This window comes from Sphingobacterium sp. G1-14, from assembly GCF_002196555.1.
In the GTDB taxonomy this organism is placed as follows: domain Bacteria; phylum Bacteroidota; class Bacteroidia; order Sphingobacteriales; family Sphingobacteriaceae; genus Sphingobacterium; species Sphingobacterium siyangense.
In genome coordinates this window covers 2,076,173-2,133,843 of sequence record NZ_CP021381.1, presented here as the reverse complement: position 1 = coordinate 2,133,843, position 57,671 = coordinate 2,076,173, and the positions used below count along the sequence as shown (strand labels likewise).

Below are 57,671 nucleotides of genomic sequence, written 5' to 3'. Positions count from 1 at the left end.
AAAATTGACCAACACCTAAAAGCAATGAGGCAATATACTGCTTAGCAAAAGGTTCCAGATTGCTAGCTAAGTAGTCCGGTAAAAGAAAAACCGGATTTACGCTCCCCATTTCGGCAAATACCGGAATAGGATCAGGTCTTGACTGGCCCAGATCAAATAAAGCTTTCCCGCCACGGAAAGAACCTGTAAATGCGACTGCTTTTACGAATCTGTGGCGGACCAATTGTTGTCCAGTAGCAAATGAATCCGACAGCACATGATTAAAAACGCCAGTTGGAGCTCCTTGTTTTGAAATCGCCCGATCAATAGCGTCAGCCATTAATTGCGAGGTTTTAAGATGAGCGGGATGCGCTTTTACGATAACTGAACAGCCCGCACCAATGGCACTGGCGGTATCCCCACCTGCTGTTGAGAAAGCGAAAGGGAAATTACTTGCGCCAAAAACCACAACAGGACCAAGCCCTTTATTATACTTCCGTAAATCAAATTGGCCATTTGGGTCTCGATCAATGCGTACTTCACTGTATAAACCAGTTCGCACAGCATCGGCATATCGACGCCACTGATTGACCGTTCTCGCTTTTTCACCTTGCAGTCTTCCCAAAGGAAGGGCCGTTTCCAGATGGGCCGTTTCAATCAGGACGTCTCCCAATGCCTCAATTTCTGCGGCAATGGCATACATCAATTCCGCCCGTTCAATGACATCAGTTTTTTGAAGAAACTGAAACCCAGCCTCCGCCTGTTTTACGACGTAATCAATCTCATTTTCGTTTCTATCCATTCCTTTTGTTTTTATTGTAAGTATCTATCTTCAAAAATCAATAAAAACCTTCCCGATATCTTCATTCCTTGCGGCATTAAATATAATAAGAAGGTCCTTTTCGCCTATTTTTATCCGGCCCTAAAAAAGGAAATTTTCTGAACCTTCGTCCAGAAAGTTCAGAAGCATTCCTATAATTGTGGTCTGGTTGCGATTGAATCTGCAATAATTTTTTTAACGCGTTGTTCTTCCTCGCCGATCAATGGCAATCTGGGAGCGCGTGTATAAGGTGTTGAAATTCCTTCGGCTGTCGCTGCCAATTTAATATATTGGACCAACTTAGGATGAATATCCAATTCCAATAAAGGCATAAACCAACGGTATATTTCTACAGCTTTGCTGTACTCGCCAGCCTTTACAAGATCGTACATGGCCACAGTTTCTCTTGGAAATGCATCGACCAGTCCAGCAACTAAACCATCAGCCCCTAACATCAAAGACTCGAGTCCTAAGGTATCTACACCAGCCATAATCTTTAATCGATCACCAAAACGATTTTTCAAACGCGTGATATTTGTTAAATCTCGTGTAGACTCTTTCACCGCCTGAATATTTGGTTCCAATAAGAGTTCCTCAAACATGTCCAGCGATACATAAGTACTATAGTCAACAGGGTTGTTATAGATTAAAATTGGCAATTTGGTACTTTGTGCAACAGCACGAAAATAAGCGACTGCTTCTCTATCATCAGCTCTATAGCGCATCGGTGGCAATAACATCAAACCGTCTGCGCCCAATTCTTCACTCGTTTGAGCCACTTTGATCGCTGCAGCAGTTGTATTTTCTGCAATATTCAACAACACCGGTACACGCCCAGCGACAACCTTCAACGCATATGTCAATAAATCATACTTTTCTTCCGTACTCAAAACACTTGCTTCACCCAATGATCCAGCGATAATCAAACCGTGAACACCTCCATCCAATTGTGCTTCAATGTTTTTACCAAACATATCAAAATCCAAATTTCCATTTTCATCAAATGGTGATAACATTGCAGGATAAATTCCTTCCCATTTAAATTGTGCCATAGCGTATTATTTTAATATTTCTTTATCACAAATCTATTTGGAATAGCGAGGTCAATCTTCTTATGAATTAATCAACACTGACCTAATATTGACCTTTTCTAGTAAATACAACTCATGAAGAAGCGGAAGAATGGCTTTCTAATTTTAAATACAGATTTATAACTTATTTCAGCAAAACTTCAGATTAGTGCCTTTAAAGTTGAAATTTGACTTCAGTAACTTAAATGTAAGTTCAACATTTATAACAAGATTTACAAAAAATAGCATGTAAAAGATATATATACATGTTTATCGGCGTAAAATTTCGACAGCTATTATGGAATGTATAGCTGCAGATTAGAAATAACAAAGGTTGCACTGTCTGACAGGCAACCTTTGTATCGTATATAATAATTAAAAATGGGTAACTAATCGCGGTTCTCCTTTTTATAAGAGAAGTAAAAAACGACTGGCAGTACAGAAAACGATAGAATCATACAAATAATCAATCCGCCGACAATCATAATAGCCAAGGGTTTTTGGATTTCAGATCCCATTCCGTTTGAAAGTGCGGCCGGTAATAACCCCATTGCCCCCATTAACGCAATCATTAGGATGGGTCTGATCCGGCTTTTTACAGCTTCATAAATAGCGGGTTTCAAGCTCATTTTATTCAACAGATTTTCTTTCATTATCCCTATTAAAACAATGCCGTCAATCGTGGCTACACCAAAGAGAATAATAAATCCGATACCCGCCGAAATTCCAAATGTCGTCCCAGTAACCCACAGCGATACAAAACCACCTATAAATGCAAATGCCAGTGTAAGCGAAGAGATCAACGTATCTTTGACGTTGCCAAAATTGGCATACAGCAAGAGTAAAATCAAAATAAGAGAAATTGGCACAACATTCATCAGCTGTTTTGTAGCCCGTTCCTTACTTTCGAATTCTCCGGCCCACACGACCTTATAAGATTTGGGCAGTTTAATATCTTTTTCTATCTGTTTTTTTGCATCGGCAATTGTACTTCCCAAATCCCGACCTTCAATGTTGAAGCCAACACCAATATAACGGGAATTGCCCTCTCTGTAAATAAATGCCGGACCGGTATGATAATCTATTGTTGCGATCTCCCGCAGTGGTACTTTTTGATCATTCATCGTGGGAATGATGATATTTCCGATCTTCTCAGGATTGTCACGATACGATTTTTGGAAGCGGAGACGTACATCAAAGATGCGCTCGTTTTCATAGAAATGTGTCACAGATTGCCCGCCAATAGTCATTTCGATCACAGATTGCACATCCTTGGTCGAAACACCATATTTGGCCATTTTCGAATCATGCAGCTGAATCCTTAGTTCAGGCAAACCGATATTTTTGAAAACATTGATGTCCGTAATACCGTTCACCTTTTTAAGTGATTCGGCAAACTTATTGGCTTTATTTTCTAAATCTTGTAAATTCTCACCAAAAATTTTGATTACCAGCGGACTTTTTACTCCGGCTACATACTCCTCTACATTATCCTGGATCGGCTGGCTAAAACCGAAATTTATTCCCGGAAAAGTCTGTAGACTATCCCGCATCTGACCAATCAATTTCTCTTTTGACAGTTTTCTTTTCCACTCGCCTTCGGGTTTCAATTCAATATTGAATTCAATATTGAAAAAACCGGTTGGATCTGTACCATCATTGGGGCGGCCTGTTTGCGTCATGATAAAATCAATCTCGTCAAACTGCTTCATCAATTTTGCTTTCATGGTTTTGGTCAGCTTCACAGATTCTTCTAGGTTGACACTATTGGGTAAGGTTGCGCGGACATAAATTGCACCTTCATTCAGTTTCGGAAGAAACTCTGAACCATAATGGCTAAACCGAAAAATACAGACGAGCAAAGCAGCAATAAAAATCGACAATGTCCATTTTGGATGGTCGAAAGCTTTCCTAAAACCTTTAAAAATGGCATTGCGGCTGACCTTAGTGATCTTATTCTCATCTTCTTTGATATTCTTTTTCAATAAGTATTTACACATCGCGGGCACATAGGTCAAACTCAGGATCAAGGACCCCAACAAGGCATAGCCGAGCGTAAAGGCCAATGGTGAGAACATCTTTCCTTCCACCTTTTGAAAAGAGAAAATCGGCGTCAATGCGACAATCAAGATCAATAGGGCAAAAAAGATATAGCCTGCTACAGAGCCGGCACCTTTCTTAATGATCCCTAGTTTGGAGATTTTATTAAAGCGTTCCGTCCCGAGCCGATGAGCCTCTTTTTCCAAAGAGACAAAAACAGTCTCCACGATGACCAGCGTTCCTTCGAGCAACAATCCAAAGTCCAATGCCCCCATGGAAATCAAATTTGCAGGGAGCCCCTGTATTTTCAAACAAATAATCGCAAATAGGAAGGCCAATGGGATCACCGATGCAACGATAAAGGTTGTCTTCCAGTTGTTCAAAAAGATAAAGACAATAATCGAAACCAGAAGAACCCCCTCTATCAGGTTTTTGGAAACCGTATGCACGGTATTATTCACCAGTTTTGTGCGATCAATAACGGGTTCAATCTTGACATTTGCAGGTAAAATACGTTGATTCAGCTCCACTATTTTTTCTTTTAACTTTGTCACAACTGCAGATGGATTTTCTCCCCTGAGCATAATGACGATTCCCTGGACAAGATCATCTTCCTGGTTGAGTCCCACCTGTCCGAGTCGCGGTTTTGCGCCTAATTCTATTTCTGCAACATGCTTGACTAAAATCGGTGTATTGCCGACCACCTTGATCAAAATATTACCGATATCATCGATCTTATCCAATAGGCCTACCCCACGCACAACATAAGCCTGATTTCCTTTCTGGATCACATCGCCGCCGACATTTATATTCGAACGTGATACGGCTTCATAAACATCCAGTGGCGACAGGTTATAATTGGCCAACTCTGTTGGATTGATCTTTATTTCATAGATCTTTTCCTCCCCCCCAAAGCTGACGACATCCGCCACGCCGGGCACACCGACAAGCTCCCGTTCAATCACCCAATCCTGAATGGCAGAGACTTCCTTGATCGGAAGATTACTTTTCACCACATAGCGAAAAATTTCTCCGGTAGCACCAGATGGTGGTTCGATTGAACTCTCAGCACCTTCCGGTAACTCAATGGAACGCATCTTATTACCCGCATACTGTTGGGCATAAAAATCCGCTACCCCATCCTCAAATTGAATCGTTACAACAGATAACCCAAACAAGGAGATGGAACGAACATCCGTTTTCTTTGGAATGGTATTCATTTCTTTGGTAACAGGCAGTGTAACGAACTTTTCTATTTCTTCAGCACTGCGCCCGGGCCACTGTGTGATAATCCTAACCCGTGTGTTGGTCACATCGGGGAAAGCCTCAATCGGTGTATGGAGGTAGGCATATATCCCGCCGAACAATAATGCCAGCGTAAAAAACAGGACGACCAAGGAATGTTTCAATGAGAATGAAACAATATTTTGTACAACTTTCTTCATCCTACCTATTTATCAGTTCATCAAATACGATCAGCTCATTCTCCGTCAGCACCTGATCTCCCTCGACTACACCAGATTTGACAAAAGCGTATGTTTCATTCTCAGCGACAATATCAACAGCTTTAACCGACAGGTCACAGTCATTTTTATAGCGTACAACGAAATTCTGATTGTTATGGAGGATAATGGCATCTTTCGGAATTGCCAGCATACGCTCTTCCTGTCCCGAAACGGCCTTTTCGACCAGCACATCCACGCTCATGCCTGGCTTCAATCTCAGGTCTTTATTCAACAACTTCACGCGCGCTTTGACCACACGTTCTTCCGGATCAAAGAAGTTGGCGACCTGATCAATATAACCGTCAAAAGTTTCACCTTTATAAGCCAGTGTAGTGATCTTGACAGGAGCCCCGTTTTTAACAAAAGGTAAATTATTTGCATAGATATTGACCGAAACCCATACCTCATTCAGCTTACTGACCGACAGCAAATCGGCGTCATCGCCAACAGTCATACCAGGACTCACCTTTTTATCTACGATATAGCCAGCTTTGGGCGCACGGATGTAAAACACACCATTTTCCGAGGAGCCATTCAGCAAACTCATGTTCGCTTTCACATGGCGGATTCCAATCTGCACGGCTTTCAATTCACTTTCCATCTCTTCCAGCTCCCGCTGGGAAGCCATACCATCTTTCAGCAGGCTACGCAGGTTAAACAATTTACTCTCCGTCAACCGCTTGCTATTTTCAAGTTCCCGCAGTTCCTTTCCTAAATCATTGACCGAGGTCCCTTTAAGCGATACCAGAATCTGTCCTTTTTCTACATAATCGCCCATCTTGACCGAAACAGACTGCACGATACCAGGTATAGGGCTCTTTAGCGCTGCAAGTTCATCCTGATCGTATTGGATAACCCCATTTAAAGCGATCTGTTCAAATACCGTTCGCTTCTGTATCGAATCAATTTTAATTTGGTTTTTAAAGTCGGCGCTAAGACAAAAGCCTTTAGCAGCTGGAATAGGCTGCTCTTCATTTTTCGCCGGCTGACAGCTCCACACTAAACAAATAGACAGCAGTGTCAATGGCGTTAAAAAATTACTTTTCATGAGAAAATATCCTTTCCGATCAAGTACATCAGTTCCTCCTTATACTGAAGATATTTCGCCCTGCGTTCCAATATTGATTCTTTGTTTTCCATATAATTATTGATAAAATCTATAAATTCAACGATGGTCAGTCTCCGTTGTTGGAAATTGCGCACATAGCGTTCTAGCGCTACGTCCAATTTACCATCAAAGCCGATATCCGTTGTCTTCAAACTCGTTTCAAGGTTGCTGAGCCGCTCCGAAAGGAAGTCGATCTCCCGTTCGATGTCGATACGAAATTGCTCGATTTCCACTTTATTTTTCTCAAGTTCCAGCTTAGCGATTTTGATATTCCCCTGGTTCCGGTTAAATAGAGGAAGATCCATAGCAACCCCCAGCCCTATAAAATCGCGCATGATATTTCCACCACGGTCGTAATTCATGGAGACCTGCAAATCTGGTATACGTTCGGCCTTTTCTATTTTCAGCTGAGCATCACTTTTCTTCAATTCGTTATGGATGATCTTATAGTCGCTGCGATTGTCGAGCGCCATCATTTTCCACTCCTGTTTTTTTCCCTGGAGAAAATGCGGAATGCCGATCGTATCTGATATAGTGAGTGCGGTCCCTTTGTCTCCGAGATAGCGCGCAACCTCATTCATTTTTGTAATTTTTTCCTGTTGGATTTCATTCAGTTTGTTACCAAATGCGATAGACTCGCTTTGAATCCTGAGGTAGTCCATCTCACTTACATTGCCTTCTTTCCACTGATTTTGGTATGATTTTGCCAACGTCTGAAAGATATCCACCTGACTATTGTATAACTTCTCCTTTTCCTGCAGAATCTGTAATTCGAGACATTGGCTCCGGAGATCATATTTTAGGTTCCGCAGCAATTCTTCAAATTGAAGCTGGGCATTTTCTTTTTCGAGAAGCTGCAATTGCACTCTCTTTTTTCGTTTGCCAGCCATTTCGATGGTCTGTTCCAGCTCGATCGCCACCTGCTGATACTTACCGTAATTTCCGATCAGCGCTGGAAAGGATTCGCTGGAAGGGTTTTTCCAAAGATTGACTTCGGAGATGGAAATCGTTGGATTGGGCCACAACTTTGCCTGAAGCACAGCAGCTTCGGCTTGCTGCATATGAAAACGCTGCGCCATTAAGGTCAGGTTATGGGTAAGGAATATCTGCTCGATCTCCTCCTTTCGCAAACGGTTTTCAACCGCCTCCTGCGAAAATAGCTTGCTATTCAGGCCAAGAAGTAAAAATAATGTAATACGTAGTTTTCTCACTTAATTTTGAATTTTCACAAAACTAAATGACAGGGATTACAGGCAACTTTAGGTTAAATTAAAGTTTGATTAGAAGGGATTAGAAAATGATTAGAACTGGGGGAATAATAGCGATACCGTTGTACCTAGATCATTTGAACGAATATCAAAGTCTACCCCTTGATCCTTAAATACAATCTGCGCAAAAGAGAGACCGATGCCGCTGCCCTTAACTTTACCAACATTTGATCCACGATAGAAAGTCTGTTTCACAGACTCCAGCTCGGCTTGTGGGATACCAATACCATGGTCTATGATTTGCAAAGACAGCCTGCCATTTACACCTGTCATTCGGACAAGAACTTCCTGCCCATTTGCATATTTAAGTGCATTTTCGATTAAATTGGAAATAGACAGACTAACGAGCATCTTATTGCCCCGAAAATTAAAGTATCGCGGTTCATCGACCTGTATATCGACTTTCAAGGGCACGGCAAATGATCTCGAAAACTTAGGTACAAGATCCCATACGATCTCGTCTATGCGAAAGGTTTCCAGTGAACGTTTCAGGGCCTGATCTTCGGTCAGCAATAGAAAATTACCAATAAGCTGATTCAGAAAATTCACATGCTCAGTAATGGTTTCGGCCAATTCATGATATTCTTCTTCACTTCTGACCTTTGTACCGAAGACCTCCATTGAGCCCAGGATTCCCGCCAAAGGTGTTCGAAACTCGTGTGAAACATAGCTGACAAAGTTCTTTCTAATAATCATATTTTCGCTGATCCGACGTAGGAGCGCATTATAACTTTCAATAAGATCTTGTAGTTCGTCCTTCGTTTTTATAGTCGTCAGGGGCTCCTGAATCGTGCTTAAATCCTTATGCCGAATTTCTTGGATCACTTTACGAATGGGGAGATAAGCATATTTACTCAGCCAAACCGACAACAAGGCAATACTGATCAATGCAACGAGAAAAACAAAGACAAGCGTAATGAGCAAACGATTCAACTGATGATCAAAATCTGCGCTCGACTCTTTGACAAACACAAAAAAATCGCCCTGATTGTCTGGATAATACAAACCAAAATAAAAGCTATCTTCTGTTTTAAAATAAATCGTTTTGTCTGATTTCAGCTGGCTCAGCAAATCCTTATTAATTTGACTATCAAAACGCATACCGCCATAACTTACTTTTCCTTCGGCGTTATAAACTGCTACCATGGCACGTTTAACCAGGCTTTCATATTGATTTTTAGATTCCAAATGCTTTAGTGGGCTCTGCTCATCTGCCTCGAGGTAATATATACCAGCTATTTTCGCATTTTTTTCGAGGGAACTGATCAGATGTCGTTCCGAGGAATTATAAAATATCCAGTAGATGACTAGCGTTGCAAGCCCAAAAATAATGGTGAATACCAGCGTAGAAAAGAGTGTAAGCCGAATTTTTAAATTCATTGTCAGTCCGTTGTAAGCATATAACCGACTCCTTTCACCGTTTTGATAATGGAGGTATCGCTCCCTTCATCAACCTTGCCTCTTAGATAAGAAACGTACACATCGACGACATTGGTGCTGTTATCAAAATCGATTCCCCAAACGGCCTGCAAGATTGCAGTCCGTGAAAGCGTTTTATTTCGATTTTCGATCAGATACTTAAATAGTTTAAATTCTTTGGGAGAGAGATCGACATTTTTACCATTCTTATGAACTTCATAACGTTCAAGATCCACTTTTAAATCACGAATTTCTACGCTACTGTCCTTTGGCACGTTTTTATAATTGTCCCGGCGTACCAGGGCTTTGATACGACTCACCAATTCCTTAAAGGAAAACGGCTTGACGAGATAGTCATCGGCACCACTTTCCAAGGCCTCGACCTTATCTTCAATCTCCCCTAAAGCACTCAAAATCAATATCGGAATATGATTTTTTCGATACCTGACCATCTTCGTAAACTGGATACCATCAATTCCGGGCAACATGATATCAAGTACAATAATATCCAAAGAATCTGCATTGATCCATTCACGTGCAGCTTCCGCAGATTCAACTAAAATGACCTGATGCCCCATTTCTTCCAGACCTTTCACCACAAAGCTGCTAATCCGGCGATCGTCCTCTACTAAAAGTATCTGCATATTATACGCTGTTTATTTTTATGCGGGATTATAAAAATTGCGAATTCCTCCCGGAATTCTACAAGTATACGAATTTACAATTTAATCGTCCGGTAATCCACAGCCCCCTTCTCCATAAATCCTCTAAGCTAATTTTTAGACATACATCCAATCAACACGAATCTATTTTGGATAAACTATTTCGTATAGTCCAAATTGGTTATATTTAACCTAACAACTCGAAAAAGATTAAGATGAATACAGTATTGCCTCCCAATAAGAAAAGACGTGAAGAAATTACGATAAAATATTTTGAGTTACTGGATCGTCATCTGGCGGAATTGATCAGCGGAGTCAGTATAGAAATGCTGGAGCTTCAGGACATCGCAAACATACTTTGTATCTCACAAAAGCATCTCATCAAGATAATACAGGAAACGTCAGGGAATCACCCTTGTCATTTTTATGTACAAAAAATATTGACCTGCACCAAGAGCCTACTCGCTAATAACGAGTTAACCATATCGGAGATCGCACAAAGGCTGACCTATGACCCTTCCAACTTCACCAAATTTTTCAAAAAATATGAGGGCATGTCCCCTTCACAATTTCGTCAATTGCAAAAAGCGAAAAGTTCACCATAACGGAGCCCTTAACATTTGTGAAATTTGCTATAATCAAAATTTAAATTATTATGGCAAGAAATGATGTAAAAGGAAAAGTTGTCCTCATTGCTGGAGGTGCAAAAAATCTTGGTGGATTATTAAGTCGGGATTTTGCAGCTAAAGGGGCAAAACTGGTAATCCATTACAACAGTGAGAACACCAAAGCAGACGCTGACCAAACACTGGAAGCGGTAAAATCCGCAGGTGCAGAAGCAATATTAGTCCAAGCTGACCTGACCAAAATTGAACATATCACGAAACTTTTTGATGTTGCTATTGAGCAGTTTGGTGGTGTAGATATTGCAATAAATACCGTTGGTAAAGTCTTGAAAAAGCCAATTGTGGATACCACAGTCGAAGAATATGACAGCATGAGCGATATCAATTCAAAAGTTGCCTATTTTTTTATTCGGGAAGCGGGTAAAAAACTGAATGCAAATGGCAAAATCTGTACTATTGTAACCTCATTATTGGCAGCCTATACAGGATTATACTCTACTTATGAAGGACTGAAGGCTCCAGTAGAGCATTTTACGAGAGCTGCATCTAAAGAATTTGGTGAACGAGGAATCTCGGTCACAGCTGTGGCCCCGGGGCCAATGGATACGCCTTTTTTCTACGGGCAGGAAAGCGAGGATGCTGTTGCCTACCATAAATCTGCATCAGCATTGGGCGGACTAACAGACATAAAAGACATTGCCCCCTTGGTGGAGTTTTTGGTCACCGATGGCTGGTGGATAACGGGGCAGACAATATTTGCCAATGGTGGTTATACAACACGCTAGAACAAAAAGAGAAAGCATCCTTTTCAGGATGCTTTCTAGGTAAACATCTTTTTGAAGGATTCGCCAATAACGATAATTTTGCCTTCATATTTATGGACTAAAACTGCTCCAAAAAACTGAGATACTGCGAAACACTTTGCGCTATCCATTCTTTGGATGACTCTTTTTCTATTCCGTAAAAGACGAAAGGCTTTTGATAATTCGCTTTAACATAGTCAAAAGTAATTTCAAAAGGACTTGTTAATTGCTCCATGCTATATTTATACTTACCCTTAACCCCATACTCCTGCTCGTCTATCCCAACCGAAATCGCCAATGCGATTTTCTTTCCTTCCAGTTTATACCCGCTTTTTTTACCGTAAGCCCACCCGTAGGTAAGCACCTCATCCAACCACTGCTTAAAAAAAGGCGGACAGTTAAACCAATAAAAGGGGAATTGAAATACAATTTTATCATATTTCTCCATCATCTGCTGTTCTGCCACGACATCAATTTTACCATCCACATAGACTTGGTGCAACTGATGGATATCATAACGATCGGATTGGTTTTCCAATGCCTCAACCCAACTTTTATTCACGAGGGAGGTGGCAAAATTAGGGTGAATAACGACTATTAATGTTTTCATATTTTTATTTATGTATATATGCACAAGTCACCAGGTCTAGCCAATTCATTGCGGCAATTTTAATAAACGACATGACTGTGATTTAAAAGTAGCGACATAATTCTTATTTTGCCCTATCAGTAACCCAATGTTAGGTACTATAAAAAATGTGCGTATGACTAAAATCAAGACGAGTTCCACTAACTTTTCAAATAAAAAGCAACTTGAGCGTAATTGCCCCGAAGTCTTTGCCGCTAATGTGATTGGCGGTCAATGGGCGCTAGCCATTTGTTGTTATCTCATCAATGGCGCGCTACGTTATTCTGAAATCAAAAAATGTTTACCTGGTATCACTGAACGTATGCTCACCCTACAATTGCGAAAGCTGGAAGAGGATAACATTATAAAACGTACTGTATATGCAGAGGTACCGGCACGTGTACTCTATGAGCTGACTGCGCTGGGTTATGAACTCAAACCAATTATTCAAGAACTTGGGAAATGGGGAGAAAAGTTACAACAAGTTCAAAAATCATAACGTCTAGCGGACAAAAATATAGTTTGTTTTTAATTGATACATCGTGCCGTTACCAGTAATTGGCCAACATGGCGCTGTGCATGCTCAGCAGCGTGGAACAACAAACCAATCAAGGTCGTAGGGATCCGTTTTCTACCCAAAAAACGCACTTCCGTCAAGGTTTCCGGATCAATTATCGCTAGTTTTTGCACGGATTGCTGAATCTGTCGATGTAAGTTTTCTACAAGCGCTGTTACGCTCACATCGCTATTTTCTATACCTTCCTTATGGAGGTCCTCAAATTGCTCATCCGACAAGGATTTATTTTCGGCATAAGTAAACATGCGATCGATCACCCCACAAATATGTTGCAGGTGAAAACCTATACTGGCATTGCCCCCCGGTTTTGTCCAGAGATGCGCTGAGGACAGCTGCTTAGTATACTTTAAAACATCCTCATCAACTTGCAAGAGTGCATGAGCAACAGGTTGGAGAAGAGCGGGAATCCCTTCAATAGGTCCACGCATCCATACTTCTAAATTTTCCATGCTTCTAAAATAGCGAACTTTCTACAACTGATGCTTTTTAAAGTCCACGAATTAAAATCCCCGAAGCCAAAGCGTGCAAAAAAAATGCAGAGAGCAGTCCGTTTTCGTAAAAAAAGACAGTTTACTCTTATAAAAATAGGTACTTCCTATAGCTTGTTTAAAGAATATTAAATTATTTTTTAAAATAAATTTGCATAGTGTAGGAAATACACTTACCTTTGTATCATCATAATTTAGGTTTATAATTGGTTATTTAAGGTTTTCATTCTCCCCGTTTGAAAACCTTTTTTTTAAATGACCAAAAAAATATAATCTTCCAGCACTATTTTTATCATCCTACCGAATTGACAAAAACAGTCTCTCCATTATTGCTATATCATAAAAGTGTTATTTAATCCATATACCGTCAAGGGTATAGAGGTCAGCAGATTCCAATACGGCTTCACCATTAAAAGCTACCAGCTGATAAGTTAAATTATTCCGATCAAAATTATAATTTATAGGCATATAAACTTCGCCATTTTGTGCGAAAAGCTCGAGTCCTGTCCGATCGACAAGCAACTTCAATGCGAGTTTTTTATTTCGCAGCGGTACCTGAGCCCTTACATTATCAACAAGGAGCTCTTCGGTCGAAACGTTATAATTAATTGCCAAGCCCCTCACATTGATCTGAATATTTTTGGCTTGTTGTGGATCGATGACCAAATCCAATTCAGCAATTTCAGCGTTGAACTGCTGAAACAAACTTGAATCGTTCGAACTAATTTTCTTTCGGCTGATGCTGAGTTTTTCTTTTCTTAATTTTTGCAATTCTGTCACCGGCTCCCGAAAAAGGCGAATACCCTTTTCCGTACTTTTCAATTTGAGTTCCATCGGCACACTCATGGATTGATTAAAAGCGGAGTTCCCTTGATTTGTATGTGTGCGCCACCAGCCGATTTCAATGCGTCGCTCCTTCGGTTCATTGCTAAAAGTTTGCGCGGCATAATAATCACGACCATATTGACTAAACAGGCGCTCGATCTCAGGATGAAAAGATTTTCCATCAAACTCTCCGATCGCATATTGGCTATTAGCCCCCGTCAAAACCCATTTTTTATTGTTCGGGTTACCGTCTACCGCTAATTCAAAGAATTCGGGACACTCAAATAAATAACGGTCATTACCCCGCCCGCCTTTTATTTTGCTCGCAAATGTCCACATTTTCAAATCCTTTGAGGTAAAAATCTGCATCGTGTGTTGTTCCTGGTCCTCTTCAACATAAAGTACAAGAACCCATTGCTTCGAGGGGCCATGCCAAATTACCTTCGGATCTCGGTTTCCTGCTGTTATTTTATCCAAAATATGGTTTGGCATTTTCTCAAATTTCTGACCGTCCAGACTATATGCCAAACCCTGCCCCCATGATTTTTCCGCAGCCGTATAAAACAGGATCATAGGGCTTGTTACTCCATTTTTTCCAAAACCAGCGGTATTGTTACTATCCACTACAGCTCCACCGCTAAACATCACGCCAGATTCGTCTGGATATAAAGCCTCTCCCAATTCCTTCCAATGTAACAGATCGGAGGACACGGCATGCCCCCAATGCATATTGCCCCAATTGGTTCCATAGGGATTATGTTGAAAAAATAAGTGATATTGTCCATTAAAAAAGACCAGACCATTCGGATCATTCAACCAACCTCTCTTGGCCGAAAAATGAAATTGTCCCCTCCGATCTTCAGCATAGACCTTATCGGTATCATCGGTATCACTCTGTGCAATAGGATTAAACAAAGGAATTTCTTTGTCTGATGTATTTGCCACCACCTTAAGCTGCTGTCCCTTCCACTTCCCTATATCAAGATAGGCTATCCAATCATAGGTACTATCAGCCAGTTCGGCATCAAACCACCTTACTTTATCATTTCCCAGCCATACCTCAACATGACGTTTGGGAGCACCATTTTTAATTGGAATTTTAAGATACCGATGGGTTGCCTGAAAAGATTGGGTTGATGAACTTTGACCATTGGCATTAAGGACCAATGCTACAATGCCTATAAAGAGCAGGGATACTTTATACATGACGTTAAGGTTTAAAAATTGAATTGCTGCATCACAAATATACCTAAGGGAGGAGAATTACGCTCTACTAGGACTGATCAAAATAGCGCTGATTTGTCTCAATTTGCTTGGGATTATCATGCTTTTTCCTCCTTTCCAGTTCTTTTATATAAAGAGCAAGCAAATCGTATATTTCAGGAAAGACTTTTCATTTCAAAAACAAAAAGGGCAATGTTCACATTGCCCTTTACTTTCTATGCCCAGTTACTGGTCCATTACATCTTATAATACTGCTCCCAGCCTCTCGCAGGTGGAGGTCCAGCTAAGAGTGCATTGGCAAACTTATCATTAGTCACTTCTTTTGTCTGTGTATTCAAGATCAACTTACTGTTTAAGCGTTGTGCAATTACACCCAAACAAAATACTTGGCTCAGAGGACCTGCAATTTCAAAAGCCGAGCGGGTCTTTTCTTCACCTTTACAACCTTTTAAGAAATTGGCAAAGTGATTTGACGGTGATTGTGGTACTTCCGGTAACCGAGACTCCATTTCCTTGGCTTTCGTTGCTGGAATAATCTGCAAGGTGCTAGCATGAGAGCCACCTTTAAATATCAAATCCTTGCTATAGATAATTTTCCCAGGATTTAGTTTGGCGGGTTCCAATTTCCCTGTACTTGGTGCAGGAATATTGGGATCCAGTCCGGATACACCGTAGCCTTCCGGTATAGGAGGCAAATTATCCAGTCCATCATACCAATTGATATCTACTGCTGGCATCTTTTTCCTTTTTGGGAAATGAAATTTCAAGGTCGAAGACATGGGGAAAAAATAGGAATTATACCCATCGAGCTTCACAGCGGACACTTCTGTAGGAAGCCCCAAATCTAAAAATTCATGCGCTGTATCCAATATATGTGCACCCCAATCACCCAATGCCCCCATTCCAAAATCATACCAACAGCGCCATTGACCATTCACAAAATCCTTATTATAATTATGGCCTATGGTCTGCATTTGCCAAAGATCCCAATCTAATGTTTCGGGCACCATTTCAGCGGCAGGAAAACCCTTCATATTCACATCCCAGCCATGCCATCTACGCGGCATATTCATGTGGGCATCGATGCGCGTCACATCCTTAATAATACCGGCATCTTTCCAGGCTTTAAACTGAAAGTAATTTGCTTCGGAGTGCCCTTGATTTCCCATTTGGGTAGCAAGTTTAGGGTTTTTCCGGGCTTTATTTGCCATCAGTTCAACTTCAAGGAATGTTCTCGCCATTGGTTTTTCCACGTAAACATGTTTACCCAAGTCCAGTGCAAGCATTGTTATGGCAAAGTGTGAGAAATCGGGAGTTCCGACACTTACAGCATCGATCTGATTTCCCATTTTGTCAAACATCACTCTAAAATCCTTAAACTTAGGTGCATCAGGAAACAAGCCCAAAATTTCCTGTGTATGTTTCGCGCCAAGATCTACATCACATAGCGCGACAATATTACAGAGTCCTGTTTTATACAGCTCTTTAATGATTTCTGCGGCCCTATTTCCTAAGCCTACACAAGCTAAGTTGACACGCTCATTTGGTTTGGCCAAACTGACATTTCCCAATACACTATTGGATAGCATAACCGCTCCTGCAGCGATAACAGACTGTTTAACAAAGCTTCTGCGCGATAAATAATGATTCATAAGAGATAAGCTTAATTGGGTGTATTGATTTTTATGCTACGAAATGAAACCCGATCGCCATGGTCTTGGAGAAGAATAAAACCTTCCTTCGCTTCACCAAAATTTTCCCAATCTTTATATTTGCTGATCTGAACCAAATCTTTAAACGCTTTGGAGCCCCGCTCATAAGACAACATCTTGATTCCATTTAAATAATGTTCTACTTTGTTATCTGCTGTGACCACAACTCTACCTCTATTCCACTCACCGATGGGTCTGCGCGCACGCTCGTCACGATTGGATGTGATGAGATCGTAAAGCGATGCCAATGTACGATTTCCGTCTCGTCCCAACTTCGCATCAGGGTGTAAAGCATCATCCAGTACTTGATATTCCAAACCAATAGCTGATCCTTTTGATTTTTCTTTTAAAGTCACAAAATACTTAACACCGCTATTCGCTCCCGGACTAAGCTTAAATTCAAATGAAAGATCAAACACGGCGTATTTATCTTTTGTGACGATGTCACCACCATTGGTTGACTCCCCGCCGTCGGATTTCAGAACAGTCATTTGTCCATCCTTAACTTCCCAGCCACGTTCCGGAAATTTATCGCCATGTATACTCCGCCAGCCCTTATTGGTTTTACCGTCAAACAAAAGCTTAACCCCCTTCTTCTTTTCAGCATCAGCCAAGTCATTTGGCTTCAAGTTCACGATATAAAGATCTTTTGGAAAACCTTTTGATTTGAGGTCGGTTGTTTTTATTTTAATATTCTTAAAGTACACTTTCTTTCCGTCCAGTTTAGGTGGAATACCATGCACCTGCAAGCCGATAAAACCAGACCTATCGATCGTATCAACGACATAAGCAACAGGAATATCATTGATCCAAGTGCGCAGTTCATCACCAATGGCTTCAATTCGAATATGATTGAATTCCTCTGCTTTATAGGCTTTTTTTGCATTTTCATTTAAATCAAGTGGATAAATCCATCCACGACGCGCCTCGTCATATATTCCACCCGTCCATGCACGTGAAGAGGGGTCTATTTCAACTTGCCTTCCATATACGCGTCCGCGCCCATCATTAGCCTTTGGATCAAGATGGCTCCGTGTCTGAATACCTGAGTTTGTTTCGTTGCCTTCAAGTTTAACATCCAGTTCCAATATGAAATCACCATACTCTTTTTCAGTGATCAAAAAAGAATTGGGCGTACCTTTTGTCATTCTGCCGACAATAGCATCACCTTCAATAGAATAGGGAGCTTTTCCTCCGACGGATTTCCAGCCATTCAGCGTTTTTCCATCAAAAAGGTTTGTCCAACCTTTCTCATTACTTTTATCTGCCTGAGCATACGACAAGACAGCATTGCTGACCATAGCTGCCATTAAAACAGATTTAAATAGTGCATTTCTTTTCATTGTAAAATTTAATCTTGGGTCTATCAACCCGGTTTATTTATTCATCATTGGTTCGTCAATCAGAACAAAATCGAGACCTCCTAAATTGAAAACCTGTAGACGGTGCTACGTGTAACTTTCAAGCCGGATAGGACTTTATTTACTTATTGGCTATTGATTCAATTGACTTAGTCAAACAATATATTAATTAATATAAGCGAAATGAATTAAATGATATGATTTATTTACGAAAACGTTTGAATCAGTATAACAAACAGATCATTTCATTCAAACATAGAGCGAGCACAGTCAAACCCAATTATTTATGCCCTGTCAAATAAGGGACACAACAATGTTCCGGATCAATAATGCAAAATAGACCTCGGTTACTACCTATAATAGCGTATGGACAAATTAGGTTCAACACCCCTATGCTCCTACTATGTAAGTAATATGGATCCACAGTGAATGCACAGTTAAAAAGTGGAATCACTGTGGACTCAACCTGCTTACAGTACGAATTTGATCATACCAAAGTAATGAGGTGGTACCTAACTAATCCCCCATAAATATGGAGAGATGCTACAAACTTCAAATAAAATGCGATAATTCGTTCATTGAGGTACTTATACGAGCAATTTATATTATATTGGAAAAGCAAATAAAAACAATCAGTAAAAAATTTGGAGAATACGAAAATTATATACAACTTTAAAGCACAAACACCTGCTCTAAACAGGCTACAAGTTAACAAAGGAAATTTTTTATTTTAAAACGAGGATTTTATCTTAGAATCGCTCATAGACAAAAGTCTAAATTAGTTTTTTTGCAGAAAAACTTACTTTTACTTAATGTACAAACAGTAGCATATAAAATATGACAACCAACCCCATTAAGGTATATACAGTAGTTTCAAAAGAAGTAAAAGAAGATCCAGATTTATTCACCAATCTGGAAGGTGTCTTCTCAACATATGAAAAAGCACAGGAATATATTGATCACTTTTTTGGTAATGCTAAATATGGTTATCGATCTATTGTTACGACTTATTTAGATCCCTTTCAGGAAGAAATCCAAAATAACGATTCTTATTATAGCATTTCATCTCAATTAATGGGGCCGCATTTAGAAGTTGAGATCTGTAAAACTTCTTTTGCCGTCGTCCTCTCTGAAGTTGAGCAACTGCGCATCGATCCAGCAACCTCTGAGAAACCGCTGGAATTAAACCTGCATTGTTTTGCAGTTTCGGAAGAAAAGGCAATGGAAAAATTCGAGAAATTAGCTAAAGCTTATGCTAACGAACACAACATTCAATTTCAAATTCAACCCTTCCGTATTGCAGATTCAGACCAATGCTATTAACCTGTAATTACAGTAAGATTTTAGCAGGTTTTTCAGAAGTTTATTTTTTTTCGGATTTCACTTAAATATTCTGGTGTGAACCCCAGGTATGAGGCAATGAGGTATTGCGGAACACGTTGGACAAATTGGGGATATTTACGGCGCATATCATGGTAAAATTCCTCTTTGGATAACGAAAATAGGTACTTAACCCGCATTTGTGCCGCAGCATATGCTCTTTGGTACACAAAGCGAAAATATCGTTCCATGACAGGAAATGCCGCGAGCAATTTTTCCTGATTTTCTTGGCTGATATAAACCACATCGGACTTTTCCACCGCCTGAATGTAAAACGAAGTGACAAGCTTATGTTCGAAAGCCATATTATCTGTCATCCACCAATTTTCTATAGCGAATTCAGTTGTTTGTTCAACACCTTTTTCATTGACAAAGAATTTACGTAAAACACCTTTCAATACAAAAAAATGATATTTGCAAACCTGACCTTCTTCCAGTATGTTTTCTTTTTTCGCGACCGATTTCATGTTAAAGTAACTCAATATTTCCTCTAATTCAATCGGATCGATATCGATAAATTTCTTCAAATGTTCTCTAAGTTCTTCCAACAGTCCATCAATTTATTGTACAAACAAAGCTACTCATTCATTTTATCAAAAAAAAGAAACGCGGTACCATTTCAATTAAGCTCAATACGGAAGGGATGACAAGATAAATTCAAGTAATACGAATAATCATTCAACAAGCACGATTCATAAATCGGAATAGTTTCAATGGCTTTTACCCCCTACCTTTATAACAGGTACTCCAATAATATGATTAACAGATTGGAGCTATGATGAAAATGGCAGGCTCCATTTTTTGCAGAGTTTGTACTTTTTGAAAAAAGAGAAAGCAATGATCAAAATTAATTTTAGCAAAGGAAAAATTATCATTAGCATGCTGCTATGTTTTCTTCCAGTAGTCATTGGGTTATATGCCTGGTTATACTATGATTTTATTATTAAACTAACCTCGACGATATGGGTACTCGTGGCCGCATCGGTTTTTTATCTTAGACTACAACAGTTAAACCGCTATCGAAGAGGAGAGGCCGCACTCATTATAGATGAGCATATATTACTAAACAACAGCATATTGAAACCGAAGCAAATCCCATGGACGGATATCGATTATTTTGTTACTGGTTTATATCGGACAAATTCTATTTTTATAAAACTAAATGACCTTTCATCGCTAAGAAAAGAAAAAACAAGCCGTCTAATTCATTTATTAAGCTTTATTGACTGTAATCTATCAACAAAACCTGCATCTTTTTGGATCGACATAGATGTCATCGATATCAAAGAAAAGGAGCTTATGGCTCTGTTGCTACAGCGACTAAAAATGTAGCTGTACATCGGCGTTCCCCAAAAAAAGGTAGTCTAAAAAAAATCAGCCCCTTATCCATATAAGTGGGCTGATTCGCATTTATTATATCTAACACGGTTACATCAGAAAATATCCTTGCTATAAAAACGCAAAATTTTGAGATTTAGTACTTTATTTAATTCTTCAAATCAATTCAAAAATATTAGCGGTTCAACCGTAAAAAACCATCTACGCGGTAATATAGATAACCTCATGGGCTTCTGTTAACTGGGGAACTTCCAAATTATGAAGCATTTTATCCAAGACAGTTTCTGGTAGTGGGTACTCTCTATCGCTATTCTGCGCGCGCCAAATCTTATAGGGTTTTTCAACGTATAACAATTTCACATAAGCTTGATAGCTGACAAAAAGATCGATCAATTGTTTTCGCATCTGGGAAGTTATATTGGTGGCATTCCAGATAAAATCCTGTCCACAGCGTAAGTATTTTTTTGCCTGCTCTTTTGCTTCCTGTACAACCCATCCGTTTCTCTTTTTATCAGTAGGATCAATGCGATATTTGCGTCTGATGTCATCCAAACTAATAACAGGGAGGTCAGTATTCATCGCTAAAATCTGATAATCTTTGCCCATTCCCGGCAAACCTGAAAGTACAGTCACGGTGGATTTGAATGTATCAAAAGGCACATAATCAACATAGCTATTGTTTCCATTAAAATATGTAAATCGTGCATTTTCGGACAAAAAAGAACGTGTGGCATCCCAGCAGCCAATCTCTTTACTATACAGTTCGAACATATCCAATGCGTAGAGCAAAGCATCCAAATCGGCACAGTACCTTCCTTTAGCATCTGCTTCGGCCAACAACTTAAGTTGGCCCATATTGACACTCAATGACGCCTCCAAGGCGCTCTTCATTGGATCGACTTTTTCCATCAACCACAATGGCAACCCATGATAGCGTACCAATGCGACAATTTCCTCCCGTAATGCAAAAGGGGTCTCCACATCACGAAATAAAATCTCCCGTGCGGTCTGTGCTCCTCTTTTGGCATGATTTGGAGAGCTGATACGACCATCTGCAGCGACAATTGTCGTTGATCTCTTCTCGACATCATGCAATAAAGCGGAAGCCCAGAGGAGCTCCTGCTTTTGATAATCCAGATTCCGGTATTCAGGCAATCCTTCCAGCTGCTGTAATACCATTTGGGTATGAATCGCGACATTCCCTTCGGCATGATGTAAAGGGTCTTGTTGTACCTGTTCCATATCCCTGACCCAAGAAAATTGCTTCTCTAAAGCCGACCAATTCTTATTTACTGCTATTGTCCATTCCATTAGAAATCCCTCCTTTCCCAAATCATTTTTGTTCTTCGCCATGATTTTGTCCAATGTTCGTCGGTCTGGACATGTCCTTTTCTAACATATTTAAAAACATTGTGCTGAAATTCACTGACAGTATACGCATCAGCATTTCTGCAGACTACCCCCTCCATCGTACATGCTTCTCCAGTTTTAGGGTCAACCGATCCAAATTTAGAAGACTGCATGGCCAAATTTTCGACTGAACGCCGAAGTTCCAACTCAGTCAAACCCTTTACAATTTCAAGTTTTAAAACAGGTACAGTAGGCAAATCAAATAAACTGGCATAAAAAGTAACTTCTTCCCATGAAAGCCACTGATCTTTAATTCGAGCAGCAAAAACATAATAATAGTGCTCAAGTTGCACATATTCGATAGAATGCACAGCATAAAGATTTTCACCAAAAAACTCTAAATCATCCAGATCGTTTTTTAATCTAGACCAATGCTCCCGAAGCTGAGCCGTCCATGGCGACGTGGTCGGAGCTGCATGGGATCGTGCAAATACTCCACGCCGTGAAAGGCAATTATTTTCACCATCTAATTTTTCTGTAAATAACAATTTATGGAAAGATTGTATATCCTTCCAATAATGTTGATTAAAACGATCGTCGCTGCTTGTCCCTGGCGAAAATGGGAAATGATAGGTACGACCATATTTTGTTGATTCCATTTTTAAAATTTAAATCCATACTAATAAAATTGAAGACATAGGTGTAGGGTAAACAAACCGGGTAAATCCCGTTGTTTACTTTCTTCCTAAATATCGACAATGCATTACATGACTTTAAATTTTAAAAATTGACAATACTAATGATCTATTGCTACAAAAGTATTAAATTTATCTTAAAAACATAAAACAGAAAAATGTGACGAATACCAGCAAAAATGTGATGAATCAAATGTTTCTTCATCTTTTAGCTGGGATTCTATTTTTGTTTCTATAAAATAGAATTTGATTTTACTACCTTTAAGCTGAAAAGTATCAAACCGGCTTTATTAACTTTATACAAAAAAGACACTACATAATTAATCCATTATTTAACCATTCACGTCCGATTTTGCGGTGTTACGGCAAATAGCCAAGATTGCATACAGCATTGGACTGTCAAATGATCATAAATACAGGGACTAAAAAATAATTGATCACATGGATACATATATCGTGTTAAAAAGGTTCTCTAGTTTAGAAGAAGCACAAGAATGTCATAAACTACTTTCGGAAAAAGGTGTAACAACGCGGTTGGCAGATAATGTCCCCCCTGTGGATATTACATTTTCTGGAAACACGGTTGGATTTCAATATGAGATTCAAATAGATCCTGCCAATTTTGCAAATGCAGAATCTATTTTAGAAGAGCAGGAAATGCAGTCTCTCCCCTTGGTTGAAGACGACCATTATCTGTATCAGTTTTCCGACCAAGAGCTCTTAGAAATTCTTCAAAAACCCGATGAATGGAACAAATTAGACTACGCACTGGCTAGAGAAATTTTATTAAAAAGAGGGAAAGAGATTGATCAGGAAACGCTAGATCTTTTGAAACAGGAACGGCTCATGCAACTACGGGAACCGGAACCGCAGCAGAAGTATTGGGTTATTTTTGGCTATATTTCAGCCCTTCTAGGTGGACTTTTAGGAATTGCAATCGGCTATATGTTGTTTAGTTCCAGAAAGAGCCTACCGAATGGCGAACGGATATTTTCCTATTCAGATCATGACAGAAAACATGGGACAAACATATTCTATATCGGATTATTCGTATTCACAATATCCGTTCTCATCAAAATGCTCTGGGGATGATAACATAAAATGAATACGATTTACATTTTTTAGCGGAGCAGCTCGAGTGCAGCTTTGTGACTGTGGTATTCTGTATCCTATCGCGATCTAATTAGCGCTAACGTCAACTGTAAATTTTTAATACTAAAAAAAATACCTATATTTAAGATGACATCTTTATTCTTGAATTATTTTTTGTAAACCTACAAACAAATTAACTTTATGAATAGTTTAAAGACCACAGCCACTCATTTCCGTTATAAAAAGCATCCGGGAGATCTATTCAGAAATACATGCGTTCAATTATTACCGCATCCCTATAAAAATCAAGAAGACTTTTGGGTATGGTTTCATCCCTCCTACCACCGCAGTGAAGACATTTCAGATTTAGGCGACCTGTACAAACAGCTTCACGACACCCCCTGTCAAGAAACGATGACAACATCAAAAAATGAGCTATGTTACGCTGCAGTAGCGAAGGAACGTCTCTTTGAAGAAATAAAATCATTGGAACAAAAGATCTATCAGGATTGTTTTGAAAACTTTTATTTGTTGATTATTGAAGGCCGCATCGAGCTGTTTGAAAGTCATCAAATTGAAAGTAAAGAATCTAGTTCCTAATGTCTATCTTTAAACCGTTATGCATTATTTGACTTGTGCGATTATAAGGAAGGACGATAAGGTACTCATTTGTCAGCGCCCGCCATCGGTGACGCATGCCTTAAAGTGGGAATTTCCTGGTCGCATAACCGAGTCCCACCTGCCAACGAAAGCAAATTTGTCGCTCAAAATCAGGGAAGAGCTAAGTATAGATATCCTTGTCGGAAGGCCCTTAGAGATGACGCAACAAGGCCATAAAAGTCCGGCAGTTTGTCGCTATCCTGTTCTCTGCACCTTTTCCTCTGGCGAAGTTGCCATGCTAGAATATGTCCAAGCAATATGGGTCTCCTCCGCAGAACTATCGCATTTTGATTGGACCGATACCGATCGACCAATTGTAGAAGAGTATACCAGATACCTTGAGAACTCAAATCCTCCGTCCCGTATAAAGGAAGCTTTTTTAGAAAGCCTAATTGGACTCATTGGTTTTACACTGGTCCATATGTTCTTCAATGTATATATAGGCTTATTGATAACTTTGATCCTAATCGCAATTACTGGAATTTATAGTTATTACACCCGAAAAAATATATGGAAAAGAATCTCATAAAACTTTCCTACATTTATAAAAACTAAGTAACCCCTAATTTCATTTTAGCCATACTGAAGACTTAATCAGATGAAAGATTTCCCACAATTAGAGACAGAACGACTTATTCTTAACGCAATAGAAACGACTGATATTCCACAGATTGTAGACTATCTGCAAGACAAGGTCTATTCAGACTTCACATCAAATATCCCCTATCCCTACCGAAAGGAGGATGCTGAATACTGGCTTAAATTAGCGGAAGAAGCATTTGCCAATCGTAAAGGATTCACTTTTGCTATTCGGAATAAAGATAAAAAACTGATCGGAGCTATTGGTCTGCATGATGAAGGCTCGGATAAGGCTGAATTGGGATACTGGATAGCTATTCCTTACTGGAATAAAGGTTATGTCACTGAAGCTGCAAAAGCAATCATTGATTTTGGATTTAAAGAATTAAACTTTAACAAAATCTTTGCGACCTACTTCCCCCATAATCCAGCATCGGGAAAAGTCATGGAAAAAATAGGAATGAAAAAAGAGGCCCTGTTAAAACAACATTTAAAGAAAGATGGCCGGTATTACGATATCCCATTATACGCTATTTTTAAATCGGAAAAATAAAACAGCAATTTCTCATGGATAAAAAGAATATCAAGTTGCGCTGTGATCATACATTTCCTATACTTATTCTTCTTTTTGGTTGTATTGCTATATTCCCAATAATAATTTCTAAGTATTCTATTTCTCTGTTAGGAATAATTTGGGAGACTTGCTGTGGGCTCATCATATTTACAGGCGTTTGGAGATTTGAGCACTTCGAAATATCTGGAGATACACTTACCAAAGTAAACTTAGGTGGATTATATCGAAAGGATTTAAATATGTGTCATATAACCAGATATACAAAAAAAGTGATTGATATGAATCACTTTTGGAATCCGTTTAATATCATAAAGTTATTTAGTAAGGAGAAAAAATATTTTAAATTCAGAACCATAAAACTTCAGGCAACAGATAATTTAATCATGATAATAAATGAACGAAATATGCATAGCGAGGACTTCAAAAAATTATACCATATAATCAAAACCTATCAGAAACGACAAGTCAAGTCTAAATCTCTAATTGTTTCGAGAAATTGATTAAATTTAAACAACTGATAATCATAAAGGATAAAACATGAAAATATTTGCATTCGCTGGGAGTAATTCTTCCACATCAATTAACAAACAATTGGTCAAATTTGTACTTAAAAGCTTCGAGGGGCACGAGATTAATTTGATCGACCTGAATGACTATAACATGCCTGTCTTTTCTGTAGACCTAGAAAAGAATGGATTCCCACAGGAAGCACAGCTTTTCCTCGATCATATAGCCTCCAGTGACATGATCATTTGCTCCCTCGCAGAGAATAATCGCTCCTATAGCGTAGCATTTAAAAATGTATTTGACTGGGCATCTAGAATAAATGTTAAAGTTTTCCAGGATAAACCCATGTTGCTTATGACAACTTCACCAGGAGGTTATGGTGGTGGAAATGTGATGGCCGAAGCGCAGAAATTTTTCCCGCAGTTTGGAGCAATCATTAAAGAAACATTTTCGCTTCCCAAATTTTACGAAAATTTTGATCAGGATAATGGCGTAATCAGTCCTGAACACCTCAATAGTCTGAAGGAAAAAATAGCGGACTTTAAGCAACAAATTTCCTCCTAGCGGCATTCCGCTAAAAATCTATTTGCCTTTTCGTACATTCTGCATAACTTATGCCGATGTACTGAGTACATATTACTTTGCATATTATTGACTTTTTGCTTACCTTTTCTTTGCTTTGAAAGCAAAGAAACACCAATAAAACGACAAAGAAATAGCAAAGAAGAAGCGAATCAGACCCCTAGCAATCCCAAAGGAATAGCGAAGAAACAGCAGAGAAACACCAAAGAAACAGCAGAGAAACAGCAGAGAAATAGCAGAGAAATGGCGAATAAGCTGCAAGCCCTTACCTTAGCTGCTCAGGCAGCGTATCAATGGCATCATGGATCGTTCGAAGCGTTTCCATATAGATCATTTGATGACTGATCGGTAAATCGACCAGATCAACTTGTGACGTATAAAAATTGGTTTTTTGTTGAATCCTATTCTCTTGTTGAATCCTGTTTAAAGCGGCGTTTCTACAACTTGTGTAGAGAAAACCACGGATTGATTCAACATGATCAAAATCAATCCGGCGCTCCCAAAGCTTTAAAAATACGTCCTGCACTATTTCTTCGATGGTACCTTTATCAAGATTCATCTTTTCTAAAAAATAGCACATTGGACTATAGAAAGTTTTGTACAGAAACTGTAAACCATCCCTTCTGCCTTCTCGAAAAGATTTTAAAAAATCTTGCTTGCTAAATTCTTGGTTTACCTTGTTTTTCACAATTCAATATTACTTAAATTTTAAATAAATATGAAAATTTCATTTATTGTGATCAACAATCCTGCGCTGGCAAGCGATAGAAAACGTACAGACCAAACCGGTTGACACGATACTATTCCATTCGATAGCGATTGGCGTAAATACGAAGCAAGATCTATGTATTTAGATTATAATTTCTACGCGATCAATTCTGGTGACACAGGCTCTTGGTAGTAGGCTTCATTCCATTTTGCCAATTGGCACATAATAGGTATTAATGCCTTGCCTTTTTCTGTCAAAGAATACTCTACGCGTGGCGGGAGCTCCCTGTACTCTTCTCTCAAAATTACACCATCCTCTTCCAATTCTTTTAATGAACTGGTCAAGACTTTCCGAGAAATGTTTTCGATAAGCGCATCCAATTGACCAAATCGGGCTTTTCGATCGCGCAAAGTATAGATAATCACGGGCTTCCATCGGGTACCTAAAATTGCCATAGAACGCTGCATGGCGCAGGAACAACTTTTAAATTCAGTCCTTTTCATTTGAATATATTCAAAATAGTTACGCAAAGGTAACTAGTTTATACCAATAATAGTTACAAATATATACTATTTAAAATATCTTTGTGAAGATTCACGATTTAAAACAAGAAAAATGAGCATACAAACACTTTTTAATCCATTTGAGTACAAAAACTTAACACTCAAAAACCGCTTTGTAATGGCGCCCATGACGCGAGCATTTTCTAAGGATGGGATTCCCGACAGCGCTGTAGCGGGTTATTACGAGCGTCGTGCCGCGGGAGATGTTGGTTTAATTTTGACGGAAGGTACAGTTATTGAAAGACCTTCATCAAAGAATTTAAAGGATATTCCAAACTTTTACGGTGACCAAGCATTGGGCGGCTGGAAAAATATCGTCGATGCTGTGCACGAAAAAGGCGGAAAAATAGCCCCTCAACTATGGCATGTTGGTTATACCCCTATGCAATGGACTCCGCCTGCTGCGTTTGAAAGCCCAGATACAATGACATTAGCGGATATAGAGGCCACAATACAGGCTTACGCTGACGCTGCTAAATCTGCAAAAGACCTCGGTTTTGATGCTTTTGAAATCCATGGGGCCCATGGTTATCTGATCGACCAATTTTTCTGGGAAGGGATGAACCACAGAACAGACGAATTTGGTGGAAAAACAATTAAGGAGCGTTCTAAATTCGCCGTTGAAGTCGTAAAAGCAATGCGAAAAGCGGTTGGACCTGATTTTGTGATTATTCTACGTTTATCACAATGGAAACAACAGGACTATACAGCCAAGCTTGCCCCTACCCCTACAGCGATGGAAGATTGGATCCTACCATTGACGGATGCCGGTGTGGACATTTTTCATGGAAGCCAACGTCGTTATTGGGAGCCGGAATTTGAAGGCAGTGACTTAAATTTTGCTGGATGGCTCAAAAAGATTTCAGGACAGCCCACAATCACAGTTGGATCTGTGGGGCTTGACAAAGACTTTGGTGAAGTATTTACCAATTCTGAATTCAAGTCCTCTCCCGCTTCACTGGACGAACTGGTTCGTCGTTATGAACGTGGCGATTTTGACCTTGTAGCTGTAGGCAGGGCCATCTTACAAGACCCCAATTGGGTGAAGAAAGTAAAGGCCGAAAAATACAACGAATTATCGACTTTTGAAGCTAAGAGCTTGGCGAGCTTATCTTAGTAAGCCGGCGCAATTAGGTGGATTAAAATTACGTTATTCAATATTATAAACAGGGGCAAAAAATTGATTTTCGAATCAATTTTTTGCCCCTGTTTTATAGCGATAATTCAGTAACTTGTCTCCACAAATGGATACAAACACTTGATTAAATGAAAATCACCGCAAGCAAAATATATGTCATCAGCGGATTGGGTGTAGATCAACGTGTATTCAGCAAGATCGACTTTGGCTCGCTTGATATAACCTATCTGGATTGGATTACACCAAGCCTTAATGAACCATTATCTATTTATGCAAAAAGAATATCTGCTAAAATTACCGCAGCGCAACCCATCCTCATTGGGCTTTCTTTCGGAGGAATGCTTGCAATGGAAATTGCCAAAATTATAACTGTTCAACGAGTTATTCTGCTAGCTTCGGCCAAAGGACGGTATGAATTACCCGTACTGTATCGATTAGCGGGTAGACTCAAGCTGAACGTTTTTGTCCCTAATGCATTGCTCAAGACCCATAGCTTTCTGTCGGATTATTTTTTTGGTATACGCTGCAAGGAAGATTCTTTACTGCTAAAACAAATCCTAAAGGATACAGATCCAATCTTTATAGCCTGGGCAATACATCAAATTCTACAATGGAAAAACAATTCGGTTCCGGACAATTTAATTCATGTACACGGTAGTAGCGATCATATTATCCCCATCAAAAATGTAAAGCCCAACTTTATCATTAAGGGTGCGGGACATTTTATGACGGTCACTCATGCCCAGGAAGTTGAAAAACTCTTGCAAGAAATCGGCTCGTAAATCACCAACTTTTAATCACCGAGACCAATCCCAACTTTTCTAGTCGCTCAGAAAATTAAATCCACGTGGATTCGTATCGGCATTAGTCGCACGACATGCTGATCAGTGTAAAAAAGTATTATTTGGAGAAAAGGACAAACAATAATTGAGAATAGAAGGTTCTTCTATGAGAGCGCGGTCTCTTTATGGAAGCTAAAAATCCCCCTTTATTACTTAGTGGGAACAGTCAAAAGCAATATAGTTAGGTTAAATTATAACAAGAATATGCGAACACGGCTCATATTAAGTTTTTTATTCTGTCACATCTTTTTTCTCACTATGCTGGCACAAGTCAATAATACTACAGCCCCGAAACTGGAGGTCGCAGCAGCCTTAGGTCCGTACCGTCCGATCGGTGTGAGCGTTACCTCCAACAATCGACTATTTGTTTCCTTCCCAAAACAAGCGAAAAATTATCAGTATGCACTTACTGAAATCATCAATGGAAAACCTGTTCCTTATCCAAATGAAGAATGGAATTTAAAAGGAAAAGAGAATTCCCACTTTGTAAATGTCCAGGATATATTTGTCGATACCGAGGACAATCTCTGGGTATTGGATTCTAAACCATCTTCTGCCGGATCAATTTTTGGAAAAGATGAAAAATCAACTCAAGGCCAATTTAAATTGTTAAAAATCGATACAAAAAAAAACAAAATTGAACATATTTATCGTTTCGGTGACCTTGATAAAACCAAATCAGGTCTAAATGATATGCGCATTGACCAGAAGCGAAATTTAGCCTATCTCTCCGATCCCGGCCAAGCGGCCATCATTATTTTAGACCTCAAAACTGGACAGACTAGAAAGGCTTTAACTGGAAGCCGTTTTACGCTGGCTGATCCTGAAGTAATATTAAGCTATAACGGTAATGATATGCGTAATGATAATGGAAAACCATTTTCTTCCAACGTGAATGGCATAGCAATAAGTCACGATTTTAAATATCTATATTTCAAACCGATCAATCAAACCCATCTGTATTGTATTGCAACAGAATTTTTAGCGGACGCAAGGCTGACGGATCAAGAATTGGAAGAAAAAGTAGAAGACAAAGGGGAAGTCGGAATTACACATGGCTTACTCGCAGATAGCGTTGGAAATATTTACCTAACATCGTCAATAGATTATAGTATTAAGTATTTAAATCCTGATGGAAATGTGAATACCCTGGTACAGGACTCCCGAATACTTTGGCCCGATTCTATGGGCATCAGCGGAGATGGATACCTTTATTTCTCCTGTGCTCAGCTCTTTAAAGACCCGCAATGGAATAAAGGAATTGATAAGGTAGAGTTGCCATATTATGTCTTTAAAGTCAAATTACCGAAATTTTGAAAAGAATGTTACAATAAGTGACGTGCTGAAGCATAAAACTCGCGCTAACACATCTACTTTTTACCTAGGTATTATCCCATGCGCAGCCTTAACAAAATTCCCTTCAAATAGTTCCCCTTTATATTTGTCCACTTTCCCCAGTCACAAGATAAGGTGCTGAAATTCAACTTAATAAAAACAATAAAATCGAAGTAAAAGAACAAATCACCGAGACATGCCTCCAATTATAAAAAACAACGGCCTCTTAGATAAAGTATAAAATTTTTAGCAAAAACTTTTTAATACTAATATTTTTAGTATATTTGAATATCAGTTTTAGACAACGCTTTTATGGAACACAGCGCAGCATATGACAATAAGGAATTACACGTAGGTGACATCGTTCGCTTTCATACTCCTTATCCCGATGAAGATCCGAATACGATTTTCATTGTACTGTGGTCATACTATGATCCTACAGGAAAATCATCACGGGCTGAAGTCGTAAAATTTGACCAAAGTTCCAAACAAACGCCTGTTATTCAGAAGTGGTTTATACGAGATTTAGAAAGAGTCTCCGAAGTAAGTCCAGAATTGCTGAAACAAATTGAGCTATTTATGAAAAGTAAACTTGGCAATGCTATTATCAGTAAGCTAGTCATCTAACAAATTTTAGATCTTCAAATTCGACGTAAAATATGGAAAACAAATTCAAAGAGAAACGAGGTATAGTGTCAGGTCCGATTTGGTCTGACTGGCGAGAACAACTTCGGGAAAGTGAATTAATCGGCTTACAACAGAGACTCGAGAAACTAGAAAGAGAAATACTCCTTGATTGGCTGCAATGGCATGATCCAAAAGGAAACTATACAGATCGCAAATGTGTTGAAAATGGCGTGCAGCAGCTTTCCAAATTAAAGGCTGTCGCGTATATACATAAAGAAATCCTGCGTATCCACATGAAAAGAAGATATAATGACTTTTCGAATACCCACGCACAACTCATCTTTAACAACTAAAATTTCAAATTATGGAATCTCTTATTAAACAGATCATAGCGCATCAGCTTCCAAAAATTCTAGCCATGGAATCGCATCGCAAGGATTGGCGTTATCAGCTCATGAGTTTAAAAGATAAGACGCTATTCGATAGATTAACGCTTATGAAGAGACAGGAATTACTTGCGTGGCTACAATGGTACGATAATGCCGGGACTTACGCTGATCACGACTGCATCCGGAGAGGTATTCCCTTATTTACGAAGGTTCAGGCATTGACCGCAGCTTATCAGCGGATTATGCGTGAACATGAAGGCTGGGACGGCTACATGGGAACGGAATATATCCGTGGCAGTGCACTTTAAAAAAGACAGTTTTTAAGCAGGAGATATTTTGCGCGCTGTGATATACTTGGCTAATGTATTCAGATTAGAAAGTGCCGCTCCGATTGTATTATTAAAATAAGTATAGACTTCTTTTCCCTCTGCAATCCAGTCGTTAATATAGGTGCTGTATTCAAACAATATGTTGTCCGTATAGCTTCCTTTATAGTCACCATTTGGGCCATGGAATCGCATATAGATTATGTTTGCATTTGCATCTGCGTATTGAAGACGCATACCTTGCATATTCTTATCATGAATAACCAGATTCATATTATAAGATTTTAAAAGTTCAGAAGTTTCTTCCCTATACCAAACTGGATCCCTAAATTCTACACAGATCGGCCACCCTTCACTTCTCTTGTCCTGAGCAATACAATCCAGCAATTCAGCAAGCAATCCAATAGAAGCAAATTTAAAAGATGGTGGTAATTGTATGAGCAAACACCCTTTCTTTTGGCCGACAGCGTCAATAACGGATAGAAATCTAGCGACATCCTGTGGATCAAATTTGAGTTCTTTTTGATGTGTAATTCCTTTCCATAGTTTAAACGTAAAACGAAAGTCATCGGTCGTTTCTTCGGACCATCTTCTGACGGTTTCTTCTCTGGGGATTTTATAAAAAGAACTGTTTACTTCCAATGAATTAAATAATAAGCTATATACAGCCAATCGACTTTTATCCTGAAACTCCTCAGGATAGTAGCTTTTATTCTTGTAAGGCAAAAGGATACCGCTCGTTCCAGTAAAATATAATCTTTCCATACCTTTATAACAATCGGCTAGCATGTAATTGTTCATTTTTTTCTTTCACAGACAAATTATCTTTTGTATTGATCAGCAATTAAATTGCATATAAAAAACAATTTATCTAAGTTTGAGAAACGAGTATTACAGCAACAGCTATGTATACTCAACTCGTTTTCTAGTTTATTAGCGGATAATTAATCAAGCACCCTCTATCAATGCACAAAAAATCTTACCTCATTTTTTTCGTTATTGGCACCATTTTGGGCAGTTGTACCGGAAATAAAAGTAACAATACAAATACAAATACAACTTCAAGCTCTCAGCCCGAATATGCCGATGAAAATCCGACATTTACCTTTAACAACATCAAACAAAGCTATACGCAGGGCGAGGATCTGATCTTAAAGGTGGACAGCGAAAAAACGTCCAAAATAGACTCTGTTATTTACACTATAAACGATAAAAAGATTGGTCAAGTAATCGGAAATGAACCTTTCCGTTATTCATTAAAACAGGAGAAATTTGGCAAGCAGATTATTAAAGCTGTCGTATTTAGTGCTGGAAAACGAGAAGAAAATTCGGTCAACATCGATCTATTCGCGTCCACTCCTCCGCTTTTGCTAAGCTATAGCATTGTGAATATTTACCCCCATGATATCAAAGCTTTCACACAGGGATTGGAGTTCTACGGGGATAATTTGATCGAAAGTACCGGGAATGGGGTTGGTCCGAGCGGAAATAAGGGTAAATCGAGTGTTCGTATTGTTAATCCAAAAACGGGTCAACCCACCAAAAAAATTGAATTGGATGATTCAATTTTTGGCGAAGGTGCCACCGTCCTAAATGGAAAATTATATCAGTTGACTTATAAAAACAATCTAGCCTACCTATATGATATAAATAGCCTTTCTGTTATTAAAACACTTCCTTACTTTCAGCCAATGGAAGGCTGGGGTTTAACTTCTGACGGTAAAAACTTATACATGTCCAATGGTTCTGATTATATCTATACGCTGAATCCAAATGACTTCTCAAAAATGGATTATATCCGTGCAGCAACGAACACAGCCATGGTGGATCAAATCAATGAACTGGAATGGGTAAAAGGAAAAATCTATGCAAATTTCTTTATGGAGGATGTCATTGGACGGATCGACCCTAAAACAGGTGCAGTGGAGGCTTTAGTCGATCTATCTAAATTACGTGAACATGTAACACAACATGTGGATTTAGATGTATTAAATGGTATCGCCTACAATAAAAGATCAAACACTTTCTTTGTTACCGGTAAAAACTGGGATAAAATGTTCGAGATAAAGCTAACAGAATAGCTTTATCTCCATTTAAAAATAGCGTATTGTTATGGAGACATTCAAATTTCGGTATCGCTAACTTTATGGTAATTCTTTCATTTTGTTAAAACCTTCGGTTACCATAGGTACAATTTGCGGTGTAAATAACTGTGGCATAAACGTCTTTGCCTCCATATCTTTATTGCCCCCCCATTCCGTATATTTATCTGCTAAAAATTCCAATCGCTGTGCTGAAGATAATCCTGGTAAAGTATAATAGATACTTTTTTCGCCTTCTTTCCCTTCCATCTGCACATACCTCCCTTTGGTCACGTTCAGGTGACTGCGGTGTTCAAACTCACGTATAAAGAGCTCATCTTTATCGACGTTATCCCACTTGGGGTCACGCGGGCAACAAACCGATCCGTAACTTTCTCTTCGATAAACGGTAAGCATGCCTTTAGGTGAAATTGGTTTAACAAAATCAAACCTCGCGTTATCTTCACCAGAAAGCCGGATACTGTCGACTTTAACCGCACCATCCTCTCTTTTTATGGAATAATAAAAATTGGTCGTCGCAGGTTCTATACACATTCCGTTTTTCGAGGCTTCTTTGGCGACCTCATCATAATACTTCCAATCGGGGACAATCAGTACAAAATGTTGAAGATCGGGATAGAATTCAGTTGACCTTTTTAGTAACTCCACTGGAATTCTAGTACTCAAAAAGAAAACGTAAGTTGAATCTGGCACGATCTGCAAAGGAAGATCTATTAAATAACTGCCGTTTTTCTGAGTCACAAAATCATTGTCGATCATCACAACCTGACCATAGGATTCGCGATACCAATCGGGTTTCACAGTATCAGCCAATGAATACGGGGGTATTGGCTGATGCGCAGCTATTTTGCTCTTACAGGACAATGCCATCATAGGTAAAATGATAAGCAAATACCACTTATTTTTTAGTGTTAACATTGTTATAAAATTAAAATATATTTCAACTACTTTCCTTTTTGACTATCTACTTTTATTCCAGCTTGATTCAAGAAGGCTATTTGATGTCCTAAACACGACTCAGCTAAGGCTGCAATTTTCTCTTTTTCATCAGTAATCTCCCGCAACAGACTTTTCCGAGTCCCTTTTTTCTGTTCATCAATATATTTAATTAATAAAACACCATATCCATCAACGATCTCCGTCATATAACCAATTGTAGCGATGTGAAAACTTTCGGCAGTTTTACTGTATTTCAATTGAGAAGCTTCGCATTTTATTCCTTTTATGTAACTACTCAAAGCACGTGCCTCATTCAATTTCATGTGATAGGAATAGTCTGATTTATCGACATCATATTCCCCTTCCAGCAATTTTCCATAGCTCTCATCCATTTTTTCTCGACAGCTATGAAAGAGCTTAGCCATTTTCTCGTTGTACCCCGATTCCAAATTACCCCTACAGGAACACATGGTAAATATCATAAAGATTAAAGCTAGCATTCTCATTTCTTGATTTTTTTCACAAATAACAGCTTTTTAAAACAGTCTTTCCGTCTCGTTTAATATTCGTGGTCTTTGTTTTAAGATTCGTTATTTTCCGCACAATCCACTTGCTCAAAACAATACGCTTATACCTACTTTACACAAACTGTTCGTTACCCAGAAAGTTGAGAAAGTTGCTCTTTTAAAAAATGGAATCCATAATAATCACCTTATGCTGTGTTATTAAGAAAAAAGCTCCTTCAAAACCTACTATTTTAGCCATTTGATTAATCTTTTTTTAAGAAAAACAAGAAAAACGTTATATTTAACAAGATTCACACATCATTTAACGCAGAAAACTTTGTTTCTTAAAAAGAATTACGGAACTTAGAGACTATAAACCACCGAAATATGAATAATAGACCTTTAAACGGAATGACTGACGAAGAGCTTCAAACCAACAAAAAAACTGCCCTGGTAATTACTTGGATGCTCACAACCATGCTTTTTATCCTATTAGGTATGGGAATTTACACCTCAATTAGCAAAGGATTCAGTGCACTGATGGCCATTCCTTTCGCCTTATCTCCCATTGTTATTCTGAATTTTAAAAGAATAAAAGAAATCAATGAAGAACTCAAAATAAGAGGAGCTCAATAAATTCGTCATGAAACACCTCTCATTATTCGTATTCTTTATTTTCATCGCGGATATCGCATTTGGTCAAGAGATTAGTAAATCAACGACACAGACGATCACACAATCGGGTATTGGACTCGGCTCTGTAATTGCCGTTGTCACCTCATGGGATCGCAATAAATCCATACTCTGGGCTTTAATTCATGGAATACTTGGCTGGCTATATGTCATCTATTTTGCATTCACCCGCAACGAGTAACGATTCTTAAATATGGTTCTCATCAGAAGAGCCAAGCCGATCATTACCAGAATGTCTTTTCTTACATAACATCGCTATCAATATCTATTCTATATCTCCTCCCCCATCAAACACATGAGTTCCTCACCTATTTCCCATACAGATTTTGTCATTGAAGAAGTCAAAGAATCTAGCATTAACTTAATTTCTGAACTAGTAGACCTGACTTTTAATATTGTCCAAGGAGGTGCCTCCGTAGGTTTCATGGAAGATCTAACAGTTGAACAGGCAAAAAAATTTTGGACTGATGTACTGAACAAGGTCAAGGAGCAGAAAATAATATTGATTATTGCAAGAGATGCCTTTACGCATCGAATCGCAGGAACTGTTCAACTGCAAATCGACCTCCCATCAAATCAGACACATCGTGCAGATGTAGCCAAAATGTTAGTCCATACTGACTTTCGAAGAATGGGCATTGCACAAAATTTACTTCAACAAATTGAAAATATAGCCATTGATCTAAATAAGACACTATTGGTACTAGATACTGTAACCGATAGCCCAGCTTATATTATGTATCAAAAATGTGGCTGGACGATAGTCGGAGATATTCCAAATTATGCGCTCTTCCCGAATGGAACATGGTGTAGCACGACATACTTTTACAAAAACCTGATTGTTCCAGCAGACAAAATAAAAAGCCTCCGAAACGATTAAACATTCATTTGGAGGCTTCTCTTAATTATTTGCAGGCTTCACTTAAGAAGCCCTATAGACCTATTGATCCTATTTATTTTTGTACCATACTGGCCCTGGTTTTTCACCCATTTCTAACACCAATGTCGCTCCGGACATAATTTGTTCATGTGTGATATAACTTGTTTCAAGAGGCTTACCATCGATCGTAATGGCTTGTATATAAATATTGGATTTACTGACATGGTTAGCTTTCACGGTAAATTTCTTTCCATTGGACAACTTCAATTCAGCTTTTTCAAATAAAGGGGTACCGATTTCGTATTTTCCACTTATGGGATCTACAGGATAAAATCCCAATGAGCTGAATACATACCAAGCCGACATCTGCCCGCAGTCATCATTTCCACTTAATCCCGAAGGTGTATTCAAGTAAAGTTTGTTCATTACCTCTGCCGCATATTGCTGCGTTTTCCAAGGCTGTCCAACCGCATTGAATAAATAGAGTGCATGATGGCTCGGCTCGTTACCATGCGCATACTGCCCAATCATTCCTGTACTAAAAATTGGAAGCTTGCTGGTGTCAGAAGGATGAAATGTAAACATGCTATCTAACTTCTGTCCAAAGCGCTCTTGTCCACCAACGAGTTTAATCAATCCAGGGATATCATGTTGCACAGACCAAAAATATTGCCATGCATTACTTTCACAAATATGCGCGCTATATTCCTCCGCATCAAATGGAGTAATAAATTTACCGTGGCTATCACGAGGTTGCATAAATGAAGTAGCCGGATTATACACATTTTTATAATTTTGAGCTCTTGCAAAAAATGTTCCCGCAATCTCTTTCTTTCCCATCTTATCGGCCATCATTGCGATGCAATGATCGTCATAGGCATATTCAAGTGTTCTTGATAGGGACCAGTTTTCGGCATTGTATTCATCTTTGACATCATAAGGCACATAGCCTAGTTTCTTATACAGACCTATGCCCCGATAATTGTCAATATTAGCTGTGGCAACACAAGCTTCTAACGCTTTTGATGCATCAAAATCACCGATTCCTTTTAAATATGCATCTACAATGACAGGAATGGCGTGATTCCCAATCATCATATCCGTTTCACTCCCATAAATATTCCATACCGGTAATCGGCCGTGCTGTTCATAAAAGGCGATGAAGGACTTAATCATATCATTTACTCGACTAGGGTCGATATACGTAAATAATGGATGCGAGGCTCTATAAGTGTCCCAAAGTGAGAACGTGCTATAATTGGTCCAACCTTCGGCCTGATGTACCTTCCGGTCAGCCCCCATATACGCACCATCAACATCACCGAAAATCGTCGGTGCTAACATGGAATGATATAACGCTGTATAGAACTTAACCTGCTCCTCTTTGTCTTTGGTCTCGATCGCTACCCTACCCAATTCGTGATTCCAATTTTGCTCGGCCTCCTTTAAATAATAATCAAAGTCATCTTTTGGAACTTCTGCTTTTAAGTTTTTGGAAGCGCCTTCCATACTTACACCCGAAAGGGCCGTACTTAAAGTCACTTGTTCTCCAGCTGCTGTCTTGAAATCAAAACGTGCTTTGAATGCTGTACCAATGCGTTTTGCACTTTTTGCCGTTGTATCAGCGCTGGATAATATTGCTGAACTATCGATATGAACGGCCATAAAAGGCTTAGAAAACCGAGTTTCAAAATAAACGCGTTGGCCCCTTGCCCAGCCCTCCGAAAAACGATAACCACGAATAGTGACAGAATCAACCACTTCGATGTGCGAATCCGTGGTAGCATCCCAATTCATTGCTTTCTTTAAGTCTAAAAATACAGCAGACTCGGCTTTTGGAAAGGTATAACGTTGAATGCCGCAGCGTGCCGTTGCTGTCAGCTCCACATTTATATCGTAATCAGTAAGTTTTACCTGATAGTATCCGGCGTGAGCCTTTTCGTCTTTATGCGAAAATTTGGAATGTATACCTAAGGGAGCCGCGGCTTCATGATATGGTAAGGTAACCGGCATAAAAGATATGTCGTACAAGTCACCGGCACCAGTTCCACTTAAATGTGTATGGCTAAAACCAGAAATCGTACTGTCGGGATAAAAGTATCCGGAAATACGGTCCCAGCCGGGTAGTCCATTATCTGGGCTAAGCTGTACCATTCCAAAAGGTGACTGTGCTCCAGGATATGTATTGCCTGTAAAATCCGTTCCAATAAAAGGATTTACATATCCGACATAAGAAGTCTTATCGGAGTTTTTTAGTGAAGCACAACCAATTAAGGACAAAAGGCCTGCACAGACCGCATAATTAATATATTTCATCGTGTAGATCAGTTTTTCAGTTTAGTTTGCCTAATTATCTATTTCCAGTAACGATTAGAATATCCTTACTGTTGACCAAAGTTTGATGGTTGATTTTAAATCCATTGAATGGTTTTCCATCGATAACGATCTTTTTGATATAATCACCAGCACCCTCTTTTTGACGTCTTATCGTCACTTTGTCGCCGTTTGGATAATATTTCTTATCGAGCTGGATGGTCACTTTGTCGAATACAGGTGTTACAACGGTATAATCTGGTCTACCTGGACAAAAAGGATAGATTCCAATCATGTTTATTAAAGCCCATGTAGACATTGTTCCCGTATCGTCATTTCCCGGTATCCCCCCAGGGCTGTTCGTAAAATGCTTTTCTAAAATTTCTTTGACTAGCTTCTGGGTACGCCATTCTTCTCCTTTGATTTCTGAAAACACATGTGGATACAGCATATCTGGTTCGTTAGTAACATCAAAATACCCTTTATCAAACGTTGCCTGCAGTCTATCCACAAATTTTTGCTTTCCGCCCATCAATTTCACCAAACCAGGGATATCAAATGGAATGGCAAAGCTATAGTTCCAAGCGTTACCCTCATGGAAACCATGATTAGGTTCAAAATTGGCACCCATCAATGGGCTAAACGGACTTAAAAACTCGCCGTTAGGAAGAATAGGTCTAAAAGTCCCATACTCCGAAGAATAATAATGTTTATATCCCTGCGCTCGCTTAGCAAAAAGCTGGGCATCTTTGGTTTTCCCCAATGAACCAGCCAACTGCGCTAGATTCCAATCTGCAACATAATATTCAATGGCATGAGATACCGAATTATCGAATGAATCGCGCAATGGGACATACCCATACTTCACATAGTCCGCATTGTCTGGTCTAATTTTATTCGTGGAGTCCGTAGTCGTTGCCGATTTCACAAACGCTTCATAAGCTGTATTGATATCAAAATCCCGAATGCCTTTCATCCATGCATCGACGATTACTGGTACTGCAGGGTCGCCATCCATGGTATAGCTTTCTCGGCTATACAACTCCCATTTGGGCATCCAACCACTTTCCTTATAAATATCGATCATGGAACGTATCATGCCCACTTGCTTATCGGGATAAACCAATGACATTAAAGGCTGAACATTTCGGTACGTATCCCATAGCGAAAACACGGTGTAACGATTGTGATCTGCAACAAGTGTTTTCCGACTTTCCATTGCCGGATATTCTCCGTTTACATCCTGCAAGATATTTGGATGAATCATGGCATGATATAATGCCGTATAGAACACTGTTTTTTGGTCCTCTGTACCACCTTCTACCTGTATCTTTGACAATGCATTGTTCCAAAGCGAAGCTGCATTCTTTTGTGTTTTTTCAAAGCTAAAGTCTGCTTGCTCAGCATCTAGATTTTTACGCGCATTCTCAACGCTCACAAATGATACGGCCAGCTGTACTTCTAAGCTTTCATTTTCTTTGACATCAAAACTAAAATATGCGCCAAGATCATCGCCGGATAGCTGATCGGTATAGTCCGTAAAAATTTTATATTTTCCGGCATCTTTATTCCAATCGTTTTCCCATTTTTCTCCGGCACGCTGGAATTTCCAATATCCTCTTTTTGACGGTTTTTTATTGACACGCATAACAAAGAAGATTGGATAAACAGCCTGATTGTTCGTGTAACAGAAGGAGCCCAACAATTTAGATCCCTCTATTTCGGTATCACTTACGTAACGAACTGTTGCTCCCGTTTCATTTGTTAAACCTTCGCCCAAATTAAGCAGGATATTTGCCTGTCCTTTTGGAAAAGTAAATTTAGAAACACCTACACGGGTTGTCGCTGAAACTTCGGTTTTGATACCGTATTTCTTTAACACATTGCTATAATACCCCGGATGGGCAACCTCCTGCGTATAGGTACTTCCATATTGATGATAATCAACCTCTAATTTACCTGAAGTTGGCATCAACAACAAACTTCCCATGTCTGGACATCCTACCCCACTTAAATTAACATGAGAAAAACCTGTAAAATAACTGTTGCTATGTTCATAGGGAGTAGACCACCATCTTGCATCTTTATCAAATGCATTAAGTGATGATCCCATTACATTAAACGGAGAAACATTCATCAAGCCGTTGGGAACCTGAGCACCCGGATTAGTTGTTCCATAATTGCTGGTACCGATAAACGGGTTGACATAGTCTGTAGGAAGCTTTTGGGCAGAAACGTTCTCCCAAAGAAATAATCCTAAAAGTAAAAAACGAATAGATTTGATCATATAATCTTGATAGACGACATTGTTAATTGCTTTCATTCAAGCAAACACCATAGGCCGCGCATTTTAGCGTGTACCTACAATACTACAGATAATCGCAAAGATTTACAAATCTTATAAATGGTTATATCGATGATTTTACGTTTGTTAATAGGATTTAGCAAAACTATACATGTTAAGCAAAGAGATTTATGATGGTCAATAACAACAAAAGCCTGAAGTGGGGAACTTCAGGCTTTTACTAACTAACCAATTATTAACCTAAATTATGAAACTACTGATATAACGTCATCAAAAATGAGTTTCTTATATCAGGTCTCTTAGTTTAACCAAATTTTAACAAATCATTGTTATAGGTCAACTCGGTCTATTGAGATCTAGCAGTAAATATATTTTTTATTGATACAGTCCCCATTGTTTATTCGGGGTAGCGCCCATTTCTAAGACGAGCTCTCCTCCTTTTAGCAATTCGGAAGCATCAAAATAAAAGGTATTGAGCGGTTTTCCATTTAACGTTGCGCGTTGCACATATATATTTTTCTTATTTGCATTTTTCGCTTTGATAATAAACTGTTCACCTCTTCCATATTTACCATCCAATCTAATCTTAACCTCCTCAAAGAGTGGGCTTCCTATTTCATAAATTGGTTTGACCCTTGTTCCGCCATCGATCTGAAATAAACCAATAGCATTCATGATATACCAAGCACTCATTTGCCCCTGGTCTTCATCGCCGAGATAAGCATTCGAAACCCCTTGGCCATAATAGCGCTCACCTATAGAGCGGCTCCATTTTTGTGTCAACCAGGGCTTATTCAACCAATTAAAAATATAGGCAAAATGCATTGATTGCTGATTTCCCTGAACAACAGGATAATCCCAATATTGATCATTAGGGCCATTATAGCGCCATTTTTCACTTTCTGGAAATCCCCATTCCAATCGTTTTAAAAACACATCCTGTCCGATCATTTTAGCTAACCCAGGAATATCCTGTGGCACAAAAAAAGTCAGTTGCCATGCATTTCCTTCTACATAATGATGGTTAGCTCCCGATTTAAAAGGATCAAAATCTTTATACCATTCTCCTTTTGAATCCTTCATCCGAGCATAGCCACTACTGACATCTATCGCGTTTCTCCACCAGTTTCCGCGATCATTAAAATAATTGTACTCCTGCTCCTTTCCTAACGATTTTGCGAACTGCCCAACTGTCCAGTCGTCAAAACTATATTCCATTGAATTGGAAAACCGGCCCAAATCATAAGGAACGTACTTATATTTTAAATAGACATCCAAGTCCCTGTTACCTGCAAAACCACCTTCAAATTTCAATGGACTTGTTGTCTGCATTTTTTTAACAGCTTCAAATGCCTTTTCAGTATCGTAGTCTCTAATCCCCATCTGGTATGCCCCGACAATTAACGGTATTTCATGTTCAGCAACCATGACGGGAATATACTCCATTCCAGCCGGCCCTTTCGCCAACCAGCCATTTGCGTCATACATCGCAAGTTGCGATCTAACCCATTTATTGGACCATTCCGGCGTAACCAAGTTCCAAAACTGATTTAAATTCCAAAAGGTATTCCAGAAAGCATCACAACCTAAAGCGAGATCCCCTTTATGGGCTAAAGTTCGTATCACTTCATCCGAAGATCTCCATTGACCATTCACATCACTGAATGTGTTTCGGCTTGCCAAAGTGCGATACATGTTGGTATAGAATTTCTCTTTTTCAAAATAGTCTGAAGACTTTATCGCCAATCTACTTAAAAGTTCATCCCAAACTTTATGTTGATTTTCCACGACCCGATCAATGGACCATCCGAATGGCTCCGACAGTTCCGTTTTTAGATTCTCCTCTGCATTGGCTAAGCTCACATAAGAAATCCCTGTGCGCAGTTGTACAGCCTTATCTTTATGCACATCAAATTCCACGTACATTCCCGCAAATTGAGCGCTATCAGCAACCAAATCAGCCCGTTCAGTCAACCGATCATTATGCCATGTGCCATAGTTTATGATAGGTTTATCAAACTCCATCACAAAGTATACGACATAATCCTGTTTTGCATCCGTGGACCAAACGTTTTCAGATAATTGATTACTGTATCCCACAACCTTATAGTCAGAAACCTTTTTCAGCGAGAAATCTTTAATTTTATAATCATATTCTCCGTTAACCTTGAGATCAATCATGATACGTCCTGTGTCCGACTTATGATAGGTATATTGTTGAAAACTGGAACGTGTACCAGCCGTCAATTTTACGTCGATATCGTGATCAAGGAGATGAACAGCATAATATCCCAATGGAGCTTTTTCGCTGGTTTTATCTATTGCTGATCGATATCCTGAATTTGTACTGTACTGATCTCCGACCCGAGTCTTCAATTGACCTGCTGTCGGAAATGTTCCCAATCCAGCCATTGTCCATTCGTGAATATGGCTAAATGTACCAATAGATTCGATAGAAGGTTCATAACCTGCCTGCCAGCCAATATTTTGGTTATCTGGACTTATCTTTACCATGCCAAAAGGCATCCATGGTCCCGGGGCTATCATCCATCTGGAATGTGCTGCACCCATCATCGTGTTCACATAATCTGAAACTCCACCTAGTCTTTTTGGACCCCGCTTGATTGTTGAAGACTGTATTAATTGCCCATTACAATAAATTTCATACTTACTCCATATATCCTTAGCGACATAAGGCATTGGTATTTCCAATTTCGCTGCACCTTTTTCACGTGTTTTCTCATAAATTTTCTTTCCATCTAAGACTACTTTCAACTGTTCATCATCTTTCAATTTCAAGAGATCAACCAACATATTTTGGACGGGTTTCCCTGCATTTAAGATCTCAAATTCAGCTTGCTGTACATTTTTAACAATTACAGAATGATTGGCTATTAGCTTTACTTGCTGTGGCCCCAGCAGTTTAAAGGAATCAAATTCAACCCAACCTCCCTTTATGACAGTCATGGTAATCTGATTTCCGCCTTTCTTAATGAGATCAGCTGGCAATGGTATATTTATCGTAGAATTTCCAGATTTTAAAGAATTCTCTAGCGGCTCACCATTTCCTGCTCCCCGCTCCACCTCAAAATTATAGGGCTTGCCATTGATTGCGATCTGTAGTGTAGGTTTATTTTTAGGGTCACTATTGGCCAATTTAACCTGAAGTGTACACTGACCATTTTTTATACTATTGTTTAACACGTAGTATAAATTCAAAAAATGTGTTCTCAGACCAGAGGTTCCTCCAGTCCCGCCCCATTCATTGGCCGGACCGGGCAATACATAGGGTAAATCCCTTGTTAAAGAAGATTGACCTATGATAAACGCATTGTCTTCATAACCAAAATCATGTTCCAAAAATTTCTTATATCCATTCGGGGACAAGGCAAATTCGCTGCTTGAACCGTCTGAATTTCCCAATTGCCATATTGTGTGCTCCTGGCCAACAACAGACTGAGCACACATGAACAACAGACCGGCGGCAAAAGAAAGTGAGAAACGTAATTTCATAAGTATCAGATTTTATAATTTTTAATTACATCAGTTGCTTTCCTCATAAAATGCACGAAACAATTCACAAAATACATCACATTGTACATACATTAATAATCTACAAAAACGTTTAAAAGCAAAACTTTAAGCACAATATTACTACAAAAAAAACAAATATCAAATGAATAAAATTAAAATGTATATACATACTGAAAGAAAAAAAATGAACTGAATCTAATTGACACAAGCTGGGAAAATGAAAGGTTTTGATTCTTGGATAGGAAAGTTAGGTCAATTTGTAGTTTGCGCCATATCGATCCTGTTTCCTAGTTTTCGGGGAAAAATTGTCTTTACTTAGAAAAGTGTTTCTACAGATTATTTATGATAAAAAAGCTTAATAGAAGGGTGCACATGGCAATAATTTACCTAGAGTTCATTATTCTAGGATTAAAACTTTGTCAAAACTCAAGCAAAGCAATAATTACTATTGGCTATTTGGATCTAATAAGTTATATTTATACAATTATTTGCTTTGAGACCTTAAAGATAAGAGTATTATCTTTTGTATTATCATCATAAACAATATTCTACACATTTGTGTAGAAACTTATTTCATTGCTGGATAGAGATTTAATATTTTAAACAAGTTCAACTATTAACGTTGACGATGATTACAAAGTAAGGATAGGAACGTAAAAAAGCCTATTACTAGCGTATAAATTGAGATTATGCCCTTATTTTTGTAACTTGCATGCCAGGACAACATCGATTTTACGTGGTATTCAAAAGCGATTGCGGATCATCTTTGTAATTTACACTATGAAAATTAAGATTGAAGATTTTTTCAAGCCGGTACAAGTTAAAGACGACTTTAGCAAAGATGATTATGAGATTGTCGAAGCCTTTATAAATTTTGCCAAATCCTTAAGCAGGTTAACCTACCAGAGTATATATTTAATTGACTATTCAAAGAAAAGCTTTTTATTTGTTTCTGATAACCCAATCTTTTTGTGTGGAAGCACTCCTGCGGAAGTCATGCGGGAAGGCTATTACCACTATGTGAATAATGTCCCTGAGAGCGATTTACATTTACTAAAAAAGATCAACGACGTTGGTTTTGACTTTTTTGGAGATTTGGATGCCGAAGATCGCTTAAAATTCTCGATATCTTATGATTTTCATTTAAAACAACCTGGAAATAAGCCACTACTAGTAAACCATAAACTAAAACCTCTGCTCCTGGATAAATTTTCTAACCCCTGGATCGCGCTCTGCTTGGTTTCTATATCCTCACATGCAAACTCCGGAAACATTAGATTTAAATCTGATGAGGATGGGAAACAGTTTGAATATGATTTGGATAAAGATATTTGGGTAGAAACTCCTCGCATTAAATTGAAACCCCGTGAAAAGGATATTCTTCTTTTTTCCGCACAGGGTCTTACTATGGATCAAATAGCAGATCGACTTTATGTATCAATTGATACAGTAAAATTTCATAAAAAACAAATATTTTCAAAACTGAAAGTCAAAAGCATTACAGAAGCTACAGCATTAGCAATTGAACTATCTCTTTTCTAATGTTATTCACTATTTTTTGAACATAACAGCATTAGTTTAGACATCTCAACAAATTTTTGAATATCGACCTGGTTTCCCATACTAAATTGGGAATATTTATTTTTCTCAATAAAAGTGTCCAGCCATTCTGATTTAATATAGATCGGTAATGTCTCAGAATAGAGGTAGATAATTGGATCACCAAGTTCAAAAGATTCGATTTCTAATTTTCGAAGCGTATTTACCACCTTTCGATCGCATTCCGCAATAACTAGTCCGCTACCAAGGCTATAAGGGCCATAAAATGCGTCAAAAAGCATCTTTTTCAGAATATTGATCCGATTACCTATTATCTTTCCAGAAATTACGAAACGCCCAATGTGCCAAAAATTCTTCACATGCGGAATTAACAAACTTTCTGTCTCGATATCAAATAATTTCTGAATCGGCAAACTCGTTTCCTTATCCCAAAATGTAATTCTAATGGATGCCTGAATACAGTCATCAAGCTTACTTCGAAGCACATAATAAATGGAACGATCAAAAAAAATCTGATCCTCTCCTATCAATGACTCAAAGTCAAACGCATATTCCTCTTCGGAATAACTATCCAGTTTGTAATGCTGCTGAGTCGTTACTAAATAAAAATGAATAAGTTCAGGAAGTTCGTTTTTATTAAGCTTGGTAAAATAATAATTTTCAGGCGTCCAGTTCATGCAAATGTTATTCGATATGCAATTATAAAAATAAAGACTTTTCGTTTAAATTCCCACAGAGACAAATTTACTACACAAAAGTGTAATGGAACGAATGTTTTTTTCAATTATATTAAGTTCAACTAATCATTGATAAATAATAGGAATCTGGAAAGAATTTTACAGGTTTAGATGTCGCTAAATTAAATACGATATGACTAACCATTCCCGATAATAAATACAGACCTAATGATAACTGCGGAGGAGAAGACTTCAGCGCTATTTTACCATATTCTACCAAAAATTCCTCAAACCATTTCGTTTCTATTCCCTTTGTTTTTAAACTTTCTACAATAAATTTACCGACATTTAATTCAAATGTCTTGTGAGCCTTTTCCAGTGAATGTAAATTAAGACCTTCAGGTGGAAGAACTGTTAAAAATCCTGCCCAGCCCAAATTATAAGGATGTACTACCGGTATATTTCTTTTCGCCATATACTGGTCAAAAACAAAAGGAATATCAGAAGAAAAATCCAACGCATTAATGGCAACCTTATGGTTAATATCGATATTATATAGATTATCTTTGTTAATAAATTCAGAAAACACGGTTATTTTGGCTTGCGGGTTAATTGAATTTAAACGTTCCTGCAAAGCAAATACTTTCTTAATACCAATATCCTTGCTTGTGTAATTTTGTCTGTTTAGATTTGTCAATTCGACAACATCTCCATCGGCAATTGTCAAATTTTCGAAACCCATACGCAATAAGCACTCTGCAATGTAACTACCTATTCCACACCCTCCTATCAGCACAGGAAAGTCTTTGATACGTTGTTGATCCTCTTCTTTAATATGTATGTTATTTCGAATATACCTCAAATCCATATATAATCTTTCAATAATTTTGTATCACATAAAGATAGAATTATAATTTATATTATTATTAAAGAAATTGCTAAGTAAATTTTATAGTTACGTAGCAGCAATTAGCAATGATCATGCTTAATTTAGCCAACTATCCTTTGTTTCTATTTTCATTCAAAATGAATACCTTTAATAAAATCAACGTGTAAAAATGGATAATACAAGAATATATCGCATGTCATTTGCTGGTGTATACCCGCTTTATATACAAAAGGCCGAAAGAAAAGGACGCACAAAAGAAGAGGTCGACGAAATCATTTTCTGGCTTACCGGCTATAACCCCATATCGTTACAGCAAACGATTGACGATAAAATTGACTTTGAACATTTCTTTAAAGAAGCACCTTGCTTAAACCCGAATGTTTCAAAGATCTCTGGTGTAATCTGTGGCTATCGCATTGAGGATATTGAAGATCAGCTGGTTCAGAAGGTTCGTTATCTCGATAAATTAATTGATGAACTGGCCAAAGGTAGATCCATGGAAAAAATTTTGAGAAAGTAAGCCCTGCTACGATTTGTAAATAGCGCGTACTTACTATTCCAATGCATAGATGGCACCATCAGCCGAACTAAAATAAAGCCGATTTTCATCAATCCAAATTGTTGAAAAGATACTTCCCATCTGCAGGTAGTCTGCAAATAGTCTTGTAATATCATCCTCATATTTTTGTTGCAGATCAGCGCGGAGCACATTTTCATCATTTATAAACAACGGCCTGTTCTTTTTACTCGACTCCGTTTGAAAAACAGGCACAACTTCTCCGTTTTTTATATCCAATCTATAAATTACACCATCCAGCGTTCCAAAAAAAGCCTCATTACCTATGATAGTGGCACTGCTAAATGTGTTTAAGGGCACTTTAGGTTCAACTATTTTCACACCGTCCATTCTATTTAAAACAAGTATACTATAGGAATCCGACATGGTTACGACAAGCTTATCGTCAAAAATACTAGGAACACTCGTCCAGCTCCCTGGTTGATGATATACCCAAAAACCACTTCCATTCGTGGCATTTAGCGCATATACATTAAAGTCACGAGCACCAAAATAGACTGTACTGTCGGCGACTGCTGCATGGAACTGAATCTCGCCTTTTGGAAAATAACGTTCGCCAACCGTTTTAAACTTCCAATGAAGGGTACCATCTTTTTTCAAACAATAAAAATAACCATCAAAACTACCAATGAAAACACGCTGTTGTGTCAACGTTGGGGCTGCATGCACAATACCTCCAGTCAGGAATTTCCAAACAAGTTTTCCCGATTTAGCATCTACGGCATAAACATGATGATCTCCAGACCCAAAATAAACTACACCATCTGCAACCGCAGGAGATGAGAGGAAATAATCCCATACATCATAACTCTTTTCACCATCGGTTGAAAACTGCCATAATTTTCGACCTGTTTGGGCATCCAGGGCATACAAGTAGCCATCAGTGCTTAAAAAATACACTGTTCCGCCATCAATGGCAACAGTCGACCGAATTTCACCAGTAGTTTTATACTTCCAAAGTATATTACCGTTCGTTTTATTCAATGCGTAAAGATTACTGTCGCAAGACCCGACAAAAACGATATCCTTCCAAACGACGGGCGAAGAAAACAACCTTCCCTTTGTTTTGAATTTCCATTTCAACGCGGGATTTAACCTAATGTTGGATTGTGCTGTATAATTTTGGCGATCTAGGCCTTTAGCCAGCTGCTGCGCCCGTAATTGACAAAAACATCCCACTGCAATACATAGGATAATAATTGGGCGCCAATCATATTTTAGTCCAAACATCGATTTACTTTTATTCAGGTTATATTATTGATAGATAAGGTATTTTTCCCTAGTCTTTCTATAATTACTTAGGCCCGGCTCCCAGCTTTTTCGGATTTCTTCTTCCGAAACACCGGCTTCAATTTGCTTGCGAAATAAACCCACGCCCACCAGCTTTTCGATACTGCCAATCTGTTTCGAAAATGATTGATCAAAAAACTTGTCTTTTTCCGGAGAATTCCGATACAGCGCTATCATCCAGGATAGGTTTATTTTTTTGCTATCTACTAGCTGCTGCAGATCATATTTACGCAGGTCTATTCCATAACATTCTTCATTCATAAAAAGTGGCGATTCACTCATCCCTTTTTTACTGACGGGAACAAATGAAAAGTCATATATACCCTTATAGATTGGACTACCGATCACAACAAAGGGATAATCGGTGCCTCTGCCATGATTCACTTTCACACCTTCAAAGAGGCAGGTACTTGGATATAAGAGTATGCTTTGTTCCGTATTTAAATTGGGCGAAGGATTGACTGGTAACTTATAAAGCATACTATGATCATAATCTGTTACAGGAATAATCTTCAATTTACACTTCTTTTTAGTATTCATCCAACCTTCTCCATTGATCATCTGGGCAAATTCAGCTGTAGTCATCCCATGTGCAATAGGAACAGGAAATTGCCCAATACCCGACTTATATTCTTCTTCCAAAATAGGACCGTCAATTAGATAGGCATTGGGATTGGGCCGGTCTAAGATCAAGAGCTCCTTATCATTTTCTGCACAAGCTTCCATAATATCCCGAAGGGTATTAATATTGGTATAAAATCTCACCCCCATATCCTGCACATCATAAATAAACAGATCGATATCTTTTAGATCCTTCGCTGTTGGCTTTTTCTTATTCCCGTATAAGGAGACAATAGGAATTTTGGTTGTCGGATCGATTTCGTCCCCCACTTCAGTTCCATTACTTGCATTGCCTCGAAATCCGTGCTCAGGTCCAAAAATTCTCACAATCTGAACCCCGCGTGCGAGTAGACTATCAACAAGGTGTCTCCCTTTAATAACCGTAGATGGATTTCCCAATATTGCAATACGTTTATTCATTAAATAAGGAAGATAACGCTCGGTTTGTTCTGCTCCAGTTTGTATACGATCATTACAATAATTCAACGAGATCTGTGCAGTTGCATTTCTGAACAGGAATAGAGTCAAGATAGAAATGAGCACTAGTTTCATATTCATTTGGTTTATAATATTAAAATATAGCCCCTGAGCATCAGGCTATTTATCTGATTGCAAAAACTAAACTAAGGATAAAGCTTTATTTTAGCAAATCATTTGTTAAAATTGATAAACAAGTTTTATCCAGCTACCTTTGGAATATTATTGGGAGCATGATTTGCACATGAAACAATAGATGACATTCATAAGCTGTGGCATACTAAATTTTATAATAATAATTGATAATGGAAAAGCAGGTAAATGCGGGTGAATTTGTAGATCGTTTTATGACAGGTAGTTTGGAGCATCTTCGCTACCAGCAATCGCCGATCAAGATATTCCAGCTCAGTGAAATCGCTCCTTACATTAAATTCCCGACCCCACCTATTTTCTTGGGCTATAACCTGCTCGTTCATATCACTGAGGGTTATTTTAAACATCAAATTGGAGCTAAGGAATATGTCGTAACAGCTCCAGCAATTCTTATCAGCAATTACGGCAATATCTCAACAATAAAGTCGGTCGATAAATCTGCGAAAGGCCATTGCGTTTTAATAAACGACAATGCAATGACTTCCATATTCCGGGAACAGGAGATTTTGAATATCTTTAATATCTCACCCTTACTGAACTTAACGGCGCGAGACAGCAGCGATCTTCAAGAGCTTTTCAGATTACTTTATGATGAATTGCTTTCGGAATTACCTTATAAAGAACTATTTGAAAATTTATTAAAATCTGCAATTCTAAAAATTATCAAGCTATCTTCATCCAACCTAGCGCTCAATCGGAGACAGGAAATTGCTATGATGTTCAAACAGCTTGTGCACAAAAACTTCAAAAAGCAAAAAAATATTTCATTCTACGCGGATAAACTCGCGGTATCTACAAACTACCTTAATCGATGCGTATTTTCTGTATTCAAGAAATCGTCCAAGGAACTCATTCTTGAAGTGCTGATTATGCACAGTCAATTTCTATTGTTTGAGTCCACTAAAAGCATTGCAGATATCTGTTATGAATTGGATTTTTCTGATCCCTCTTATTTCTCGCGGCTTTTCAAAAAAATAGTTGGCGTTTCTCCTACTTCTTATCGAAACAGAGCAACTTAGGTTTTCAATATGCACGATTTGTCCTATCTTTTATACTGAAGTACACAAGAGAATCAAATTGATTGGAGTTATTTTTGTGTAAGTGATTGAAGCAAAAGAGAATTTTTGGTCAACCGGCAGTTCTTCTTCATGTTTCAATTTACATTGTTCCATCATTTAATTACATATTTAAAGATGCTTAAGGTTTCAGAACACAACAATATAACCCAAGATTTCGATTTGTTTATTGCGGATTTTAAAACTAGGCTATCAAGCTTATTTAATAAAGAGTATGATTATAACTCGCTCAGTTTAACGCGTGGGCTACCGCCTGAGTTTTTAGCTGAGATTATGAAAATGCAACCCTTGTCGGTTGCTATCCCAGAACATCACGGTGGTCGGGGACTTCATGTAAAAGAATGTTTGGGTGTACTGGCAGCTGCTTCTTATGAATCACTATCTTTATCGCTAATCTTCGGGATTAATATTGCGCTATTTTTGGAACCTTTTGCCAAATACGGCAACACCTTACTTCAAGAGCGGGTATTCCATCAATTTTTGGAAAACCAGGCAATGGGAGGATTAATGATTACCGAACAGGCTTACGGCAGTGACGCACTCAATATGCGAACATCTTACGAACAAAAGGACGATAAGTACTATATAAAAGGTGAAAAACACTGGCAAGGTCTTACTGGAGCTGCAGACTTTTGGCTCGTGACGGCACGCAAGAAAAATGAAAATGGAGAACTGGTGCGGGATATAGATTTCTTTGTCACAGAGAACGCCGTCGAAGAACAAAAGATTGTTGTTACAAAGAAATACAATAGCCTTGGGCTCTATGCGATTCCTTATGGTGTGAACGACATCGACATCAATGTTCCTACAGATCACAAACTAAACCCGGAAAGTACAGGAATTAAATTGATGTTAGATACCCTCCACCGCAGCAGATTACAGTTCCCTGGAATGGGCATGGGTTTTATAAAACGGATGTTGGATGAGGCCATGACACATTGTTCCGAACGTCGTGTAGCGGGTATTAGTTTAAATGAATTAGACGCTGTTAAATTTCAGTTGTCGCGCATACAGGCTGCATTTACCTTGTGTTCTGCAATGTGTTCATACAGTGTCTCGATCAGCTCTATCCATAATGACCTTTCGGCCTATGGTGTAGATGCCAATAGTGTGAAAGCATTTGTGACAGACTTAATGCATGAAGCCGCGCAAATATGTGTGCAATTATCCGGTGCTAATGGCTACAGGTTAGACCATGTTGCCGGTCGTGGCCTCATAGACAGTAGACCTTTTCAAATCTTTGAGGGGTCAAATGAAATGCTTTATTCTCAAGTTGCTGAAGCGATCGGTAAACTTATGCGCAAAACCAAAGAAAGCAACTTATTGTCTTTCCTAAAAAAATATAGCTCAACTGAATTTGCAGCACCGTTTTTCTCATCAATCTTAAATTTTGACTTTCCGCTACAGCCGAAACAACGTGAACTGGTTACCCTTGGAAAGATAATCGCCCGCGTCATTTGTTTTCAGTATGTTTTACAAATTAACAATGCCGGGTTCAATGATAAGATGACAGAAATAACACGTCAACACGTGAGCATGGATATTTATATGTTGGTAGGCCAATTATCAAATAACAATAATGCCGAACCACTTATGAACTATGACGATAACACGGATTGGATGAAGTTCACTTCTTAATAAGGAGTGACTACAGAATCAATCTAGTCAGTAAGTTTCAATAAAAGCAAGATGCCACTTCCTATGAAGTGGCATCTTGCTTTATATTGCTGAAATATCCCATTCCCACACACTATGATAGTGCCCTATCGACTCGGTATAGGCAATAAATTCTCGGTAAAACGGATGTGAACCTATTGTAGCACTATCTCCAATAACAACCAATTTCTTCTTAGCCCTAGTCATTGCCACATTCATCCGGCGAACATCAGACAAAAAACCAATCTGCTGTTCAGCGTTACTTCTGGTCAAACTGATATAAATAACATCCTTCTCCTGTCCTTGAAAACTGTCTATTGTCTGTATTTTAATCAAGTCGTTGAAAGGTCGTAGCGCTTCTTCCTCATCCAATACCTCCTTCAATAAAGTGGCCTGCTTTCGATAAGGTGCAATCACCCCGATGCTCAGGCTTTCATTTAGGCTCAAGGAAGCTTTCCAAGCCCCAATATGGTCGTTCAGATGGGCTTTAATAAAATGAGCTTCTCCAATATTGAAGATTGCGCCCTCACTTTCCGTTTCTTCAAACCCCGCTCCCGCTGTATCGATAAATAAGACCGGTTCGGTATCCACTGCTAAGCTCCATTGTGCCACTGTACTATCTGCTCTCAACAAACCATTATACAAAGCTGCGGACGGGTATTCCATAATTTGTTCATTCATGCGATACTGCATATCTAACAAAGAAACTAATTGCGGATTATGGTCCACCAATTTTTCGAATAATGTATAGCTCAGGCCATGGTGAGGTACCCTACTGGATTTTACAGTAGGAGGCAATTGATTGTGGTCTCCCGCCAAAATAACTCGATGTGCCTTTAATATCGGTATCCAGCAAGCAGGCTCCAACGCTTGTGCGGCCTCATCAATAATGACTGTTTCATAGCTGCGATTGCGAATAACCTCATGATTCGATCCAACCAAAGTTGCAGTGATTACCTGCGATTTATCCAAAACATCTGCACTGATAAAATCCTGAATCTTATCGACATCTTTTCTGATTCGATGGGCCTCATCAAACAATGCTTTTCTTTGCTCCCGCTCGGCCTTTCCAAAATTACGTTTATATTTTTGAGCCATCTCTGTATACGTCCGCACTTGTTTTTGAAGTGTTTTAATATCCTTATTTGCGGGATGTCGATCAATCTTTGCATCGAGTGTCAATTCTTGAAGATGTTCCGAAACCTTAACAGGGTTTCCTATTCTTGTTACTGCAATTCCAGCAGCGTCTAAACGTTCGGTTAACAGATCAACGGCCGTATTGCTCGGCGCAACAACCAATACTTGCTTGTTGTATTGTTTTAGCAATGCGCTCACGGCCTGAACCAATGTTGTTGTTTTCCCTGTCCCCGGCGGCCCATGCAAAAGAGCCACAGTACTTGCTTCCAATAGCTGTTGGATCGCTTTATTTTGCCCCGTATTTAAGTTGGGATGCTCAAAGAATTTTCCAATAGATTCAGTTGGAATCACCTCTTCACCGATTAATCTTCTCACAAAACTACCTTGCTTTGCATCACGACTCAATTCCTTTCCTTTCTCCAATGCATTGAACATCTCCCGATAGGAATACTCATCAAATAACAAATCAACACCAAGCTTCCCTCTTCTGCTCCATTCTGGAAGTTCATCGACACGAAATGAAATTCGCATCCCATCCCTATTGATCGAAGATATGATGCCCTCTATTCGATCTCGGTCGGGATCGTGATTTGAGAACAGACAAACTGGCATACCAAAGCGAAACTTATGTTCGACCTCATAATGATTTGTTCGATTTAAATTAACGGACAAATAGTCTCCTCTTCCGAGCTCCGTATCTGTTATCTGAATCGGAAACCAGGTGACACCTTGCATTCTTCGTTCATTCAAACTACTTTTCAACAACAAGTTTTCATGTTGTAATCGATCAAATTGCTGCTCTTCTTGTAATAAAGTAATAAGCTCGTCGAAATAATTCATCGTGTAATATACATATTGCTCAAACACAAAATAACTGTTTTTTCACGTATTTAGACCATTTGTTTTTTAATTCATCCCATCTTTTGTCAAATTTTATAAAGCAAATTGATATGCTTCAAAAGAAGCAATGGATCTGGCCGTAAATTCGTAATTTTTTACTATAATTGAAAAAAGAGCGTTTTCCAATCGAAACATCCATAAATCAACAATTAGATGAGCGAAATATTCTTACACGACAACGAGCAGCAATGGACAGACCTGGGCGAAGGCGTTATGCGAAAAATACTCGTTTTTAATGATGAACTCATGCTCATGAAAGTTCGTTTTAAAAAAGGGGCCATCGGTGCACTTCATCAACACCCACACACACAGATTTCTTATGTGAGTGCGGGAAAATTCCGATACCATATTGATGGTGTTGATCGCATCCTAACCGCAGGTGATTCTTGTATCATTTATTCACAATTGATTCATGGATGTGAATGTCTTGAAGAAGGAGAACTGATCGATTCGTTCACTCCTTATCGCGAAGACTTTGTTCAGTCTACCTAAAAAATGTATTAACAAGGTCTTGAAAAAATAATAATCATTTTGTTCTAACGTTAATGCAATAACATTCAAAAATATGATCTCACTTCTTTCTCC

Annotated in this window: 54 protein-coding genes (2 of these 54 running past the window's edge); 26 read left to right on the top strand and 28 right to left on the bottom strand. The window is 38.7% G+C overall.

The window, feature by feature from the left end:
* The 7 genes from CBM24_RS08920 to CBM24_RS08890 all read right to left on the bottom strand — a co-directional run.
* Positions 1–781, bottom strand: partial view of an aldehyde dehydrogenase (NADP(+)) gene (locus tag CBM24_RS08920; RefSeq protein WP_088160934.1) — the 5' portion only. The gene continues 677 nt to the left of window position 1, outside the view; only the first 781 of its 1,458 coding nucleotides appear in the window; the start codon lies at positions 779–781; its stop codon lies off the left edge, out of view.
* Between the two features lie 170 nt (positions 782–951).
* Positions 952–1,851: a dihydrodipicolinate synthase family protein gene (locus CBM24_RS08915; protein WP_075991855.1), complete on the bottom strand. Its 900-nt coding sequence runs from the start codon at positions 1,849–1,851 to the stop codon at positions 952–954.
* A 407-nt stretch (positions 1,852–2,258) separates the two neighbouring features.
* The gene (locus tag CBM24_RS08910; RefSeq protein WP_088160933.1) at positions 2,259–5,354 is read right to left on the bottom strand and encodes an efflux RND transporter permease subunit; all 3,096 of its coding nucleotides are present in this window, start codon (positions 5,352–5,354) and stop codon (positions 2,259–2,261) included.
* 1 nt (position 5,355) lies between these two features.
* Positions 5,356–6,462 (bottom strand): efflux RND transporter periplasmic adaptor subunit, encoded by a 1,107-nt coding sequence (locus tag CBM24_RS08905; RefSeq protein ID WP_088160932.1) that lies wholly within the window; start codon positions 6,460–6,462, stop codon positions 5,356–5,358.
* Entirely contained in the window at positions 6,459–7,733 is a 1,275-nt protein-coding gene (locus CBM24_RS08900; protein WP_088160931.1) for a TolC family protein, read from the bottom strand. The genes CBM24_RS08905 and CBM24_RS08900 overlap by 4 nt, the downstream gene beginning before the upstream one ends.
* Before the next feature lie 90 nt (positions 7,734–7,823).
* A complete protein-coding gene (locus tag CBM24_RS08895) occupies positions 7,824–9,170 on the bottom strand; it encodes a sensor histidine kinase (protein ID WP_088160930.1) in 1,347 nt (448 codons plus the stop codon).
* Between the two features lie 2 nt (positions 9,171–9,172).
* Positions 9,173–9,853, bottom strand: coding sequence for a response regulator transcription factor (locus tag CBM24_RS08890; protein ID WP_088160929.1), 681 nt, complete (start codon positions 9,851–9,853; stop codon positions 9,173–9,175).
* A 233-nt stretch (positions 9,854–10,086) separates the two neighbouring features.
* On the opposite strand from CBM24_RS08890, the gene CBM24_RS08885 reads away from it, so the two are divergent.
* Together CBM24_RS08885 and CBM24_RS08880 are read left to right on the top strand one after the other, a co-directional pair.
* The gene (locus tag CBM24_RS08885) at positions 10,087–10,476 is read left to right on the top strand and encodes a helix-turn-helix domain-containing protein (protein WP_075991850.1); all 390 of its coding nucleotides are present in this window, start codon (positions 10,087–10,089) and stop codon (positions 10,474–10,476) included.
* Between the two features lie 50 nt (positions 10,477–10,526).
* Positions 10,527–11,282 carry an SDR family oxidoreductase gene (locus CBM24_RS08880; RefSeq protein ID WP_075991849.1) on the top strand — a complete coding sequence of 252 codons (756 nt, stop codon included), beginning with the start codon at positions 10,527–10,529 and terminating at the stop codon, positions 11,280–11,282.
* Between the two features lie 97 nt (positions 11,283–11,379).
* Here CBM24_RS08880 and CBM24_RS08875 read toward each other — a convergent pair whose 3' ends face one another.
* Positions 11,380–11,910, bottom strand: a complete 531-nt coding sequence (locus tag CBM24_RS08875; protein WP_088160928.1) for an NAD(P)H-dependent oxidoreductase — start codon at positions 11,908–11,910, stop codon at positions 11,380–11,382.
* A 127-nt stretch (positions 11,911–12,037) separates the two neighbouring features.
* Between CBM24_RS08875 and CBM24_RS08870 the strand changes: the two genes are divergently transcribed.
* Complete coding sequence (locus CBM24_RS08870; RefSeq protein ID WP_232475736.1) at positions 12,038–12,427, top strand: winged helix-turn-helix transcriptional regulator; 390 nt, start codon at positions 12,038–12,040, stop codon at positions 12,425–12,427.
* Between the two features lie 29 nt (positions 12,428–12,456).
* On the opposite strand, the gene CBM24_RS08865 is transcribed toward CBM24_RS08870, so the two are convergent.
* From CBM24_RS08865 to CBM24_RS08850, 4 genes are all read right to left on the bottom strand, one after another.
* Positions 12,457–12,954 (bottom strand): DinB family protein, encoded by a 498-nt coding sequence (locus tag CBM24_RS08865; RefSeq protein WP_088160927.1) that lies wholly within the window; start codon positions 12,952–12,954, stop codon positions 12,457–12,459.
* A 387-nt stretch (positions 12,955–13,341) separates the two neighbouring features.
* Entirely contained in the window at positions 13,342–15,024 is a 1,683-nt protein-coding gene (locus CBM24_RS08860; RefSeq protein ID WP_088160926.1) for a glycoside hydrolase family 32 protein, read from the bottom strand.
* Positions 15,025–15,278: 254 nt separating this feature from the next.
* The gene (locus CBM24_RS08855; protein ID WP_088160925.1) at positions 15,279–16,694 is read right to left on the bottom strand and encodes a Gfo/Idh/MocA family protein; all 1,416 of its coding nucleotides are present in this window, start codon (positions 16,692–16,694) and stop codon (positions 15,279–15,281) included.
* 11 nt (positions 16,695–16,705) lie between these two features.
* Entirely contained in the window at positions 16,706–18,097 is a 1,392-nt protein-coding gene (locus tag CBM24_RS08850; RefSeq protein ID WP_088160924.1) for a DUF1080 domain-containing protein, read from the bottom strand.
* Positions 18,098–18,952: 855 nt separating this feature from the next.
* Between CBM24_RS08850 and CBM24_RS08845 the strand changes: the two genes are divergently transcribed.
* Positions 18,953–19,438, top strand: coding sequence for a hypothetical protein (locus tag CBM24_RS08845; RefSeq protein WP_088160923.1), 486 nt, complete (start codon positions 18,953–18,955; stop codon positions 19,436–19,438).
* A gap of 32 nt (positions 19,439–19,470) precedes the next feature.
* On the opposite strand, the gene CBM24_RS08840 is transcribed toward CBM24_RS08845, so the two are convergent.
* Complete coding sequence (locus tag CBM24_RS08840) at positions 19,471–20,043, bottom strand: Crp/Fnr family transcriptional regulator (RefSeq protein WP_232475735.1); 573 nt, start codon at positions 20,041–20,043, stop codon at positions 19,471–19,473.
* 289 nt (positions 20,044–20,332) lie between these two features.
* Here CBM24_RS08840 and CBM24_RS08835 point away from each other — a divergent pair, with 289 nt between their 5' ends.
* Positions 20,333–20,827, top strand: a complete 495-nt coding sequence (locus tag CBM24_RS08835; RefSeq protein ID WP_088160921.1) for an STM3941 family protein — start codon at positions 20,333–20,335, stop codon at positions 20,825–20,827.
* Positions 20,828–21,034: 207 nt separating this feature from the next.
* Here CBM24_RS08835 and CBM24_RS08830 read toward each other — a convergent pair whose 3' ends face one another.
* Together CBM24_RS08830 and CBM24_RS08825 are read right to left on the bottom strand one after the other, a co-directional pair.
* Positions 21,035–22,186, bottom strand: coding sequence for an AAA family ATPase (locus CBM24_RS08830; protein ID WP_232475734.1), 1,152 nt, complete (start codon positions 22,184–22,186; stop codon positions 21,035–21,037).
* Positions 22,144–22,842: an RNA ligase family protein gene (locus CBM24_RS08825; protein WP_088160919.1), complete on the bottom strand. Its 699-nt coding sequence runs from the start codon at positions 22,840–22,842 to the stop codon at positions 22,144–22,146. The genes CBM24_RS08830 and CBM24_RS08825 overlap by 43 nt, the downstream gene beginning before the upstream one ends.
* A gap of 477 nt (positions 22,843–23,319) precedes the next feature.
* Between CBM24_RS08825 and CBM24_RS08820 the strand changes: the two genes are divergently transcribed.
* From CBM24_RS08820 to CBM24_RS08795, 5 genes are all read left to right on the top strand, one after another.
* A complete protein-coding gene (locus CBM24_RS08820; RefSeq protein WP_088160918.1) occupies positions 23,320–23,970 on the top strand; it encodes a hypothetical protein in 651 nt (216 codons plus the stop codon).
* A 201-nt stretch (positions 23,971–24,171) separates the two neighbouring features.
* Entirely contained in the window at positions 24,172–24,570 is a 399-nt protein-coding gene (locus CBM24_RS08815; protein WP_088160917.1) for a hypothetical protein, read from the top strand.
* 19 nt (positions 24,571–24,589) lie between these two features.
* Positions 24,590–25,159: a hypothetical protein gene (locus tag CBM24_RS08810; RefSeq protein ID WP_088160916.1), complete on the top strand. Its 570-nt coding sequence runs from the start codon at positions 24,590–24,592 to the stop codon at positions 25,157–25,159.
* A gap of 69 nt (positions 25,160–25,228) precedes the next feature.
* Positions 25,229–25,762, top strand: a complete 534-nt coding sequence (locus CBM24_RS08805) for a GNAT family N-acetyltransferase (protein ID WP_088160915.1) — start codon at positions 25,229–25,231, stop codon at positions 25,760–25,762.
* A 558-nt stretch (positions 25,763–26,320) separates the two neighbouring features.
* Positions 26,321–26,854 carry an NADPH-dependent FMN reductase gene (locus CBM24_RS08795; RefSeq protein WP_075991829.1) on the top strand — a complete coding sequence of 178 codons (534 nt, stop codon included), beginning with the start codon at positions 26,321–26,323 and terminating at the stop codon, positions 26,852–26,854.
* 283 nt (positions 26,855–27,137) lie between these two features.
* Here CBM24_RS08795 and CBM24_RS08790 read toward each other — a convergent pair whose 3' ends face one another.
* Together CBM24_RS08790 and CBM24_RS08785 are read right to left on the bottom strand one after the other, a co-directional pair.
* On the bottom strand, positions 27,138–27,560 hold the full coding sequence (locus CBM24_RS08790) for an RNA polymerase sigma factor (RefSeq protein WP_088160913.1): 423 nt from the start codon (positions 27,558–27,560) through the stop codon (positions 27,138–27,140).
* A gap of 176 nt (positions 27,561–27,736) precedes the next feature.
* Complete coding sequence (locus tag CBM24_RS08785) at positions 27,737–28,084, bottom strand: winged helix-turn-helix transcriptional regulator (RefSeq protein ID WP_198386068.1); 348 nt, start codon at positions 28,082–28,084, stop codon at positions 27,737–27,739.
* Positions 28,085–28,196: 112 nt separating this feature from the next.
* Between CBM24_RS08785 and CBM24_RS08780 the strand changes: the two genes are divergently transcribed.
* From CBM24_RS08780 to CBM24_RS08755, 6 genes are all read left to right on the top strand, one after another.
* On the top strand, positions 28,197–29,261 hold the full coding sequence (locus CBM24_RS08780) for an NADH:flavin oxidoreductase (protein WP_088160911.1): 1,065 nt from the start codon (positions 28,197–28,199) through the stop codon (positions 29,259–29,261).
* Positions 29,262–29,410: 149 nt separating this feature from the next.
* The gene (locus CBM24_RS08775) at positions 29,411–30,064 is read left to right on the top strand and encodes an alpha/beta hydrolase (protein WP_088160910.1); all 654 of its coding nucleotides are present in this window, start codon (positions 29,411–29,413) and stop codon (positions 30,062–30,064) included.
* 318 nt (positions 30,065–30,382) lie between these two features.
* Complete coding sequence (locus tag CBM24_RS08770; protein WP_232475732.1) at positions 30,383–31,441, top strand: major royal jelly family protein; 1,059 nt, start codon at positions 30,383–30,385, stop codon at positions 31,439–31,441.
* Between the two features lie 330 nt (positions 31,442–31,771).
* On the top strand, positions 31,772–32,086 hold the full coding sequence (locus CBM24_RS08765) for a hypothetical protein (protein ID WP_088160908.1): 315 nt from the start codon (positions 31,772–31,774) through the stop codon (positions 32,084–32,086).
* A gap of 32 nt (positions 32,087–32,118) precedes the next feature.
* The gene (locus tag CBM24_RS08760) at positions 32,119–32,439 is read left to right on the top strand and encodes a hypothetical protein (RefSeq protein ID WP_088160907.1); all 321 of its coding nucleotides are present in this window, start codon (positions 32,119–32,121) and stop codon (positions 32,437–32,439) included.
* Positions 32,440–32,450: 11 nt separating this feature from the next.
* Entirely contained in the window at positions 32,451–32,783 is a 333-nt protein-coding gene (locus CBM24_RS08755) for a hypothetical protein (protein ID WP_088160906.1), read from the top strand.
* Between the two features lie 12 nt (positions 32,784–32,795).
* On the opposite strand, the gene CBM24_RS08750 is transcribed toward CBM24_RS08755, so the two are convergent.
* Positions 32,796–33,566: a DUF72 domain-containing protein gene (locus CBM24_RS08750; protein WP_075994709.1), complete on the bottom strand. Its 771-nt coding sequence runs from the start codon at positions 33,564–33,566 to the stop codon at positions 32,796–32,798.
* Between the two features lie 200 nt (positions 33,567–33,766).
* Between CBM24_RS08750 and CBM24_RS08745 the strand changes: the two genes are divergently transcribed.
* Entirely contained in the window at positions 33,767–34,882 is a 1,116-nt protein-coding gene (locus tag CBM24_RS08745) for a glutaminyl-peptide cyclotransferase (RefSeq protein ID WP_088160905.1), read from the top strand.
* A 63-nt stretch (positions 34,883–34,945) separates the two neighbouring features.
* On the opposite strand, the gene CBM24_RS08740 is transcribed toward CBM24_RS08745, so the two are convergent.
* Positions 34,946–35,821 carry a hypothetical protein gene (locus tag CBM24_RS08740; RefSeq protein WP_088160904.1) on the bottom strand — a complete coding sequence of 292 codons (876 nt, stop codon included), beginning with the start codon at positions 35,819–35,821 and terminating at the stop codon, positions 34,946–34,948.
* A gap of 26 nt (positions 35,822–35,847) precedes the next feature.
* Positions 35,848–36,348 (bottom strand): hypothetical protein, encoded by a 501-nt coding sequence (locus tag CBM24_RS08735; protein ID WP_157698412.1) that lies wholly within the window; start codon positions 36,346–36,348, stop codon positions 35,848–35,850.
* Positions 36,349–36,735: 387 nt separating this feature from the next.
* Between CBM24_RS08735 and CBM24_RS08730 the strand changes: the two genes are divergently transcribed.
* From CBM24_RS08730 to CBM24_RS08720, 3 genes are all read left to right on the top strand, one after another.
* On the top strand, positions 36,736–36,984 hold the full coding sequence (locus CBM24_RS08730) for a redox-active disulfide protein 2 (protein WP_088160902.1): 249 nt from the start codon (positions 36,736–36,738) through the stop codon (positions 36,982–36,984).
* 7 nt (positions 36,985–36,991) lie between these two features.
* A complete protein-coding gene (locus tag CBM24_RS08725) occupies positions 36,992–37,222 on the top strand; it encodes a hypothetical protein (protein WP_075991818.1) in 231 nt (76 codons plus the stop codon).
* A gap of 114 nt (positions 37,223–37,336) precedes the next feature.
* Complete coding sequence (locus tag CBM24_RS08720) at positions 37,337–37,921, top strand: GNAT family N-acetyltransferase (RefSeq protein WP_088160901.1); 585 nt, start codon at positions 37,337–37,339, stop codon at positions 37,919–37,921.
* 69 nt (positions 37,922–37,990) lie between these two features.
* Here CBM24_RS08720 and CBM24_RS08715 read toward each other — a convergent pair whose 3' ends face one another.
* From CBM24_RS08715 to CBM24_RS08705, 3 genes are all read right to left on the bottom strand, one after another.
* The gene (locus CBM24_RS08715; protein ID WP_088160900.1) at positions 37,991–40,237 is read right to left on the bottom strand and encodes a GH92 family glycosyl hydrolase; all 2,247 of its coding nucleotides are present in this window, start codon (positions 40,235–40,237) and stop codon (positions 37,991–37,993) included.
* A 34-nt stretch (positions 40,238–40,271) separates the two neighbouring features.
* Positions 40,272–42,557 carry a GH92 family glycosyl hydrolase gene (locus CBM24_RS08710; RefSeq protein ID WP_198386067.1) on the bottom strand — a complete coding sequence of 762 codons (2,286 nt, stop codon included), beginning with the start codon at positions 42,555–42,557 and terminating at the stop codon, positions 40,272–40,274.
* Positions 42,558–42,914: 357 nt separating this feature from the next.
* The gene (locus tag CBM24_RS08705; RefSeq protein ID WP_088160899.1) at positions 42,915–46,052 is read right to left on the bottom strand and encodes a GH92 family glycosyl hydrolase; all 3,138 of its coding nucleotides are present in this window, start codon (positions 46,050–46,052) and stop codon (positions 42,915–42,917) included.
* An 801-nt stretch (positions 46,053–46,853) separates the two neighbouring features.
* Here CBM24_RS08705 and CBM24_RS08700 point away from each other — a divergent pair.
* Positions 46,854–47,615: a response regulator transcription factor gene (locus tag CBM24_RS08700; protein WP_075991814.1), complete on the top strand. Its 762-nt coding sequence runs from the start codon at positions 46,854–46,856 to the stop codon at positions 47,613–47,615.
* Positions 47,616–47,617: 2 nt separating this feature from the next.
* Here CBM24_RS08700 and CBM24_RS08695 read toward each other — a convergent pair whose 3' ends face one another.
* Both CBM24_RS08695 and CBM24_RS08690 read right to left on the bottom strand, forming a co-directional pair.
* The gene (locus CBM24_RS08695) at positions 47,618–48,310 is read right to left on the bottom strand and encodes a hypothetical protein (protein WP_088160898.1); all 693 of its coding nucleotides are present in this window, start codon (positions 48,308–48,310) and stop codon (positions 47,618–47,620) included.
* 118 nt (positions 48,311–48,428) lie between these two features.
* Positions 48,429–49,178: a ThiF family adenylyltransferase gene (locus tag CBM24_RS08690; protein WP_075991812.1), complete on the bottom strand. Its 750-nt coding sequence runs from the start codon at positions 49,176–49,178 to the stop codon at positions 48,429–48,431.
* Positions 49,179–49,368: 190 nt separating this feature from the next.
* Here CBM24_RS08690 and CBM24_RS08685 point away from each other — a divergent pair, with 190 nt between their 5' ends.
* Positions 49,369–49,719, top strand: a complete 351-nt coding sequence (locus tag CBM24_RS08685) for a DUF2200 domain-containing protein (RefSeq protein WP_075991811.1) — start codon at positions 49,369–49,371, stop codon at positions 49,717–49,719.
* Between the two features lie 33 nt (positions 49,720–49,752).
* Here the strand turns inward: CBM24_RS08685 and CBM24_RS08680 are convergent, their stop codons facing one another.
* Entirely contained in the window at positions 49,753–51,006 is a 1,254-nt protein-coding gene (locus tag CBM24_RS08680) for a PQQ-binding-like beta-propeller repeat protein (protein ID WP_088160897.1), read from the bottom strand.
* 24 nt (positions 51,007–51,030) lie between these two features.
* Positions 51,031–52,239 (bottom strand): exo-beta-N-acetylmuramidase NamZ domain-containing protein, encoded by a 1,209-nt coding sequence (locus tag CBM24_RS08675; RefSeq protein ID WP_088163500.1) that lies wholly within the window; start codon positions 52,237–52,239, stop codon positions 51,031–51,033.
* A gap of 230 nt (positions 52,240–52,469) precedes the next feature.
* Here CBM24_RS08675 and CBM24_RS08670 point away from each other — a divergent pair, with 230 nt between their 5' ends.
* Both CBM24_RS08670 and CBM24_RS08665 read left to right on the top strand, forming a co-directional pair.
* Positions 52,470–53,336 carry a helix-turn-helix domain-containing protein gene (locus CBM24_RS08670; protein ID WP_172840662.1) on the top strand — a complete coding sequence of 289 codons (867 nt, stop codon included), beginning with the start codon at positions 52,470–52,472 and terminating at the stop codon, positions 53,334–53,336.
* Between the two features lie 174 nt (positions 53,337–53,510).
* On the top strand, positions 53,511–55,031 hold the full coding sequence (locus CBM24_RS08665) for an acyl-CoA dehydrogenase family protein (RefSeq protein WP_088160896.1): 1,521 nt from the start codon (positions 53,511–53,513) through the stop codon (positions 55,029–55,031).
* 81 nt (positions 55,032–55,112) lie between these two features.
* On the opposite strand, the gene CBM24_RS08660 is transcribed toward CBM24_RS08665, so the two are convergent.
* On the bottom strand, positions 55,113–57,053 hold the full coding sequence (locus CBM24_RS08660) for an AAA domain-containing protein (RefSeq protein WP_232475731.1): 1,941 nt from the start codon (positions 57,051–57,053) through the stop codon (positions 55,113–55,115).
* Between the two features lie 186 nt (positions 57,054–57,239).
* Between CBM24_RS08660 and CBM24_RS08655 the strand changes: the two genes are divergently transcribed.
* Positions 57,240–57,578 (top strand): cupin domain-containing protein, encoded by a 339-nt coding sequence (locus tag CBM24_RS08655; RefSeq protein WP_088160894.1) that lies wholly within the window; start codon positions 57,240–57,242, stop codon positions 57,576–57,578.
* Between the two features lie 73 nt (positions 57,579–57,651).
* On the top strand, positions 57,652–57,671 hold the start of the coding sequence (gene bla / locus CBM24_RS08650) for a BlaB/IND/MUS family subclass B1 metallo-beta-lactamase (RefSeq protein ID WP_088160893.1). 733 nt of this gene lie beyond the right edge of the window; the window shows 20 of its 753 coding nt (coding positions 1–20); its start codon is at positions 57,652–57,654; the stop codon falls past the right edge of the window.

Bases quoted from the DNA above. Each gene is read 5' to 3' on its own strand.
- CBM24_RS08655 (WP_088160894.1), top strand. From the start codon at position 57,240: ATGAGCGAAATATTCTTACACGACAACGAGCAGCAATGGACAGACCTG.
- CBM24_RS08880 (WP_075991849.1), top strand. From the start codon at position 10,527: ATGGCAAGAAATGATGTAAAAGGAAAAGTTGTCCTCATTGCTGGAGGT.
- CBM24_RS08765 (WP_088160908.1), top strand. From the start codon at position 31,772: ATGGAACACAGCGCAGCATATGACAATAAGGAATTACACGTAGGTGAC.
- CBM24_RS08825 (WP_088160919.1), bottom strand. From the start codon at position 22,842: ATGGAATCAACAAAATATGGTCGTACCTATCATTTCCCATTTTCGCCA.
- CBM24_RS08710 (WP_198386067.1), bottom strand. From the start codon at position 42,557: ATGAAAGCAATTAACAATGTCGTCTATCAAGATTATATGATCAAATCT.
- CBM24_RS08850 (WP_088160924.1), bottom strand. From the start codon at position 18,097: ATGAAAAGAAATGCACTATTTAAATCTGTTTTAATGGCAGCTATGGTC.
- CBM24_RS08735 (WP_157698412.1), bottom strand. From the start codon at position 36,348: ATGAGAATGCTAGCTTTAATCTTTATGATATTTACCATGTGTTCCTGT.
- CBM24_RS08700 (WP_075991814.1), top strand. From the start codon at position 46,854: ATGAAAATTAAGATTGAAGATTTTTTCAAGCCGGTACAAGTTAAAGAC.
- CBM24_RS08915 (WP_075991855.1), bottom strand. From the start codon at position 1,851: ATGGCACAATTTAAATGGGAAGGAATTTATCCTGCAATGTTATCACCA.
- CBM24_RS08870 (WP_232475736.1), top strand. From the start codon at position 12,038: ATGTTAGGTACTATAAAAAATGTGCGTATGACTAAAATCAAGACGAGT.
- CBM24_RS08890 (WP_088160929.1), bottom strand. From the start codon at position 9,853: ATGCAGATACTTTTAGTAGAGGACGATCGCCGGATTAGCAGCTTTGTG.
- CBM24_RS08695 (WP_088160898.1), bottom strand. From the start codon at position 48,310: ATGAACTGGACGCCTGAAAATTATTATTTTACCAAGCTTAATAAAAAC.
- CBM24_RS08830 (WP_232475734.1), bottom strand. From the start codon at position 22,186: ATGGCGAAGAACAAAAATGATTTGGGAAAGGAGGGATTTCTAATGGAA.
- CBM24_RS08795 (WP_075991829.1), top strand. From the start codon at position 26,321: ATGAAAATATTTGCATTCGCTGGGAGTAATTCTTCCACATCAATTAAC.
- CBM24_RS08775 (WP_088160910.1), top strand. From the start codon at position 29,411: ATGAAAATCACCGCAAGCAAAATATATGTCATCAGCGGATTGGGTGTA.
- CBM24_RS08740 (WP_088160904.1), bottom strand. From the start codon at position 35,821: ATGTTAACACTAAAAAATAAGTGGTATTTGCTTATCATTTTACCTATG.
- CBM24_RS08685 (WP_075991811.1), top strand. From the start codon at position 49,369: ATGGATAATACAAGAATATATCGCATGTCATTTGCTGGTGTATACCCG.
- CBM24_RS08860 (WP_088160926.1), bottom strand. From the start codon at position 15,024: ATGTATAAAGTATCCCTGCTCTTTATAGGCATTGTAGCATTGGTCCTT.
- CBM24_RS08815 (WP_088160917.1), top strand. From the start codon at position 24,172: ATGAATAGTTTAAAGACCACAGCCACTCATTTCCGTTATAAAAAGCAT.
- CBM24_RS08670 (WP_172840662.1), top strand. From the start codon at position 52,470: ATGGAAAAGCAGGTAAATGCGGGTGAATTTGTAGATCGTTTTATGACA.
- CBM24_RS08715 (WP_088160900.1), bottom strand. From the start codon at position 40,237: ATGAAATATATTAATTATGCGGTCTGTGCAGGCCTTTTGTCCTTAATT.
- CBM24_RS08820 (WP_088160918.1), top strand. From the start codon at position 23,320: ATGGATACATATATCGTGTTAAAAAGGTTCTCTAGTTTAGAAGAAGCA.
- CBM24_RS08725 (WP_075991818.1), top strand. From the start codon at position 36,992: ATGAAACACCTCTCATTATTCGTATTCTTTATTTTCATCGCGGATATC.
- CBM24_RS08720 (WP_088160901.1), top strand. From the start codon at position 37,337: ATGAGTTCCTCACCTATTTCCCATACAGATTTTGTCATTGAAGAAGTC.
- CBM24_RS08675 (WP_088163500.1), bottom strand. From the start codon at position 52,239: ATGAAACTAGTGCTCATTTCTATCTTGACTCTATTCCTGTTCAGAAAT.
- CBM24_RS08770 (WP_232475732.1), top strand. From the start codon at position 30,383: ATGCTGGCACAAGTCAATAATACTACAGCCCCGAAACTGGAGGTCGCA.
- CBM24_RS08745 (WP_088160905.1), top strand. From the start codon at position 33,767: ATGCACAAAAAATCTTACCTCATTTTTTTCGTTATTGGCACCATTTTG.
- CBM24_RS08865 (WP_088160927.1), bottom strand. From the start codon at position 12,954: ATGGAAAATTTAGAAGTATGGATGCGTGGACCTATTGAAGGGATTCCC.
- CBM24_RS08755 (WP_088160906.1), top strand. From the start codon at position 32,451: ATGGAATCTCTTATTAAACAGATCATAGCGCATCAGCTTCCAAAAATT.
- CBM24_RS08680 (WP_088160897.1), bottom strand. From the start codon at position 51,006: ATGTTTGGACTAAAATATGATTGGCGCCCAATTATTATCCTATGTATT.
- CBM24_RS08810 (WP_088160916.1), top strand. From the start codon at position 24,590: ATGCATTATTTGACTTGTGCGATTATAAGGAAGGACGATAAGGTACTC.
- CBM24_RS08885 (WP_075991850.1), top strand. From the start codon at position 10,087: ATGAATACAGTATTGCCTCCCAATAAGAAAAGACGTGAAGAAATTACG.
- CBM24_RS08875 (WP_088160928.1), bottom strand. From the start codon at position 11,910: ATGAAAACATTAATAGTCGTTATTCACCCTAATTTTGCCACCTCCCTC.
- CBM24_RS08805 (WP_088160915.1), top strand. From the start codon at position 25,229: ATGAAAGATTTCCCACAATTAGAGACAGAACGACTTATTCTTAACGCA.
- CBM24_RS08690 (WP_075991812.1), bottom strand. From the start codon at position 49,178: ATGGATTTGAGGTATATTCGAAATAACATACATATTAAAGAAGAGGAT.
- CBM24_RS08845 (WP_088160923.1), top strand. From the start codon at position 18,953: ATGACAACCAACCCCATTAAGGTATATACAGTAGTTTCAAAAGAAGTA.
- CBM24_RS08895 (WP_088160930.1), bottom strand. From the start codon at position 9,170: ATGAATTTAAAAATTCGGCTTACACTCTTTTCTACGCTGGTATTCACC.
- CBM24_RS08910 (WP_088160933.1), bottom strand. From the start codon at position 5,354: ATGAAGAAAGTTGTACAAAATATTGTTTCATTCTCATTGAAACATTCC.
- CBM24_RS08855 (WP_088160925.1), bottom strand. From the start codon at position 16,694: ATGAATCATTATTTATCGCGCAGAAGCTTTGTTAAACAGTCTGTTATC.
- CBM24_RS08780 (WP_088160911.1), top strand. From the start codon at position 28,197: ATGAGCATACAAACACTTTTTAATCCATTTGAGTACAAAAACTTAACA.
- CBM24_RS08665 (WP_088160896.1), top strand. From the start codon at position 53,511: ATGCTTAAGGTTTCAGAACACAACAATATAACCCAAGATTTCGATTTG.
- CBM24_RS08905 (WP_088160932.1), bottom strand. From the start codon at position 6,462: ATGAAAAGTAATTTTTTAACGCCATTGACACTGCTGTCTATTTGTTTA.
- CBM24_RS08760 (WP_088160907.1), top strand. From the start codon at position 32,119: ATGGAAAACAAATTCAAAGAGAAACGAGGTATAGTGTCAGGTCCGATT.
- CBM24_RS08705 (WP_088160899.1), bottom strand. From the start codon at position 46,052: ATGAAATTACGTTTCTCACTTTCTTTTGCCGCCGGTCTGTTGTTCATG.
- CBM24_RS08750 (WP_075994709.1), bottom strand. From the start codon at position 33,566: ATGGAAAGATTATATTTTACTGGAACGAGCGGTATCCTTTTGCCTTAC.
- CBM24_RS08835 (WP_088160921.1), top strand. From the start codon at position 20,333: ATGATCAAAATTAATTTTAGCAAAGGAAAAATTATCATTAGCATGCTG.
- CBM24_RS08785 (WP_198386068.1), bottom strand. From the start codon at position 28,084: ATGAAAAGGACTGAATTTAAAAGTTGTTCCTGCGCCATGCAGCGTTCT.
- CBM24_RS08730 (WP_088160902.1), top strand. From the start codon at position 36,736: ATGAATAATAGACCTTTAAACGGAATGACTGACGAAGAGCTTCAAACC.